This is a genomic window from Tepidisphaeraceae bacterium, assembly GCA_035998445.1.
GTDB lineage: Bacteria > Planctomycetota > Phycisphaerae > Tepidisphaerales > Tepidisphaeraceae > DASYHQ01.
Genome location: DASYHQ010000050.1, coordinates 57672 through 115342 on the forward strand (window position 1 = coordinate 57672; position 57671 = coordinate 115342).

The following is a 57671-nucleotide window of genomic DNA, read 5'->3' on the forward strand; positions in this document are numbered from 1 at the left end:
CGTGCCAGAAAGCACCGCCAGCGACCACGCCCGAGGCGATTAACGCTCAATCGCTGTGAAGCGCGGCGAGATGGGATGAGGCGGGACCCATAAAATCGCCAGTTGCGCTCGCTATTGGTACAACCGGTTCAGGCCGGCGGTGCGGCACCTCTTTTGCTTTTCAGAAGTTCGTGTTCGCGTTGACAGACCGCAGGTCGGTGTCATAATTCGATCAGCGTAACCAACGCACTCCGCGGCTAACGATTCTTACATCGGTGGCCGATCCGCAGGCCGCCTTGAGAAAGGCAATTGCCATGGCCGGTTCGCAGTTCGCAACACCTCCTCGCGTCGCCCCATCGCGTCCGACCCGTCGTTTCACGCTAGACGAAGCGAACAAGACGTTGCCGCTGGTCCAGCGCATCGTCGGTGACATCGTCCGCGTGAACGCCGAGGCCACCGCGTTGAAGGATCATCTCGATTCGCTGCGCGACAACGCCGAGATCACCCGTGCCAATAAGGAGCTCGACAGCCGCGTGGCGCGCCTGGCCGAACTGGTCAGCGAGCTGAGCGACGTCGGTGCCGAGCTGAAGGACTACCGCACGGGCCTGATCGACTTCATGGGCCGCCACGAGGGCCATGATGTTTACCTCTGCTGGAAGCTGGGCGAGGAGAAGATCGCCTTCTGGCACGAGCTAGCCGCCGGCTTCGCCGGGCGACGGCCGGTGAGCCAGTTGAAGGAAACCGAATAAACGCGGGTAAGCGTGGAAGATCAAAGCGGTGCATCGACTGGCGATTCTGCCGGTTGATGCACCGCTTCTTCTTATGCCCCGCCCGCGACCGACGCCTTCTGTAGGACAGGCATTCCTGCCTGTCTCTCCCCCCGCTCTCCCCCCGTATTCATTCTTCGGTCTTCTATTGCACAGGAATTCTTGCCTGTGTCTCTTCTGCCATTGCCTTCTGCAGGGACGGACATTCTTGCCCGGACCTGCACTGCAAAAAAATGGCCGGTTGTCGAGCCGTCATCCTGAGGTACTCCGAAGGATCTCCCCCCGTATTGCGTTGCGAAGAGATCCTTCGGTGTACCTCAGGATGACGATTGCTCCGTCAAATGCATAAGTCCGTTCTTGCCTGTCTCTCTGTCGCTTGTCGAAACAGGGAGCCACGAAGGCACAGAGGCACGAAGGAGGACACGAAGGAAACGAGAGGTGTTGCGCCAGATCTGCTTGGACTGCGCAGCGCGTCCGTAGAAATGGATAGTGTGTTCTTTGACAACTGAAGACCAGCCTCACCGTGCCTCGCCAGCCCCGCCGCCTGCATCAGATGGTGCACAATGGTGCAAAATGGTGCACGGATTCGCCTTTTCATTTACCCAAACCGCCGTCGACCTGAACGTGGGTTCGATACGGGTTGCGCGCGAGGATGGCGAGAAGCAGCGCAGAGGAAACTGCCTTCGCGACAGGGTCGCGAAGGCTGTACTGCTAATCGGATGGAATGCGAGCCAAGGCTACTCGAACAACCGACCCTGCTTGCCATCCTCGACGATCGACTTCACGTCGCCATCGCTGAACTTCGTGGTGATTCGGTCGCCGGCGTTCAGCTGCGAGGTGGATCGCACGATGCTGCCGTCACGGCTGAGCGTGGTGATGGAGTAGCCGCGTTTCAACACCGACTCTGGCGACAGCGCGACCAGTTGTCCCTCCAGACCGGCCAGGATCGCACGGCGTTTGCGCATGACCACGACGGCCTCACGGTTCAAGCGAGCCTCGAGGTGCGCCAGGCGTTGGCGGCGCAAGTCGATCGCGTGGGCGGGATCGCGCCGCTGCAGGCGGGTGGCGGAATCGTCGAGGTGGCGGCGGCAGCGATTCAGGCGGCGCTCGGCTGCCATCGTCAGCTGTCGCTCGGCGTCGTCGAGCCGTTGGCGCATCTGGTTGACGCGATCCGTTGGCCTGCGGAAGAACTCGTGGCGGGCGAGATTGGCCAAACGGCTGCTGGCGTCACCGATCGTCGCTGCGGTCGTGCGCGTGAGCCGCCGGGTGAGGTTGTCCAGCCCGTCGCCGGCCGCCCGCCAATGCTGCGTGAGCACCTGGGCCGCCTCGGTGGGCGTGTGGGCGTGATAGTCAGCAACAAGGTCGGCGATCGATACGTCCACCTCGTGGCCGATGCCGGTGATGACCGGAATCGTCGAACCCGCGATCGCCCGGGCGACAGCCTCTTCGTTGAAGCCCCAGAGGTCCTCGAGCGACCCACCGCCGCGCCCCACCACGATTACGTCCGCCGCTTGCGGACTCGCCCTCTCGCCATCCATCCAGCACGAATTGAGATGCCGAATCGCCTCCGCAATCTTCGCGCCGCAGCCCTCGCCCTGCACGGGCACGTGGTAGATCGACAGCCGCAGGAACCGGAACCGCCGCAGCACCTTCAGCATGTCCGCGACGGCCGCGGTGTTCGTGCTGGTGACGAGCGCGATGTGCAGCGGATACCGTGGCAGCTCGCGCTTGCGCTCGTGGGCGAACAGCCCCTCCGCCTCCAGCTTCGCCCGCATCTGCTGGAACGCCAGCTCAAGCGCTCCCTGCCCAAGGGGCTGGATCGACGTCGCGTACAGCTGGTACCGCCCGCGCTGTGCGTAGACCGCCACCCGGCCGGTCGTCACGACTTCCATGCCATCGTTCGGGACGAACTTTAAGCGGATCGCGTCCGACTTGAACATCACGCAGTCGATGCAGGCGCTGCCGTCCTTCATCGTGAAGTAGTGATGTCCACTGCCGCGATGGTGGTTGTAGTTGCTGAGCTCCCCCTTCACGGCCACGCTCGGGGGCAGGCCCCCCTTCAGCGCGCGCTCGATGTCGGCCGTCAACTGCGCGACCGTGATCGGCTCGCGACCCGACGGCGCCGCGCCGGCGCGCGGCGGGTTCTCGGGCTTGCGCAGCAGGCTTTCGCGGAAGTCGAAGAAGTTGGATTTGGCGGCCATGGTCAGCTCACGCGTGCGCTACGGTTGCAGGACGTCCATCAACGTGCGGAAGCGCAGCTCCGCGTGCTCGTAGGGCGTCTCGTGCTTGTGGTACGGGTAGATCGCCATCTCCTTCTCGCACGTCATGTGATGATACGCCGCGAACACCGTGCTCGGCGGGCAGATGTCGTCCCACAAACTGTTGGCGATTAGCGTGCGGCAGCGGATCATCGGGGCGAGGTTCATGCAATCGACGTAGCTCAGCGTGCGGATCGCCCGCTCGCGCAGCTCCGGGAACACCTTCAGGAACGTGATGATCTCCGGGTACGGCCCGTTGCTGGTGATCTCGATCGCCCGGCGGAAGTCGCACAGGAACGGGATGTCCGGCATCGCCAGCAAGAGCCGCCGTTCGGTGAGCGCCGCCGTCGCCAGCGTGATCGCGCCACCCTGGCTGCCACCGGTGATCGCCAGACGATCGGCGTCCACCTCGTCGCGCCGCGCCAGCACTTCCAAGGCGCGCAGCGCATCGGCGTAGACGTAGCGGAAGTAGTAGGACCTCGGATCGCGAATGCCCTTGGTCATCCACCCGGCAACGCGCCCTTCGACGTCGGTCGACACGTCCTGTGATTGCCCGTTCTGGCCACGGCAATCCATGCTCAATACCGCCACGCCCTGCGACGCGATCGACAGCAAGTCGATCGGCCGCGGCCCGCGCCCGGAGTAACCGTGATAGCAGACCAGCCCCGGCACCTTCGCCGTGCTGTCGGGCCGCAGGTACCAACCGGCGATGCGGCCACCACCGAAGCCGTCGAACCGGACGGCGTAGCACGTCACGCCCTTGGCCCGCAGTGGGTACGGCACCAGCTCGGCGTTGAGCGGTTGCGCCATCGCCTCGGCCACTGTGGCTTGCCAGAACGGTTCGAAATCGTCTTCGCGGTAGAGCGAGGGCTTGTAGCGATGCAGCGCTTCGAGCGGCATGTCTATGGACGGCATGAAAGGATGCTCCTTTTTGTTGGAGCCTTGAAGGATAACCGGTCGGGCGTGCCGTTCAATGAAGCGGCATTTCACATGCGCGTTCGGGTGACAGCGCTTAGGCGTGGCCGTACCATCCGCCGCTTCTCTCACGGAAGGGTGATGCCGCAGTTCAAGTCAGTCTTCACCTCGCGCCGCGTCACCGCCATGGCGGCGCTGGGGTTCGCGTCGGGGTTGCCCTACGCGCTCACCAGCAGCACGCTGCAGCAATGGTTGAAGGACGCGAACGTCGATCTGGAGACGATCGGCTTTCTCAGCCTCATCGGCCTGCCGTACGTGCTGAAGATGCTCTGGGCCCCGTTCATGGACCGCTACGTCCCCCCGTTGCTCGGCCGGCGGCGCGGGTGGCTGCTGTTGACGCAGATCGCGATCGTGCTGGCGATCGTCTGCCTGGCGTTCACGAACCCCACCGGCTCGCTGCGATGGGTGGCCGTCGTGGCGCTGGGGCTGGCGTTCCTCAGCGCCAGTCAGGACATCGTCGTCGACGCCTATCGCGCCGACGTGCTACCGACCGCCGAGCGCGGCCCCGGCGCCGCGACGTTCGTCGCGGGCTATCGCGTGGCGCTGCTGCTGACCGGCGCGATTATCCTGATCCTGGTCGACCAGAACTGGCTCACCTGGCGCGGCGTGTACCTCGCCAGCGCAGGCATGATGTCCCTGGGCATCGTTGCGACGCTAATGGCGCCGGAACCCACCAATCCCGGTGCCCCCCCACCCACGATGGCAGCCGCCATTGTTCGGCCGCTGCGCGACATGGTCTCGCGTCCCGACGGCTGGCTGGTGCTGGCGTTCGTGCTGCTGTTCCGCCTGCCCGATTCCACTGCCGGCACGATGACCGGCCCCTTCCTGCGCGACGCTGGCTTTTCCAAGACCGACATCGGTTTGTATCGCCAGTTCCTGGGCGTCGTCGTCGCCATCGGCGGCACGCTGCTGGGGGGCGGCATCATTAACCGGCTCGGCACCCGGCAGGCACTGTGGCTGTTCGGTGGACTGCAGGCGATCAGCAACCTTGGCTTCTGGGTGCTGTCGCAATCGGACGCGCGATTGGACGTGCTGATCAGCGTGCTCGTCATCGAAAACTTCTGCGGCGGATTGGTTACGGCGGGCTTCTTCCTCTTCCTGATGAACCAATGCCGGGCCGAATACTCGGCCACGCAGTACGCACTGCTTTCGAGCCTGATGGCGGTCGCGGGCATCGTGGTGGGTGCCTATACCGGTGTGCTCGTTCAGGCGATGGGATACGGGCCGTTCTTTCTGCTCACGGTTGCGCTGGGCCTGCCCGGGCTTATTCTGCTGGCGACGATGCGAGCGGAATCGGTGGACGTCGACAACGACGCGCCCGGGTTTCCCCTAACGACCTCTGCCGATACGATGGAGCCATGACGCCACGCGCCCTGATCCCGTCGATCCTCGGCCTTGCCATGCTCGTGGCCGGGGGATGCAACACCAAGACGTACAATTTTTCCGTCGCCGTGAAGAACGAGTCGTCCGAACCGGTGATGGTCGGCTTCGCGAAGGACGGCCCGCCGTTCGAGAACAACTGGGCCACACCCGAGCAGGTTGCCCGCATGATGCCGCGGCCCGACGAGCGCGGCTGGGGCATCCCCGTCGCCCCCGGCAAGGTCGCCGAGGTGGAGAACGAGAAGGCGCAGCTCGAGCGGTCGACCACCGCTTACCTGCGCGTCTACGCGACCGCCCCGTCGCTCGATTCCATGCTCGCCATCAGCAGTGGCAGCCCGAACCGCTTGGACATCCCGCTTCGCCCCGGCGAGAACAAGATCGTGGTAACGCGCGAGGGTGGGCAGTTGAAGTTTCAGCGGCTGAACCCGTGAACGGGTCAAATGGACGTCCACCATGTCATATCAGGAGCATCGCGATCAGGCCCGCGCCATCAGCGCCCGCTGTGCCGTGATCACGCTGAGCGACACGCGCACGCGCGAGACCGACAAGAGCGGCCAACGGATCCACGCGCTGCTGCATGATGTCGGGCATGCCGTCGGCCACTATGAGATCTTGAAAGACGACGCCGCGCTGCTTCGGCCTGTGGTTCTACAGTTGCTGGGTGACACCTCGATCGATGTCATCCTGACCACCGGCGGCACGGGCATCGCCAAGCGCGACGTAACCGTGGACGCGATCGACGCCCTGCTCGACCAACCTTTGCCCGGCTTCGGCGAGCTGTTTCGCATGCTAAGCTGGCAACAGATCGGCAGCGGCGCGATGATGAGCCGCGCGATCGGTGGCATCGCGAAGGGCAAGGTGGTCTTCGCCATGCCGGGTTCCACCGCAGCGGTGGAACTGGCAATGACGAAGCTGATCCTGCCCGAGCTGCCCCACCTGTTATCGGAACTGCGCCGCTGAAGGGACGACTAGCGATGGCCAAGTTAAGCGTGAACGTGAACAAGGTCGCGACGCTGCGCAACACGCGCCCGCTGGACATTCCCAGCGTGCTCCGGCTGTCGACGATCGCGCTCGACGCAGGCGCGCACGGCATCACCGTCCACCCCCGCCCCGACCAGCGCCACATCCGCCCGCACGACGTGCACGACCTGGCGCAACTGTTGAAGTCGCATCCCGCGGCTGAGTTCAACATCGAGGGCAACCCATTCCATGAGTTCATGCACTTCGCCCGCGACGTCCGCCCGACGCAATGCACGCTGGTGCCCGACACGCTGTCGCAGAGCACGAGCGACCATGGCTTCGACACAATCGTCGAAGCGGATCGACTGCGGCCGGTGATTGCGGAGCTGAAGGACTACGGCTGCCGGGTCAGCCTGTTCGTTGACCCTGACGTGCGCGCCATTGAAGGCGCCGCCGCGTTGGGTGCCGACCGGGTCGAACTCTACACCGAACCCTACGCCGCCGCCTTCGCGTGCGGTGACCGAGACGCCACCACCCCCTACGCCACGGCGGCCAAGCGCGCGGTGGAGTTGGGGCTGGGCGTGAACGCCGGTCACGATTTGAACCTGGACAACCTACCGCCGTTCATCGCAGCCGTGCCACAGACGCTGGAAGTGTCGATCGGCCATGCCTTGATCGGTGACGCACTGGAATTTGGCATGCCCGAGACGGTCCGGCGGTACCTTCTTGCCGCAACCGCGCGTTGAATACCCAAAGAGACCATCCTCCAGAACGTGTCATCCCGAGGGGAGCGGTAGCGACCCGAGGGATCTCGATCGACGGCTACGCTCATGCCACTGGGAGGTCCCTCAGGTCGCTACCGCTCCCTTCGGGATGACAGGTTGTCCCTTTCGCGGCCTATCTTGCAGGCGGGGCGTGCTAGTCGGTGTGCCGCCCCACCGGGCCCGTCCATCGCGTTGACACGTTCCACCCCCGCTCCTACGATCGGTCAGCCGATCGATAGGGTCGGTCGCAAGCATTCGAGGAGAACAATCATGGCCAGCGAAAACGTCGTGGAATTTACGGACGGCAACTTTGAGACCGAGGTCCTGCAGTCCAGCCAGCCGGTGTTGGTCGACTTCTGGGCCGAATGGTGCCAGCCCTGCCGGATGCTCGCTCCGACGATCGAGAAGATCGCCAAGGATTTCGCCGGCAAGGTAAAGGTCGGCAAGGTCGACACCGACGCGAACCGCGACATCGCGATGAAGTACCGCATCAACGCGATCCCGACCGTCATCCTCTTCAAGGACGGCCAGGTCGCCCAAACCTTCGTCGGCCTTCGTAAGGAAGCCGACTTCAAGCAGGCGCTCGAAGCGGTGTAATTCGCGGCGCGACTGTTGTTGCAAAATAACGAAGAACGCCGATCGGTAACCGATCGGCGTTCTTCGTTTTGGGGAGTATGCACTTGAGCGAACGGGCGCCCGATTCGTCATCCTGAGGTACGCCAAAGGATCTCCTCTGTTCCAAAGCGAATACGGGGGAGATCCTTCGGCGTACCTCAGGATGACAAGGTTTGACCAGTGCGAAGTCCGTTGTTCTCTGCGGGAGTCTCCGGCTCCTCTCCCGGTACTCCGGGGGAGGCTAGGTGGGGGTGATTTTCGCTACAAGGGACGAAGGATTAAGACCTGAGTCGAGATCGACGTCTTCTTCAGACTTCAGACTTTCCGCGAATTCGAAATCACCCTCACCCTGGCCCTCTCCCGGCGTACCGAGAGAGGGGACCGGAGAATTTCGTTACTGTCCGGCCTCGCGCAGCGTAACGACACGAGGCACCAGCAGGACCACCCGTTCCTGCCGCTCGGCGGTGCCGTTGGCGGTCAAGAAGACGTTGCCCAGGCTTGTCGGCCAGCGGCCCTCGCGGCTGGGCGCGATGATCAGGAATTGATCGCGCGGGATCTCGGTCGCCAGGCTCAGGTCGTAAAGGTGCTCGGGGTTCACATACTGCACCTCGTTGCCGACGTTCTCAGCGTTGTACTCAATGCGTACCCGCTGCGATCGCACCACCGGCACCACCGCCACGCGCAGCGCGCCAGGCGTGCGCGGCGATTGCTGGAACGTGATGCTCAGCAAATCCTCCGACCGGTCGTACGACCGGCCCTGCAACCGGTTGGCGGCGTCCAGGTAGAAGATCGTCTGCGAATCGATGTCGCGGCGAATCATGACCTCGACCGGCTTGCTCTCGCCTCCGGCGTATTCGCCGCGCTGCGAGATGGCCGGGTACTGCGCAATCAGGTCGCGGAAGAACGCCCACTCGCTCGTGGGTGCCAGGCCGACGCGCACGCCGTTCTTGAACAGCACGTCGTACGTCTCCGGCGGCAGCGCCGTCTCCTCGACCTGCTTCCAGAACGACTCGCTTTGACTCACCGTGCCGTACGGCAGCGTGAGGATCAGCATGTCCAACCGTGTGCGCACCAGCAGGTCGGTTCGAGCATCCACCGGTGGATCGAGTGGCGTCGCCGACCCGGCGGATACCGGTAGCGTTTCCCGCGGCGCGGTCGACGGCGCCAGCGGTTGCTGCGGCGCGTCGCCCGAGTCTCGCCGACCGAAACAACCGGTGAGCAGGGCCAAAGGCAGCAGGCAATGAATGGGGCGAATGCGCATGACAGTTGCAAGAAGGCCGAGCGTCACGTTCAAAACCGTTGGCGTCACAGCGCCGCGATCGTGGCGATCGTGCGGTCCAGCCCTTCGTCCAGCGTGGCCCGATCGATGTTGATCGGCGGGGCCAGGCGGATGACGTTCTTCGAGGTCAGGTTCAGGTTCACGCCGTTCTCGAGCGCGCGCTCGTTCAGCTTCTCGGGCGGCGCTTTAAGCTCGATGCCGATGAACAACCCGCGCCCGCGCACGCCTGCGACTTTGCCGGCGATGCGCTTGTCGCTCTTCAGGCGGGCGATGGCGTGCTCACCAAGCGTGGCGGCGTTGTCGACCAGCTTCTCCCGCTCGATGACGTCGAAGATCGTCTTGGAGACGGCCATGCAGATCGGATTGCCACCCAGGGTGCTGCCGTGCTTGCCGGGCACCAGGTGGGCGGCGATCTCGGGCTTAGCGAACATCACACCGACGGGCAGTCCACCCCCGACGGCCTTGCCAAGCGTCATGATGTCTGGCTCGACGACGACGCCGCTTGCATCGCGGAAGTGCTGGTAACCGAACCAGCGCCCCGTGCGGCCGCACCCGGTCCATACCTCGTCAAAGATCAGCGTGACGTTGCGGGCGGTGCAGAGCCGGCGCACCTCGACGGCGTACTCGTTGGGCACCATGTGCACGCCGCCCTCGCCTTGGATCGGCTCCATCATCACCGCGGCCGTCTCGGAATCGATGGCGGCGGCGAGACCTTCCAGGTCGCCGAAGTCGACGTGCGAGAAGCCCGGCACCGCCGGCTCGAAGCCTTGCTTGACGGCGGGGTTGCCGGTGGCGGCGATCATGGCCATCGACCGGCCGTGGAACGACTTGTGCATCGACACGGTTTTCCACCGGTGCGGCGATTGCGCCCGCCCCGCCAGCCTGGCCAGCTTCACCGCAGCCTCGTTGGCCTCCAGACCACTGTGGCAGAAGAACGCCTTGCCGGTGAAGGCGGTGGCGTTCAGGCGCTGCGCGAAGGCAATCTGCGGTTCGGTGTAGAACGTGTTGCCGACGTGCCAAAGCTGCTTGGCCTGTTCCGTCGCCGCCGCGATGAGCGCCGGGTGACTGTGACCGATGATGCCCGCGCCGAAGCCAGCGAACAGGTCGATGTACTTCTTGCCGTCGGTATCCCAGACGTAGCTGCCCTCGCCGCGCGCCATCACGACGGGCATGCGGGCGTAGTTGCCGATGAGGACGTCGGTGCCTTGCTTCAGGATCGTGGCGGTGTCGGACATAGGTGCGGCGCTCCTTTGAGGGCGAGCGAGAATAACCGATCGCGCGAGATCGGCGAAGGGGGAATAGGCGGTGGAGATACGCTCGGGCGAGCCGGTAAATGGCGAGCCCACCAACACTGTCACTAATGGGCGGCTAGCTCGCGGACAGAACTCTGCCGCCTCGCGTGCACGTGTCATCCCGAAGGGAGCCTCAGGCGACCTGAGGGATCTCAAATCATGGACGGTTCTCGGCCTTGGGAGATCCCTCCGGTCGCCAGCGCTCCCATCGGGATGACACGTCCCCTGATCATCGCACGCGTTTGTCCGCCAGGCTTTAGGCGACACGCGATCTCATTCAACTTCGCCCGGCCCCTCTCCTGGCGTACGAGGAGAGGGGCCGAAGCCGTCGGCTGACGTCAATCGTAGTCGTCCGGGATCGCGTCCAAGTCGCTGTAGCTGCTCGGGGCGCGGCGCGAGGTACGGACACGGCGCGCCGGCGCAGGGGCTTCCGCCTCGGCAGTGTCCTCGATCGCGTCGACCTCGGGGGCGACCTCCTCGTCCGCATCAACTTCCTCAGCGACGAGGTGCTTATCGGTTGATCCGGTCTTCACCACCGGCAGTGGCGCCGGCGGTGGCGACGGACGCCGAACCCGGTTCGAACGACTCGTCGACGAACGCTGATCACGGGCGGGAACCTTCGCGACGGGCTCGGGTGCGGGCGGAGCTTCCGCCTCTTCCGTGTCCGCCACGTCCACGGCTTCCACCTCTTCGTCGCCTTCCGCGTCGTCCAACTCGGCGTCGACGTACTGATCGTCGTCGTCGGCGGACGCGATCGCCTCGCCGCTATCGTTGGGACTTGGCGGCAGCAGACCGACAGCGGTGTTCTCACGCGCCATCTGGTTCTCGCGACGCCGGCGATGCCGGCGACCCCCACGGCGCCGACGGCGCTTTTGAGGCTGTTCGCCGGTCTCACCCTCGGCGCCAGCAGCGGCCGGGGCAAGGTTGCCGTTCACCTCTTCGCCCTCTTCCTCGTCGTCGCTCGCCACCACGGGCTTGGCGACCTGCTGCGGCTTCGGTGGGATGCGCGTGGGCGGCTGCTGGTTGCGACGGTTGTCGCCACCACCACCGCCGGCGCGATTGCCCCCCTCACGGCCACCACGGTCACGACCCCCGCGCCCGCGCCGCCGACCGTTGCCGCGGTCGATCGGGCGCGACTCGTTCGTCAGCGGTTGCGGTGGGTCGTTCTCGTCCTCGTGGGTGTCGTCGAAGTTGCTCGCCGCCGGCGCGGCTTCCTGTGCGCCTTCGTCCTCGTCCTCGTCGCCGAAGTCGACCGTCTCCATTTCGGTGACGTTCTCGAAGCTGCCATCCGCACGGCGGCCCTGGTTGTAGCTGGCGTTCGGCGAATCGGCACGGTCTTCCGACTGCTGCTCACGCGGCGCATCACCATTGCTGCGACCACGACGCCCACGGCGGCGCCGACGACGCCGGCGACCACCCTCGGACGACTGCTGGGCGTCGTCGCCCTGCTGACCCGAACCTTCTGCGGCCGACTCTTCACCTTCGGCCGACTCGTCGTCCTGATCGTCCTGGTCATCCTGCACGTCCTGCGGCGCGACTTCGCGTTCAGCGTTGTTCCGCGAGCGGCCACCGCGATCGTCCCGACGGCCCTGCGCGGCGCGCTGCGGCGGTGACGACGGCTCCTCTTCGCTGTCGCTTTCCTGCGCTTCCTCGGCGGTCTCGCGGGCGAAGCGTTCGTCCTCGTCCTCCTCATCCTCCATCGCGCGGGCCGCGGGCCGGCTTTGCTGCTGCTGATTCCGACCACCACCGTCGCGGCGATCGTTGCGACCACCACCCCGACCACCGCGGCCACCACCACCGCCGCGTGTGCCCAGCTGGGTCACGTGGCCCATCTGCGGCAGCGTCATGCCCAGTTCTTCCAAGATGACCGCGCCGTCGCGCGCATCGAACAGCGACAGCTTCAGCTCATCCAGGCCAAGCGACGCGTCGGAGCGAATCAGGACCTTCTTCTGCGTCTCGTCCTCCAGCTCCGCCAGCTGGCGGCGCTTCTTGTTCAACAGCGAGAAGGCTACGTCGGGGCAGCAGGCCAGCTCGACGCGTACCACGCGCTGGTCGTGAGCCGCGATCGCCAGCTTGCGCATGACGTCGAGCGCCATGCTCTCGGGCGTCTTCACGAGGCCGGCGCCCTTGCAGTGCGGGCAGTCGAAGTAGACCGACCGCTTCAGGCTCGGCCGCATGCGCTGGCGCGTCATCTCGATGATGCCGAACTGGCTCATGCGCAGGACCTTGGTCTTGGCCCGGTCGCGCTTGAAGTTGTCGTCGAGGCGCTTCTCCAGCTCGCGGCGGTGCCGGTCGTAGCGCAAATCAATGAAGTCGCAGATGATCACGCCGCCCAAGTCGCGCAGCTTCAGCTGGCGGCAGATCTCGTCGGCGGCCTCCATGTCGACGCGGAAGGCGGTCGTCTCGGCGTCGCCGCTCTCGCGGTTCTTGCCGCTGTTGACGTCGATCGCGACGATCGCCTCGGTGCTGTCGATGACCAGCGACCCACCGCTGGGCAGCGGCACGTGGCGGCTGTACATCATCTCGATGTCGCGCTCGATGCCGTACTGGTGGAACAGCGGCACCCCGTCCTCGTACACGTCGACCTTGTTCTTCGTGCGCGGCGCGGTGATCTTGATCACGTCCTTCACGCGCCTGGCGACGTCCTTGTTGTCGACGACGATGCGCTCGACGTCGCTGGTGAACACGTCGCGCACCGTGCGCGTGACGAGGTCGCCCTCGGTGTACAGCTCGACCGGGCCGGGCTCCTTCTGCTTCTTCTCGATCGTCTCCCACAGGCGCGTGAGGTACTTCAGGTCGCGCTCGATCTCGGTCTTGGCCTTGCCGATGCCGGCGGTGCGGATGATGAACGCGACGTCCTTCGGGGGCTTCAGGCCGTCGAGGATGGTGCGCAGGCGACGGCGCTCGGCGTCGTCCTCGATCTTCTTGCTGACACCCATCTTGCCCATGCCGGGCATCATCACGAGGATGCGCCCGGGGATGGAGATGTAGCTGGTGAGCGTCGGCCCCTTGGTGCCGATGCCCTCCTTGATGATCTGCACGATGATCTCGTCGCCCCGACGCAGGCAGCGCTGGATGGGCGGGCGGTCGCGGCGGGCCATTTTTCGGCCGACGGTTTCCTGGTAGTCGGAACCGTCTCGACCGAAGTAGGTGGGCATCAGGTCGCTGATGTGCAGGAAGCCGTTGCGGCCCATGCCGAAATCGACGAACGCGGCCTGGATGCTCGGCTCGACGTTGGTGACGCGACCCTTGTAGATGTTGCCGACGTGGCTGGTGGCGCTGTTGCGCTCCATGTACAGCTCTTCGAGCCGTCCATCCTCAACCAACGCGATCCGGCACTCTTCCCCTTCGCTGACGTTAATCAGCATTTCCTTCGACATGTTTTTCGTCCGTGGTCAGTGGTCCGTGGTCAGCTGTGGGGTCATCGCGCCCGGCGTCGCAACCTGCGACGAACAACGGACAGCGGACCACGAACAACCGACGGAGACGATGCGTGCCGCGCGCGATCCACGCGCACGGGCTTTGGCTAAAAGGCTTCCGGGATGATCTTGCGGGTCTCCTCACGCAAGAAGTGCATCACCTGTCGTTCGCTGTCGAAGCTCATCACCTTGCGGGCGACCTGCTTCGCGTGCTCCATGGTGGTGGAGCGAATGATTTTCTTCACCTCTGGGATGTCCGGCCCGTTCATCGAAAAGATGTTCAGTCCCAGGCCCAGGAGCAAGAGAGTGTACAACGGGTCGCCCGCCATTTCACCACACACGCTGCAACTGATCGAGTTTCTCGCCGCGGCGCGGATGACGTCGCGAATGAGTCGCAGCACCGCCGGGTGCGCCGGGCAGAAGAGCCCGGCGACCTTTTCGTTGGTGCGGTCGACCGCCAGCGTGTACTGGATGAGGTCGTTGGTGCCGATGCTGAAGAAGTTCACTTCCTTGGCGCACTGGTCGGCCATCAGCGCCACCGCGGGCACCTCGATCATCATGCCGATCGGGATGTCCTCACGGAAGCGGACACCGTCGTCCTCCAGCTCTTCCGTGACGTCCTTCAGGATCATCTTCGCCTGGCGCAGTTCCATGATCGTGCTGATCATGGGGAACATGATGCGCACGTCACCGAGCACGCTGGCCCGCATGATCGCGCGCAGCTGACGCTTGAACATCGGGATGTCGTGCAGGCACATGCGGATGCTGCGATCGCCCAGGAACGGGTTGCGCTCCGGGTTGGCCAGCTGCGCCTGCGTGTACTTGTCGGCCCCAAGGTCGAGCGTGCGAATGACCAGCGGGCGACCATCGATGCCGGCCAAAGCTTCGGCGTAGGCGTTGTAGTGGTCTTCCTCGGTCGGTTCCTTCCCCATCATGCTGAGGTAGAGGAACTCGGTGCGGTACAGGCCGACGCCCTGCGCACCGTTGGAGAGCGCCAGCGGAATATCGTTGGTGCCCTCGATGTTCGCCTGCACACTGACCGAGTGGCCGTCCTTGGTTTCGGCGGGCAGGTTGATCAGCTCGCGCAGCTCGTTCTCGTGATGAACGAAGCTGGCCTGGTCCTGACGATACTCGGCGATCTGGTCGGCGTCGGGATTGACGATGACCACGCCGTTCTTGCCGTCGATGATGACGATGTCACCACCGCTGACGTGGCTCGTCAGATCACCCAACCCCACGACCGCCGGTATGCCCATGGCGCGGGCGACAATCGCGGTATGGCTCGTGCGGCCACCCACGTCGGTGGCGAAGCCTTTCACGTGCGTGCGGTCGAGGGCGGCGGTCTGGCTGGGCAGCAAATCGTGTGCGATGACGATGACGTCGCTGGTCAGGTGGAGCAGGTCCTCGTGCTTCTGGCCGATCAGGGTGCGCAGGACGCGCTTTTCGATGTCGTGGACGTCCTTCACGCGCTCGGAGAAGTAGCGGTCGGTCATTTGCCCGAACTGCTGGGCATACCGCCGCATGACGCTGCTGACGGCATATTCGGCCGTCGCCAGTTGGGTTTTGATTTCGTTGTCGACCTGCTTCAGCAGCGACTTGTCCTTCAGCACGCCGAGGTGGAAGTTGACGATGCCACCGATCTCCTTGCCGTACTTGGTGGCCGTCTCGTCGCGGAGTTGGGTGAGGTCCTTCAGGCTGTCATCGATCGCGGTGTGGAAGCGGGCCACCTCACCGGCGACCTGGTCGGGTGCGACGTTGCGCTTCGGGATCAGCAGATCCTCGGCGTCGAGCACGATGGCCGTGCCGATGACGACGCCCGGGGAAACACCAATGCCCTTTTTGATCTCCATTCGTTTGATTTGCGATCTGCGATTTTACGGTTTGCGATTGAGATCAGAATTCAATGAATTCGCATTTCAATCGCAAATCGCAAATCGCAGATCGGCAATCCTATCAATCTTCTTCGCCAAACTTGCTGTTGAACAAATCGGCCAGCGCGTCGACCGCCTGCTGGGCGTCCTCACCGTCGGCGTCGATGCGCAGCGGTGTGCCTTCGACGGCGGCGAGGATGATCATCTGCATGACGCTCTTGCCGTCCGCCTCGCCCGGTTCCTCGCCACCCTTGGTCACGGTAATGTCCGACGAGAACCCGTTGGCCAGGTCCACGAACTGCATCGCCGGCCGCGCGTGCAGGCCGAGCTTGTTGGACACGAAGATGTCGCGAGAGGCCTTTGGCATTGCGGATTTCGGATTGCGGAGTTCGGATTGATATTCGGAACGACGCGGCCTTCAGATTCAATCCTCAATCCGAAATCCGCACTCCGCAATGCTTCACTTTCCCTGGTCTGCCTCTTCCAGCAGTTCGATGATCTTCGCCTGCGAGTCGCTCTGGCGCAGGAAGCGCCGGAACATGTCCTTCTGCAGGTTGCTGAAGACGATGTTCATCGCCTGCAGGTGGTGCTGCGGCTGGTTCTCCGGCGACAGCAGCAGCACGACGCTGTAGACCGGCTGATGGTCCAGCGCCGAGAAGTCGACGCCCGCGGCGCTGCGGCCGATCGTGCCGGCCATCTTCTTCACCTTCGCGTGCTTCACGTGCGGCACGGCGACGCCCTTGCCGAAGCCCGTGCTGCCGTTCTGCTCGCGCTTCACCAGCGCGGCGACGACGTCCTCCACGGCATCCTCGGCCAGCGCGCCGTTCTGCGCCAGCGACACGACGAGTTCTCGAATCACTCCGTCGCGATCCTCGGCCTGCAGGTCGGCCACGATCGCGTCGGACACGATGAAGTCTTTGAGCTTCATAAAGAGGGGGTGTGGGCAGTGGGCAAGCTTCGGTGGGCGGCGCGCCGCGGGTCACCGTAGACCCACCGCACGCCGCCCACCGGCCGCGCCGTTCTCGTTATTGTTCCGGATGCTTGCGGTTGCGCATCTTCTTCTTGTGGTCGCTGAGCACGCGCTCCAGCTTGTGCACGCACGCGTCCAGGCACGCGTACGCGTCCCCTTCGGCATGGTGGGCCACGAACATGTTCTTGTGCTCGGCGTTTACGATCACCTCGACGCTCGTGTGGTCCTTACCGTTGTCCTTATCGGCATCGAAGATCACCTCGATCTCCTGGATGCGGTCGTAGTACTTCGTAAGCTTGTTGGTCTTTTCCTCGGCGTACGACTTCAGCGGCACGCTCAGGTCCATGTGCCTTGATGATACGGTGACAATCACGCGTGTGCTCCTTCCGTTAAGCGTTAGCTATTGTACAGCAAATGCGGTACTAAATCGCCACCGCGGGCTCAGGTGCGGGAAACCGTGCTTTCCGCAGCGCTGGCCGTGTCCAACCGTGACGAATTGCCCGATCGCGACACGGGTAGCTCCTTCACGTCCGCAGGCGTCAGGACGCCACCGCTCACCAGCATTCGCAGCGCTTCCTCAACCGTCAACGGCAGGTCGATCACGTTGGCGCGCGGCACCACCAGCACGTACCCACTGAACGCCGTCGGGCTCGACGGAACAAACACCGTAACCATTTCCTGCTGCATTCGATCCGACAACGGCCGCAGCCCGTTACCTGTTATCAACCCGATCGACCAGATGCCATCTTCATGCGGTCGCACCGCCACCACGCGGCTGCCCTCAAACTGGTTCGATCGCTCGGCGAGCAAAAAATCGGTGATCTGCTTCACGGCCGGGTAGATCGCGCGGATGAACGGCAAGCGCATCACCGCGTCCTCGCTCAGACGGTACGCCGTTCGACCGATGAAGTTACCGATCAGCACGCCCAGCAGGTAGACGAGCACCGTCGCCACCAGCACGCCGATCAACTTCGTGCCGAACGCCCACTGCCCGTAACGGTCGGGCCATGCCCAGGCCATGTCCGAATCGAACTGCGGCGACCATCGGTCAGCGTGACCCGTCGCCAGCCAAACCCGCTGCACCGCGAGGATGACGTACCGCCCCATCGATTCCCAGAGGAAGTTCCACGCCCACGTGACGAGCCAGAGCGTGATCAGCGTCGGCAGGACCGCCGACAGCCCGCGCACGAAGAATCGGCGAAAATCGGGTCCGAACCCGTCGCGCGATTGATCGCGGGCAGCATGGGCTTTTTCGGGTGCGTCATTCACAGTAAATCGATGTGCGCAGCGACCGTACCGGGAGCATCGGGACCGCAGGTTCAGGCGGGCCAACTTATCTGTGATACACGAGCCGTGCGGGAAGATCAAACGCGACACACGCTGACGTTGCACCGCGTTTTCACACCAAGCCCCGCGCCGCCAGTGCGGCCAGCAGGGCACCGGTGAGCGGCGCGACGACGGGAATCCAGGCGTAGCCCCAATCGCTGTCGCGCTTTCCCCTTATCGGTAGCAGCGCGTGGGCGATGCGTGGGCCGAGGTCGCGGGCGGGGTTGATCGCGTAGCCGGTGGTGCCGCCGAGCGACATACCGATCGCGAAGACGAGCAGCCCGACCGGCAGCGCCCCCAGCGCCCCGAAGCCGTTGGCGATCTCCTGCCCCTCGGTGCCGGCGCCCGGCAACGCGAACGTCGGAGCGACCATCAGGAAGATCGGGAAGACCAGCAGGAAAGTCCCCACCACCTCGCAGAAGAACGCGCGCGGCAGGTTGCGGATGGCGGGCGCCGTGCTGAAGCAGCCGAACTTCGTGTTGGCGTCGTCGGTCGCTTCGAAGTGGTCGCCGTAGTAGAGGAAGACGAGCACGGCCCCGACGAACGCGCCGAGCAACTGGGCGACGATGTAGGTCGGCGCGTCGCCCCACGTAAACCCACCTTGGTTGTTGAATGCCATGGCGACCGTGACGGCCGGGTTGAGGTGCGCGCCGCTGAACTTCGCGACGCACATCACCGCTACGAAGACCGCCATGCCCCAGCCAAGCGTGATGACGATCCATCCTGCACCGCCCCCGAGCGTCCGCCGCAATGCGACGTTGGCGACGACGCCGTTGCCCAGCAGGATGAGGATGGCGGTTCCGACAAACTCGGCGATGAAGTGTTGGAGATTCATGGAAAGCTCGTTTGGCGGTTCATCGTTCGCAAGCCGAATTCGGCCCACTCCCTAGCCCTCGTCCGCAAGCATGCGGAAGGGAAGATCTGAACCACAGCACAATCGACGCCCTTCCGGCGAACCATGTCATCCCGAACGGAGCTGAAAGGCTGTCGGACAAAACCCCAGCGTTGATCAGGGACGTGTCATCCCGATGGGAGCCTCAGGCGACCTTAGGGATCTCCCAAGGCCGATAACCGTCCGTCGATCGAGATCCCTCAGGTCGCCAAGGCTCCCATCGGGATGACAAACGTGACTACTACGTCATTTGGCTCGGCTCATTCCAAACCACGCACGCGGATACTCGAATGTTCTTCCCAATCCCGCGAGCGCCCGAGCGCCTCGGTCCACCGCTCGCGCCGATGGGCGGCCTCGTCGGCGGTGTATTTCGGTTCGAACGTGCGCTCGATCGCCCAGTTGGCCTTCACGTCGTTCTGATCCTTCCAATACCCCACGGCCAAGCCGGCCAGATACGCGGCGCCGAGGGCGGTGGTCTCCGTGACTTTCGGGCGGACGACGGGCGCCTGCAGCAGGTCGGCTTGAAACTGCAGCAGCAGGTTGTTGGCCGCGGCGCCACCGTCGGCGCGCAGTTCCTTGATCTGGATGCCGCTGTCCTGCTGCATCACCTGCACGATGTCGGCGACCTGGAACGCGATACTCTCGAGCCCCGCCCGCGCGAAGTGGGCCGCCGTGGTGCCGCGGGTGATGCCGGTGATGGTGCCGCGGGCGTACTGGTCCCAGTGCGGCGCGCCGAGGCCCGCAAACGCCGGCACGATATAGACGCCGCCCGCATCGGGCACGCTGGCGGCGAGCGATTCGATCTCCGGCGCGCTCTTCACGATACCCAGCCCGTCGCGCAGCCACTGCACGACCGCCCCGCCGATGAAAACGCTGCCCTCCAGCGCATATTCGAGCTTACCCCCCTGCTGCCACGCGATCGTCGTCAGCAACTTGTGCTGCGACGCGATCGCCTCGGTGCCGATGTTCATCAGCAGAAAACAGCCGGTGCCGTAGGTGTTCTTGACCAGCCCGCGCGTAAAGCAGGTCTGACCGAACAGCGCCGCCTGCTGGTCGCCACCGATGCCCGCGATCTTGATCGGCCCGCCGAACAGGTCGGCGTTCGATTCGGCGTACACCTCGCTGCTCGGCACCACGTGCGGCAACATGCTGGCGGGGATCTGCAACAGCGCCAGCAGTTCGTCATCCCAGCTGGCGTCGCGGATGTTGTAAAGCATCGTACGGCACGCGTTGGTGACATCGGAGATGTGGATCTGCCCGCCGGTGAGGTTCCAGAGCAACCACGAGTCGATCGTGCCGAACGCCAGTTCCCCTTTATCGGCTTTCGCGCGAGCGCCGGGCACGTTGTCGAGCAGCCAGCGCACCTTGCTACCGGAGAAGTAGGCATCGATCACGAGCCCGGTCTTCTGCTGCACCATCTCGGTATGGCCGTCGCGCTTCAGCCCATCGCAGAACTCGGCCGTGCGGCGGTCCTGCCAGACGATGGCGTTGTGGATCGGTCGACCCGTCGCGCGGTCCCAGACGACGGCGGTCTCGCGCTGGTTGGTGATGCCGATCGCCGCGATGTCGGCCGCGGTTACGCCCTGCTCCTTCATCACCTGCCGCGCGACGGCCAACTGCGCGTCCCAGATTTCCGTCGCGTCATGTTCGACCCAACCCGGCTTGGGAAAGATCTGGCGGAACTCCTGTTGCGCCATGCCGTGAATGTTGCCGTCGCGATTGAAGAGAATCGCGCGCGAACTGGTAGTGCCTTGGTCGAGGGCGAGGATGAACGACATGGGACGGCCTCCGGTTGATGGGACACATCATGGCGCTCTGGTCCCCTCTCCCGGTACGCCGGGGGAGGGTTGGGGTGGGGGTGATTCGTTCTTTCGAAAATCGCCAGCAGTTTGAAATCACCCTCACCCAGCCTCTCCCGGCGTACCGGGAGAGGGGCCGGAGACCGCCGGCATCAAGTACACCTGCGCCATCTGCGTAAACTCGGCCACCTGCGACTGCTGCCACTCGGCGTCCTGTCCCAACTCAGCGGCCATGATCTGCGCAACCCGCGGGGCCATGGCGATGGCGGCCTTGGCATTCAACAGCAGGGCGCGCGTCCGGCGGGCGAGCACATCGTCGACCGTGCGTGCCATTTCGTGACGAACTGCCCAAAGAACCTGCCCGCCGAACACCGGCAAGGCCTCGTGCAGGCGGTCGGCCAGTTCGGGCCGTTCGTTCATCAGTCGCTGGATGTGCGGCGCGTCGGCACCGTGGTACTTCAGGTCGCCGAACTGCTCGGCGTGCTGGTGGTAGCCGTGGATGTTCAGCGACTTCGTCACGCAATCGCGCTCGTCCAGCTTGCCCAGCGTGGCGGCGTGGTCGACGCAGTCCTCGGCCATCTTGCGGTAGGTCGTCCACTTGCCACCGGCGATCGTCAGCAGGCCGCTCTTGGAAACGTGGATCGTATGGTCCCGCGACAGCGCCGCGGTGCTGGCGGCGTCGGATGCCTTCACCAGTGGGCGAATGCCCGTGAATACGCTCAACACGTCATCGCGCGTCGGGTCCTTCGCCAGGTAGCGGGCCGACGTCTCCAGGATGAACTGAATCTCGTGCTCCATCGCGACCGGTTCGAGGCTGATCTCGGTGATCGGCGTGTCGGTCGTGCCGAGCAGCGCGTGGTCGTGCCACGGGATGGCGAACATCACGCGCCCGTCGCTCGTGCGCGGCACCATGATCGCGTGGTCGCCGGGCAGGAACGACCGGTCGAGCACGAGGTGCACGCCCTGGCTGGCGGCGATCATCGATGTGGCTTCCGGATCGTCGATGCGCCGCACGGCGTCGCTGAAGGCGCCGGTGGCGTTGATGACGGCGCTGGCGCCGATCGTGTGGGCCTGGCCGGTCTCGAGATCGGTGACGGTCACGCCGTCGACGAACCCGTCTCCATCGTGCCGCATGCCGGTGACGCGCGCGTAGTTCAGCAGCGCTGCCCCCTGCGCCTCGGCGGTTCGGGCCAAGTCGATCAGCAAGCGACTGTCGTCGAATTGACCGTCGTAGTAAACCACCCCACCGCGCAGGCCGTCGGGCTCGAGGGTGGGAATGCGTTCGATGACCTCGTCCTTCGATAGCAGCTTCGATCGGCCGAACCCGTAGCGGAACGCGAGCATGTCGTAGACCTTCATGCCGATGCCGTAGAACGGCGCTTCCCACCAGGCATAGTTAGGGACGACGAAGGCTAAGTCGTGGACGAGGTGCGGCGCGTTCTGGCGCAAAATGCCGCGTTCCTTCAGGGCTTCCATCACCAGCGAGACGTTGCCCTGCTGCAGGTATCGCACCCCGCCGTGTACGAGTTTGGTGGATCGGCTGGAGGTGCCTTTGCCGAAGTCGCTTTGTTCGATCAGGCAGCACGAGTACCCGCGTGACGCCGCGTCGACCGCGATGCCCACCCCGGTGGCGCCCCCACCGATGACGACCATGTCCCACGGACCGGGGCGCGATGTGATGCGACGCAGCGATGCCGAACGATCCATGGTGCCTCCGCGACTTTGTTAGCGTAGCCAAACTACAACAGGCGCGGGAACCGCAATTCTAGATAAATTTCAATTGGAGATGGGTCCATGTCTGGGCAGGCCTCCCGTGCGTGTCTTCTCTGGCCACTCGGCAACCAAAGGCACACACAGAAGCCTGCCCCTACGCGGCGATTCGCGGCATTCCACCTTACATGTAGAAAATAGAACAAAAAGTCCGATAATACCCCAAGCGGCAAGGAGGCCGCGCCCGTTGCAAGACGTACTGGACCAATCCGAAGTCGATGCGCTGCTGGCGGCCGTGGATAGCGGTTCCATGCAGCAGGAGGCGACGCCGTCGTACGCGCCGCAGAGCGGTGACGTTCGCGTCTACGACTTCAAGCGCCCCGAGCGCGTCAGCAAAGACCAGATGCGCGCGTTGGAAGGCCTGCACGAGGGCTTCGGGCGAAACTTTGGCGCGGCGCTGTCGGGCTACCTGCGCACGATCATCGAAGTGTCGGTCGCGCAGATCGAACAGCTGACCTACTCGGAATTCATCCACTCGCTGCCCAACCCCACCTGCTTCAACCTGCTGAAGAGCGAACAGCTCGACGGCCAGCTTTGTCTGGAAATCAGCCCGCTGATCATCTACCCGGTGATCGACCGCCTGCTGGGTGGCAGCAACGCCGACCTGTTCATCCCCCAACGGCCACTGACCCAGATCGAGCAACGGCTGGTGCAGCGCATCACCGATCGCGCGACGCATCACCTGTCGGAAGCCTGGAGCAACCTGACGCCGGTCAGCTTCAAGGTGGAGGACTTCGAGAGCAACCCACAGCTCGTGCAGATCGTGCCGCCGAACGAAACGGTGGTCGTGGTCGGGTTCGAGATGAAGATGGGCAACCGCTCGGGCACGATGAGCCTGTGCATCCCCTACAATGTCATCGAGCCCATCATGGGCGTGCTGGCGGCCCAGAACTGGTTCAGCTACCAGCGCAAGGGCGGGCAGGAAGATCACCTGCGCAAGCTGACGAAGAACGTCCACAACGCGCCGGTCGAGATGCGCGCGTTTTTGGCTCAAACGACGATCCGCATGAGCGAGCTGATGTCGCTGCAGGTGGGCGACGTCATCACGACGGATAAGAACCAGTCGCGCGACGTGCTGGTGACGGTCGAGGGCCGGAACAAGTTCCTGGGGCAGCTCGGGCAGTTGCGGGGCAGCAAGTCGATCCGCATCAGCCGGGTGGTCGAAGGGGCGATTGAGCCGAGCAAGAGCGACGGCCGCCCGGGAGAACTCCCATGACCCGCGGCGCCCTCACGACGGCCGCCGAGCCCACCACCGATCGCCCCACCGCCAGCCGCCGCCAACCGCGGAACTACCTGGAGCGGTCGGAACTGCCGTTGACCAGCCTGCTGTTTCTGTTGCCCCTGATCGTGTTGTACGAGGTAGGCACCGAGTTGTACTTGTCCGACCCGGACAGCGGCACGCAGCACATCATCGCGTTCAGCCTGATGCAGCAGTTTTTTACCATGTTCGGCGCAACTGGTCGGCACCTGCCGGCGTTGGCGGTGGTGGTGCTGCTGCTGTCGTGGCACATCGCGCGGAACGACTCGTGGACGCTTTATCCGAAGACCTGTATCGCGATGGCGGTCGAAAGCGCGGCGATGGCGATTCCACTGGTGGTCATCGGGTACACGATGATGCACTACCTGACGTCGCTGCACTTGATGAACACGCCTTCGACGACCGGGTTGCTCATTCTGTCGCTGGGGGCCGGCATCTATGAAGAGCTTGTTTTTCGGCTTATTGCTTTTACCGCTTTGAGTTTCCTGCTGCGCGATTTAATTCAACTAGGTAAGGTATCGTCGGCGGTTCTAATGGTAGCGGGCTCTGCCCTGCTCTTTTCCCTATACCATTACTTGGGGTCGGAAAAATTTGAGTTACCAAGTTTTGCGTTTCGCACGGTCGCGGGCTTGTATTTCGGGGCGCTGTTCCTGACGCGTGGCTTCGGGATAACCGCCGGGGCGCACGCCGCTTATGACATCTTTGTCACCTTGCGAGCGGACATCGCTCAACACATCAGCTGATTATTTTCTTCGTTTTTTCTTATAGGTTCCTATAATCCCCCGTGTCATTGGCTCGCATTGGGTGGGCCCTGATCAGACCGGTTTCGCCCGGCGTGGTTCGCGAGGGATCGCTTACTGCTCCGAGTGCGTCACTTCGTCTGATCTACGATTCCGGGGCGACGATTTCATACGCGTTCCGGGCATATCCGTCGGTATAACGAACCCGACCTTTATTGAAGAGGATGTACCTCTTCTAGAAAGAGCATGGACGCAGATGAGCAACCGAACTAAGCAGCGCCGCTCGGGCGGCCTGACGCTACTCCTGTACCAGCGCACCCTGCATCCGGAGCTGTTCAAGATCCAGAGCAGCGAGCAGATCAGCCGCCGGGCCTACGAGGCCGACGTGTGGCTGGTCGAGGGTGGTCACGTCATCACCTTCACCGCCGGCAAGAACACGCTGACGGAGGTCATCGTCACCAAGCATGAGCCGCTGACGGACCGCGGCCTGTTGCAGACGATTCCCTGCCGTGGCGAGAAGTACCACGAGATGACCGTGGGTGGCAACATCAAGTACATGATCAGCACGCAGGAAGAGCAGCTGACGCAGACCTTGTACGACGCCACCAAGCACGAGATCAGCTCCTACGCCGCCAAGCGTGAACTGATGACCGCCGACATGCCCTCCACCGGCGACATGGGCGCCAGCCTGCACGTCCTGGACATCGAACGCCGCAGCCACGAGCTGCTGGTTCAGTCCTTCCATCTGTTCGACGAGAACCAGATGGTCATCAAGACGCAGGCGATCATCGAAGTGTCGAAGGGCTAAAGCCTTTTCGATGCACGCTCAGCAAAACGCAGCCGGGCCCGGGAGTTATCTCCCGGGCCCGGTTTGTTTTCTGGGAACGTCCGATCCTACTGTGACACCCCCTCAGCCTGACCTCGGTCGTCCTAGGAGAGGGTTCAGCAAGGAGTTCGGGACTGGCACTGACGTGACTTGGGCCTCTGGGCCAAGCCGCCCGTGCCGTCACATCCTGCACGGGCCAGAGGCCCGTATTACGGCAACAAGGCCGCGCGATACTGGTAGCCGTTGCTCCGACCGTGGCATGGGCGTCTCGCCCATGCGTGTGGATTGGAATGGAAACTTGAATTTGTGGGCTGCCGCGCTGACCAAGCCGCTGAAACGAATTTCGTCCTCCACCATCACGACGTGCATGGGCGAGACGCCCATGCCACGGGAGGATCGCCCCCCAAATCTAACGAGTCCATGCGCGACTAGGTCACGACCGTTTCCCCATCGGTCCCCGGCTCGACCGGTTGGTCCACCAGATTCGTGATCTGCTCGAAGATCGCATCCGTCGGCTCGCGCTCATAGACGAAATCGTCCAACCGGGCCCGGCCGATCCGACCGTCGGCGGTCGCGTACTCGACGTACGCGATCCCCTTGCGGTCCCAGATCTTACGATCAACCGCACTAATCGAGCCCACATCGATCGGTGGATGCCCCGGCACGCTCAGCGTCCTGCCGTCGAACCGGTACTGGCCACGTGAATTGTGGAACATCCAGATGAGCAGCGCGATGCCCGCGGGGGGCAGCGTGAACGCCAGGATCTTCTGGATCATGATCTCGGTGTTGTTGCGCTTCGTCAGACCATCCCGCTGTTTTAGCAGGTCCTTCAGTGCCGGGTCGTTCGGCGTGTTGTTCTGCTTCTGGGTGATCTCGGCATCCACGCGGTCGTACTCGACGTTCATGCGTGGCCAGGCGATGAACCCGTCATACGCGAACCAGCACCCCATCAGCACCGCCGCCAATGCCATGAGGTATCGGACGTTGCGATAATAACGCCCCGGCTTGGCGACGATGGGTTGGTCGGGGGTGGCCGGTGGATAATCGGTTGCCATAGTTAAGATGTCGGCGTTTCGGCCAGACGTGTCAAGACTTGCTGGATCGCATCTCGCGCTGCTTGTGCCCGCTTGCGCCCCTCGGCCAGTTCCGCCGGGCTAAGTGCAGGCCATTCTTTTTCGAGCGACGCGACGTGTCGCTCCAGCGACTCGTGGGTGCGTGCCGCGCCCTTCCGTGCCAGTTCGAGGTCGCTGATTTCCTTATCGTCGCGCCCGGTCATTCGATTGCAGTCTACCTCCCTGCCCCGGTCCCGAATAGCCGCTTGCGGCTTGGCTTCCCAATCCCTCTAATACCCCCAACCGAAGGACCGCACCTAGACACCTTATGGCCGACTGGACCTACTACTTCATCCTCCTCGCCTTCCTGGCCGCGGGCCTTTGGATCAACATTCTGACCCTGCCGGGCCTGTGGCTGATGGTGCTCGCGACGGCGATCTATGCCTGGGTGACAAATGGCATCTACATCGGCTGGCCGGGCCTGATCGCGTTGACGATCCTCGCGGGGCTGGCGGAGATCGTTGAGTTCGTCGCCGGTGGTGCCGGTGCCGCCAAGGCCGGGGGCAGCAAGAGGGCGTTCGTCGGCGCACTCGTCGGCGGCATCCTGGGGGCAATCTTCTTCTCGATCCCCCTGCCGATCATCGGCACGATCATCGGCATCGTGCTGGGCACGTTCCTTGGCGCCGTCGCCGTCGAAGTGCTGGTGAAGAAGGACACCGGCATCGCCTTGCGCGTCGGCTATGGCGCCGCGATCGGTCGATTGATCGGCATCATCACGAAGGTGACCTTTGGCCTCGTGATGTTCGTCGTCGGTGCCGTCGTCGCGTGGCCAAACGATCTAGCCCCAATCACCGCCATCCCACCCGCCCCGCCCCCACCGGCGACCGTACCTGCGACGTTGCCAGCCACTCTGCCCGCCGCGCAGTTGTGAGACGCGCCGAGTTGCTTTGATCCGCGAACGCATCGCGCCAAGAGCGCCAAGAATCCAAGCACGCCAAGAAGATCAATGAAGCGAAGGCAACTCGCTGCGGCTATCCGTATTCGCCCCGATCTCTGTCTTCACTTGGCGCTCTTGGCGTCTTGGCGTAATTGGCGCAATACCGGCCCACCCAACCATGCACCCACCCCGAACATCGGGTAAACTCGTCCACCCATGGCCGTTCGTTTCGTTACAGGTCGCTCGGGCACCGGCAAGACCGCCCACTGCGTGCGCGCCATCGTCGAGGCCGCCACCGCCGACCCTCTGGGCCCACCGATCTTCTGGATCCTGCCGCGCCAGGCGACGTTCAGCGCCGAGCGACTGCTGGCGACCGAGACCACCCTGCCCGCGGTCTGCCGGGTGCGCGTCGAAAGCTTCGATGGCTTGGCGAGAGCAATCCTGAACGACTGCGGTGGCGCCGCGATCCCGCAGATCACCGCGACGGGCCGGCGGATCATCCTAAGTCACCTGTTGCGCAAGCTTCAACCGCAGTTGAAGTTCTTCGCGGCCGTCGCGCATCATCCGGGCCTGGCGACGACGCTCGACGCGACCTTCGCCGAGTTCGAGCGCAGCGGCAACGCGCCGCAGCAGGTGATCGAAACGCTGGAAGCCCAGGCCGACGCCGTCGAGACCGACGACACGCTGCGCCCGAAGCTGGCCGATCTGCACCTGCTGTACGAGGCGTACACGACGTTTCTGGGTCAGGACCGGTTGGACCCGCACCGCCGCAATGAGCAGGTGGTGGCGTGCATGAAGACGTCGAAGCTGCTGAGCGGCTCGATTGTCTTCATCGACGGCTTCTTCGACTACACGGAGTCCGAGCGCCGCACGATCGCCGGGCTGGCCGCGACGTGCCGATCGATCGACATTACCGTGCTGGCCGACCCCGGCGCGACGGTTTTCAAGAGCCCTGATCTGCTGCCGTCGGAACAAAGCCTGTTCTACAAGACGGAGGACGCGTACCGCCGACTGTTCATCGCGCTACGAAAGAACGGCGCGAAGATCGACAAGCCGATCATGTTGCGCGAAGTGCATCGGTTTAGCGCACCGGCACTGACGGCGATCGAAGCAGCCACCTTTACGGGCGACGTTGCGAAGGCGCCCGACGACGCGGGCGTCGCCACTACGGTCACGTTCACCAACGCCGACGACCGCCCCGCGGAGGTCGATGCCGCCGCGCGGCACGTGTTGTCGCTGTTGCGCCAGGGGCACCGCATGCGCGACATCGCGGTGCTGGTGCGTAACCTCGACAGCTATCAAGACCTGATCGACGCCAGCTTCCGCGAGCACGGCATCGCGTTCTTCCTCGACCGCCGGCGCGTGGCGGCCCATCATCCACTGTTGCGACTGGTACGCTCGGCGCTCGAACTGGCGACCGACGACTGGCCCCGGCCGGCGATCTTCTCGCTCGTGAAGACCGGGCTGGCGGGCCTGTCGCTGGCCGAGGCGGACGCGCTGGAGAACTACGTCCACGACCACCGCATTCGTGCCTCCGACTGGACCGCCAAAGACCCCTGGCGCTTTCGTCGATCGCTGACGCGGGGAGACGATGACGACGCCCTCTGGGCCGCCACCGAACGCGCCGCGCAGGCCGACGCATTGCGCCGTCGCGTGGTCGACGCCGTGCTGCCGTTCATCGCCGCGATGAACACCGGCGCCAGCCGCCCCGCTCCCGAGCTGGCGCTGGAACTGCATGCCCTGCTGACGCGTTTCGACGTCGCCAAGACGCTATCGACGTGGATCAACGAGGCCGCCGCACGGCAAGCGGTCGAGCAGGCCGCCGAGCACCAGCAGGTTTGGGCGGAGTTCGTGGGGCTGTTGGATGAACTGGTCGACCTGCTGGGCGATCAACCGGTCTCCGCGGCCGAGTTCTTCGACCTGATGGCGACCAGCCTCGACGCCTTCGACCTCGCGCTCGCCCCGCCTACGCTCGACGGCGTGCTGATCGGCCAGGTCGACCGCACGCGCCTGCCCGAGGTGCGGACGACGCTCGTGCTGGGCCTAACCGACGGCGAGTTCCCGCGCACGCCGCGCGAGGACTCGATCCTCGACGATCGCGACCGCAAGCTGCTGCGCCAGGGCAACGTGGAACTGAAAGGGGACGGCCAGCGCCAACTGCTCGACGAGCGGCTGCTCGCCTACAGCGCCTTCACCAGTCCGTCGCAGTCACTCTACCTGTCGCGCGTGGCCTGCGACGCCGCCGGTAAGGAGATCGCGCCGTCGCCGTACTGGTCGCGGTTGCAGCAGGTGTTCCCCGATGCGCCAGTGGAACACGTCGGCTCGTCCGACAGCGACGACCCGCGCCACATCGCCACGCCGCGGCAGCTGATCGTATCGCTGATGCGATGGGCCCGCGCGACGGACAATGCGACAGACGAAGCAGACACGGCCAAGCGTGCATCGTTGGCGGCGCTCTATCAGTGGCTGGCGTCGCATCCGCCGGACGACTCGCCGGTCGCCCACATGCGTTACCGCGCGTGGGGCGCACTGGGCTATCGCAACGCGACCACGCTGGACCCGCAGATTGCCGCGCAGTTGTTCCCCAGCCCGATCGTCGCCAGCGTGAACCGCTTGGAAACCTTCGCGGCCTGCCCATTCAAGCATTTCGTGCAGTACGGCCTGGGCCTGCGCGCCCGGCCGGAGGATTCGTTCTCGTCGATCGACCTCTCCCGCGTCTACCACGACGTGCTCGAACGATTCGTACGGCAAATGATTCGCGCCAACCAGCAATGGCGCGATTTGACGCAGGACTGGACGGACGGCCGCATCGGCGCCGCCGCCCGTGAGATCGGGTTGGAACTGCAGAAGGATTTGGCGATCGAGCCCGGCCGGTCGAAGTACCTGTTGTCGCGCATCGAGCGCACGGTTCGGCAGATCGTCGGCCGGCAGCGCACGCTGTCGTCGCGGGCGAAGCTATCGCACGGGTACGTGTCGGTGGCGTTCGGCACGCCCGATGCGCCGATCGGCCCACTGCAACTGTCGACCCCCGCCGGCCGACAGCTTCACGTGCGCGGGCGCATCGACCGAATCGATCTGCTCGGCGACGCCTCGCGCGCCGCCGTGTTCGACTACAAGCTGACCGGTGACCGCATCTCGCCGGCCGGCGTGTACAACGGGTTGTCGCTGCAACTGCTGACGTATCTGCTGGTCCTTCAGGCGAACGGTCACGAGCTGGCCGGCACGCCGATCACCCCCGCGGCCGGCTTTTATCTCACGCTCCTGCGCGGGCTGAAAAGCGTCGCCCATCCCGACGAGGCCCCCGACCCTACCGATGAGAAGTTCAACCTTGATCCGAAGCCGCGCGGCCTGTTCGACGCCGATCACGTGCATCTGCTCGATGAGCACCTGGCCGCGGGCTGGTCGGACGCGTGGTCGATGTACGTGACGAAGGACGGCAAGTTCGGCCAGCGCGAGACGACCGACGTCTGCGACGCCGACGAATTTCTGGGCGTGCTGGACTACGTGCGCGGCAAGCTCGCCAGCATCGCCGACGGCATGGCGGCCGGTGAGATCGGCGTGCGGCCTTACTGGCTGGCGAAGAAGACGCCGTGCGCCCAATGCGGCTTCAAGGCGGTCTGCCGGTTCGACGTGACGCTCAACGGCTACAACATCCTGCACGGCATCGGCCGAGATGAACTGCTGACGAAGGTAAAGGGGACGAAGTGACGATCGCCGCAACGCCCACATCCTCCGCTTCAACGCGCACTTGGACGCCCGAGCAACAGCGCGCGATCGACACGACCGGCCACAGCCTGCTGGTGAGCGCCGCGGCCGGCTCGGGCAAGACCGCGGTGCTGACCGAGCGGTGCGCCTACCTCGTGTGCGATGCGCCCGAACCGTGCAACGTGGACGAGTTGCTTGTCGTCACCTTCACCGAGGCGGCGGCGGGTGAGATGCGCACGCGCATCCGCACGGCACTGGCGGCCCGGGCCGCGAAGGACACGACCGACGAGCGCGTGGCGCATCAACTGGCGAGCGTGGAGCGGGCGACGATCGGCACGCTGCACGCGTTCTGCGGTCGCCTGCTCCGCCAGCACTTCCACGCCGCCGGGCTCGACCCGGACTTCGCCATCCTCGACGGTGACGCCGCCGGGCTATTGAAGCGCGAGACCGCCCGCAAGCTGATCGCCGCCCGATTTGCGGCCAATCCGTCGGCGGGCTTTAACGCGTTGCTGGACGGTTACCTGAACGGTGACGACGGCGCCCTAGCGTCGGCGGTGCTGTCGATCTACGAGACGCTGACCGCGCTGCCCGACCCGCAAGCTTGGCTCGCGGAGAGCCGCCAGCGCCTGGCCGATGCCGCTGACTTCACGCGGCTCGTCGACTGCGCGTTCGGCCGGGCGTTCGCCGACGACGTGACCGGTGCGGTTGCCTCGCTGGAAGCGCGCATCGCCACGGCACAGCAAATCGTGGCGCGGGCGGGCGATTTCCCGGCCTATTCCAACGCATTGGTGGAGGCGGCGCAGGCCGCACGCAACTGGCGCGCAACGCTGGCGACGGAAGGGATCGATGCGCTGTCGGAGGAGGCCGACTTCCAGCCGACGAAGCTGCCAAGCGTCAGCAACGCGTTGCCCGGCAAGGCAATCGCCAAGGGGGCTGTGGACGACGTGCGCAGCGAGATGAAGGAAGGCACGCTGCGCTGCTCGCTTCGCTTCACCGAATCGCAGTGGCGCGACGGCATGGCCGCCACGCTGGCGCCCGCGCGCGAGCTGCTGGCGCTGGTGGAGGACTTCACCGACGCCTACGGCGCCGCCAAGTCGCGGTTACGGTCGCTGGACTTCTCCGACCTTGAACGGCGGGCGCTCGAGCTGCTGCGCGAGGCGGGCGACAACGGTCGGCCAAGCATCGTGGCGCGCGGTTGCCATCGGCGGTATCGGCACGTGCTGGTGGACGAGTATCAGGACATCAACGAACTTCAGGAAGCGATCCTGCGGCTCGTCAGCCGCGAGTGCTACGGGGCCGCTAAGGGCAACCTGTTTTGCGTGGGCGACGTGAAGCAAAGCATCTACCGCTTCCGCGCCGCGGAGCCCGATTTGTTCCTGAAGCGTTACAACCGCTTCAAGGACGAGCAGAGCAGTGGTGGCGAGGTGATCGACCTCAACGCCAACTTCCGCAGTCGTGCCCCACTGCTCGACGCGATTAACGCGGTGTTCGACCGGCTGATGACGCTCGACGCGTCGGGCATTGATTACATCGATGGCCATCAGTTGCGCGCCGGCGCCACGTTTCCCGAAGAAGTCGGATTTCACGGCGCGCCGATCGAACTTCACCTGGTGCCTGCGAAGTCGCAAGCGGCCGAGGGCGAGGAAACCGACACCGCCGAGCCGGAACGGGCCGAGCGAGAAGCGATGTTCATCGCGGCCCGCATCAAGAAACTGATGGGCGACGACGGCGCAACCCGCGCGCGCGTCGCAGATAAGGACCGCTTGCGCGACGTGCGCTTCGGCGACATTGCGATCCTGCTGCGCACGCGCAAGTTCAAGATCGAGCAGTACGCCGACGTGCTGCGCAAGAGCGGCATCCCCGTGCTGGCCGAGGGGGGTTCCGGGTTCTTCAGCGCGATGGAGACGCTCGACATGCTGTCGCTGCTGCGGCTATTGGACAACCTGCAGCAGGACCTGCCGTTGGCCGCGGTGCTGCGCAGCCCATTGGCGGGGCTGGCGAATGCGGAAGACAGCTTGGCGCGCATCCGGCTGGCGTACCCAATCGAGACGGTCGCGTTCCACGACGCCGTGCAGCGCTACGCCGTCGAGCACGACGACGAGCTGGCCGCCCATCTGCGGCACGTTTTGAATCAACTGAACGCGTGGCGAGAGCTGGCGCAGCGCCGGCCGCTGGCGGAGGTGCTGGCGACGGTCTACGAGCAGTCGGGCTACCTCGCGTTCGTGTGCGGGTTGGACGACGGCCCACAGCGCAAGGCGAATTTGCTGGAACTGCACCGCCGGGCGACGCAGTTCGGCCAGTTGGGCGCCGCGGGCGGTGGGCTGTCGCGCTTCCTCGCATTCCTGGAGGAACTGTCCGACGAGTTCGACGCCGGCCAAGCCAACGTCGCGTCGGCAGCGGTGGACGCGGTGCGCATCGTCACGGTGCACAAGAGCAAGGGGCTGGAGTTCCCGATCGTCTTCGTCGCCGATCTCGGCAAGGCGTTCAACCTGTCGGACGCGCGCGGCCCGATCTTGTACGACAAGGACGAAGGCCTCGGCCTGCAGGTGGTGGATGAACCGCGGCTGGTGCGTTACCCGTCGCTGGCGACGACGGTCATTCGTCCACGGCTGACGAAGAAGATGCTCGCCGAGGAACTGCGCGTGCTCTACGTCGCGCTCACGCGCGCCAAGGAACATCTGATCCTCGTCGGCACGCCCAAGGCCGACCAGTACGAACGCTGGCGATCGCGGTGGGCGGGCCATGATGGGCCACTGGCGACGGAGGACATTCTGGGGGCCGCCACGCCGTTGGCGTGGCTGGTGCCGGTTGCAGTGGCCACGCATGGCGCAGTGATAGAGGTAACCGACCATACCGATCCCGAGGCTGCGCCCGAGCCGGCGCCGGCCGACGATGCGTTCATGCGCGTTGCGCCGTTCGCGGCATTAAAGCCGCTCGACCCACCGCCACCGGCCGACGTCGTCGCGACCGACGTCATCGCGCGGCTGTCGTATTCTTACCCGCACGCCCGCTACACCATCGCGGCGGCGGCACAGTCGGTGACGGCGCGGGCGCACGCGCCGGTAGCGGATGCGCCATCGGCCAATCACGGCGCCACCGCCACCCTCGCGCTGCCACAACCGCGGTTCGCCAGCGAGGCCACCGGTCCGAACGCCGCCGACATCGGCACCGCCACGCACGTGGTGCTGGAGAACTACGACTTCACACGCGATGGCCCGCCGGTGCGGGCGCAGGTGGAGTCGCTCGTGTCGCGGAAGATGATGTCGCCGCAGATGGCGAAGTGCGTGGATGTCGAATCGATCGAGTGGCTGCTGGCGGGCGAGGTCGGCCAGTTGCTGGGCGATCCCACCGTCTCGCTTCACCGCGAGCTGCCGATCTACTTCGCGGCGAACGTGGATGTGAGCGACGCCGCCCCGACCGACCCGCGCGACCGCGTGATGGTGCGCGGCCGGGTCGATCTGCTCGTGCGCACGCCGGACGGTGACGTCATCGTCGACTACAAGACCGACCGCGTCACCGGCCAGCGATTGGCCGATCGCATCGAGGCCTACCGCCTGCAGATGGCGGCATACGCCGAGGCCCTACAGCGCGTCACCGGGCGCAAGCCGGCGGTCTGGCTCGTGTTCCTGTCGCAGCGAAAGGTCGTGAAGCTATGAACGAGCGCCCGCACGACGACATTCGACTGATCGCGATCGATCTTGATGGCACGCTGCTGAGCGATTCGAAGACCGTCGCGCAGCAGACGATCGCGTCGGTCGCCAGTGCAGTTGAGCAAGGGGTAAAGGTGGTGATCGCCTCGGCACGCCCGCCCCGAAGTGTGCGGGCGATTTATCAGCAGTTGAAGCTGGATACGTGGCAGATCAACTACAACGGCGCGATGATCTGGGACGAACCGGCCAGGTCGGTGGTCGGCCATACACCGCTCGACTGCGACCTCGTGTTGCGCATCATCTCGGCCGCCCGTGCGATGCACCCGGAGGTACTGATGACCTGCGAGATCACCGATCGCTGGCACACCGATCGCGACGATCAAACGTATACCACGGAGACCGGGCGGCTGTTTCCACCCGACGTGGTGGCGCCGCTGGAGTCGTTCTGCAATCAGCCGATTTCCAAGCTGTTGCTGCTGGCGCATCCACGGCAGATCGCCGCGTTGTTTGGAATGCTGACCGAGCGGTTCGGCGATCAGATCGCGATGGTCAGCACGGACGCGGACCTGATCCAGATCGTCCACCCCACCGCCAGCAAGGGGGCCGCCCTGCGGACGGTCGCTGACCATTACGACATCGCGATGGCGAACGTGCTGGCGATCGGCGACGCCGCCAACGACGTGCCGATGCTGCAGGCCGCCGGCGTCGCCGTGGCGATGGACAACGCGTCACCCGCGGTGAAGGCGGTCGCGGATTGGGTTGCGCCGTCCAACAACGACCACGGCGTGTGTGCCGCCCTGCGGCGGTACGGGGTGTGCAACCAAGCATAGCCGCCTTCTTCTGTAGGACAGGCATTCCTGCCTGTCTCTCCCCCCGTCTGCCTCTCCCCCCGTGTTCGCTTCGCCTCTCTTCTGTGGCATAGGCATTCTTACCTGTGTCTCTTCGATCTTCCTTTGCTGGTGGGACGGACATTCTTGTCTGTCTCTCCTCTGTCTTATGCCTTTGGTCCGGCGGACATCTTTGTCTGCCGCGTGGCGCTAGCCGCGATTAGGCAGAGGAAGAGACGCGAAGTCGCGAAGGCGCGAAGTAGGACGCGAAGAAATGCGGAGCGCGTTGCGCTGGTTCCACCTCAATCGCGCAGCGCGTCCGTAGAGATGGATAGCGTGCTCTTTGACAACCGAATAGCTGACGCGCGAGCCGTCGTGGCCCCCCATCGTCCTCACCTGATGGTGCACAATGGTGCAAAATGGTGCACAAATTCGCGTTTTGCCTTACCCAGACCGCCGTCCAGACACGAGGGCGCGTTCCCTTTTCGATCCTCCTTCGCGTCTTGCTTCGCGCCTTCGCGCCTTCGCGTCTCTTTTGCATCTGTGACGGCGCAACGCATGAGAAGAGACACAGGCAGGAATGCCTGTCCTACAGAAGAGGCCGCCGGGTTCTGCTTGGGTCGCATGCATTCCGGCACGCCCTCGCCCCGGCCCTCTCCCGGAGGGAGAGGGGCCGAGGTTGCGCGTTCTTCGCTCACCTGCAGCAGGTTCTAGGCGTCGTCTGTTTCGGGCAGGTCGGCGGTGTCCTCATCGGCGGTTGTGTCGTCCTGAGCTTCGTCGGACTTGGCCTTCATCACTTCGCCGAGCACCACGGTCGCGAAGCTGCCTGCGGGCAGGGTGAAGGCGACGGTGATGTAGGCGCCGTCGTCGTCGACGCCGGCGGATAACTCTGTATCGGTTGGGCGGACGCGCAACGGCCGGCGGGCGCCCTTGATGCGGTGCTGGCCGGGCTGGCGGAAGGCGTCGGGCGCGAGGCCGAGGGTGGTGAAAACCGACTGCTCGACTTCCAGCGGATGGCCCTCGGGCAGCGTCATGCGATAGCCGATCAAAGGGCCCGTCGGGCTGATTTCAAAGGCTGCGGCGCGGGTGGTTTCGGCGGGTAAATCTTCGACGCGGAAGACGGAGCCGGTCTCGTGTTTCCAAGCGAGGTCGCCCAGTTCCACCTTGTCGAACGAGTTGATGCGGGCGGCGAGCACGTCGTTGAAGAGCTTCGACTGCAACGCCGACACCCACAACCGGCGGATCTTCTCGTCGATCGACCGCACCGCGGCGCTGGGCTTGTGCGTCTTCATCAACCGGGCCAGCACGCGGCGTTCCATGCCGGCATTACGCGGCCAGAACTTCATGGCCGTCTCGTTGTCGCGCTTCTCGAAGGCGGCGCGGGCGTGCAGAGTTTTGGGATCGTCCAGACCCTCGCGCGGGTCGCCGAGCAGCAGGCGGAGGATCTCGATGTTGTCGTTGCGAATAAGCGCGGCGCCGATCTTGTCGTTGTTCCCGCGCCGGCCGAAGCGTTGTTCACCGAAGAAGTTGGGCACGCCGCGCGTTTCCAGCACCTTCATGATGGCCTTGGCGCGTACCACGTGCGTCGGTTCAACATCGCGAATCTTGATGGCGAACCGGTTGCCCACCAGGTGGCCCAACCGCAACTTGTTGACGTGCCGCGACGCCCACTGGACGGTGATGCCGGGCAGCTTCAGGTCCATGACGGCCTCGGGCGTGGTGCCCCAGATGGACAGCGTCTGCCGGGTGACGGCGTGGGCGTCCTTCATGCCGGCATAGCCGATGTCGCGCGACGACACGCCCAGCGCGTCCGCGATCGAATGAATGGCCGCGAAGGTGGTTATGCCGACCTTCTGAATCTCGCAGTAAACGTGTTCCCCTTCGCCACTGGCCTCGTAAAGGGGGATTTCCTGGACGAAGAAGTCCTCGTCGCGCGTCTTGATCGTGCCACCGACGCCCGGCAGGTCGGGGGTGCTGTACGGAAGTTTCATAGAGACGCATAGTAAGGGGGGAGGGGAAAATCCCAAGTCCCAATGACCAACAAATGACCAAACACCAAATCCCAATCAAGCGGACATGCTCCGCTCCCCTCTCCCGCATGCTTCGGGAGAGGGTCAGGGTGAGGGTGATTTCGAACTGCTGGCGATCCTCGTAAGAACAAAGGCACCCTCACCTAACCTCTCCTGGAAGTACCGGGAGAGGGACCGGAACGCGCCTCTTCCGACTGATCTTTGGGATTTGGTCATTTGTTGGTCATTGGGACTTGGTCATTGCGTCCCCTCCCCCTCCCCTCCATTTGACACCCCCCGCCCATGGCGATTACGTTTTCGCACTCAAGTAGAGGTCAGTGAGTAACCAAAATGACAGCAGCCGCCAAACCGATCGTGTCCGCCCGTCCTAAGGCTTACCTGAAGGTCCGCCAGCGGCTGGTCCGCGAGGCGATGAAGGCCCTGAAGCTTGATGGCATCCTGCTCACCCACCCGCCTGACCTCGCTTACCTGACCAACTTCAGTGGCGACGATTCGATCGGCCTGATCACCGAGAAGGACGTCTACCTCGTCACCGACTTCCGCTACAAGGAACAGGCTGAGATGGAGGCCGCGTGGGTGAAGACCCGCGTACGCACCGGGCCCATGTCCGGCGCGCTTGCCGCAGCGCTGCTGGAGACGAAGGTTAAGCGCGTCGGCTTTGAAGCCAACTACGCCACGGTCGGTCAGATGAACGCGCTGGCCAACGCCCTGAAGGACACGAAGGACGCCCGCCCGATCGAACTGCAGCCGATCGAGGACGTGCTGGTCAACATCCGCAAGATCAAGGACGACCACGAGGTCGACATTATCCGCAAGGCGGTCGGTGTGGCCGAGGAGGCCTTCGAGTCGTTCCGTAGCGAGATCAAGGTCGGGCAAAGCGAGAACCACCTGGCCGGGCTGTTGGTGTTCGAACTGCGCAGCCGTGGCGCCAGCGACAGCAGCTTTCCAGTGATCGTGGCCGCCGGCAGCAACAGCTCCCTGCCGCACTATCGACCTGGCGAGACGCTCGTGCAGCGAGATCAGCCGCTGCTGATCGACTGGGGCGCGCTCTATAAAGGTTATTGTTCTGACCTCACCCGCACGTTCATGATTGGCCGGGTCGCGCCGCGCATGAAGGAGATCTATAAGGTCGTCTTAGACGCGCAGCTGGCGGCCATCGAGTTCCTTCGTCCCGGCGTCACCACTACGCAGGCCGACCGCGTCGCCCGTGAGGTGATCGAGAAGGCCGGCTACGGCGAGCAGTTCGGACACGGCCTGGGCCACGGCATTGGCCGGGAGATTCACGAAAACCCGTCGCTTCGCCGCAATGGTGGCGAGGAAGAGCTGCGACCCGGCATGATCGTCACCGTCGAACCGGGTATTTACCTGCCGGGCGAGGGTGGCGTGCGCATCGAGGACGACGTCCTCATCACCCACAGCGGGTGCGAAGTGCTCTCGACGCTCGACAAGAGCTACGAGAACTACCACATTGAATAGGAACAATGCCGATTGCCAAATTCCCAATGCCAAATTGAGAAGCAGGCCTAACGCAGTCATTCGGCACTTGGCATTCGGCATTACTTAAGAGGTCCAACTTTGAACGAAAAGCGAACCGCTAAAAAGCCCCCTGCCGCGTCTTCTTCCGGATCGGCGGGCAACCCGATGGACGTCGGCCTGCTTGAGCAGCTCGTGAAGCTGATGAGCGCCAACGACCTGAACACGATCGCCGTCCGCGACGGCGACCGCCGTGTGGTGCTGAAGCGCGGCGCCGTTGCCGCGGCCCCCATCTACGCCCCCCAGTACGCCTCGGCCCCGGCACCGGTGCCAGCCCCCGCCGGCGGTCCCACTTCAGTGGGCCCGTCTTCCACCCCAGCGCCCGCGTCAGACGACGCCAACCTCGTCGCGATCAAGAGCCCGATGGTCGGCACGTTCTACACCTCCAGTTCGCCTGACGCCAAGGCGTTCGTATCGGTCGGCAGCACGGTGGACGAGGACACCGACGTCTGCATCATCGAAGCGATGAAGGTCTTCAACAACATCAAGGCCGAAACGCGCGGCACGATCGCCAAGATCGCCGTCACCAACGGACAAACGGTCGAGTTCGGCCAAACCCTGTTCCTGGTGAAGCCGTGAGTGCCGCCCTCAAGCCACCGTCTGCGCCGGCCAGGCCTGGCCTGTCCTTCGTGTCGGTCGACGACGCGATCGCCGACGTACGGACGCTGTGCAAGGGGTACGCGCAAGCGGGAAACTGGACGCTGGAGCAGGTCTGCTGGCACCTGAACTTCGCGACGCGCATGCGCATGAAGCCGGGCCCGTTCGAACCGAACACGCCCGAGCAGGACGCGCGTGCGCCGATCTTCGCCAAGGTGCTGGCCGAGGGTAAGTTGCCGCCGGGACTCGTCGCGCCCGACACGATGGTGCCACCCACCGACGCCGATTCGTCGGCCGTCACTCAACTGGTGGACGCGCTGGAGAAGTTGAAGTCGTTTCCCGGCCCGTTCGCGCCGCACCGGTTGTTCGGTCACATGAGCGACGCCGACTCGCGCCGGCAGATCCTGATTCACGCGGCCCACCACCTCAGCTACCTCGCGCCAAACGCCCCTGCGCCGCGCGAGGGCCTGACGTACGGCTCGCCGGTCGACGTCATCGCCGATGTCGAACGGCTGCGTCGCGGTCACCGGCAGGCGGGCAACTGGACGCTGGCGCAGGCGGCGTGGCACCTCGCGGTGCCGGTGCGCATGTGCCTGCGGCCCGTGCCGCCCGGGACGACTTCAACCCCCGAGCAACAGGCACTGCGGACGAACCTGATCGTTCCCCTGCTGGCCTCAGGTGTGATGCCGGCGGGCGTGGAGGTATCGCCGGACCTCGATCCGCTCGGCAAGGCACGCGACGCGATCACCGATCGCGACATCGACCACCTGATCGACGCGATGCGCCAACTGGACGCCTTCCGGGAGGACCGCGTGAACTTCGGGCCGTTCGGCCTGGTGACGACCGACGAGTTCCGCCGGTTCAACCTGCTTCACGCGGCCAACCACTTGCGCAACTTCGTCCCAACGCATTAAGAACAGAATCGCCAAACAATGTTTTCAAAGATCCTGATTGCCAATCGCGGTGAGATCGCCCTTCGCATTATTCGCGCCTGCCGCGAGTTGGGCATCCAGGTCGTCTGCGTCCACTCGACCGCCGACCGGGACGCCGCCTACCTGAAGCTTGCTGACCAGTCGATCTGCATCGGTGAAGCCTCCCCGGCCGAGTCGTACCTGAACATCCCGCGCATCATCTCGGCCGCCGAAATTTCCGACGTGCAGGCGATCCACCCGGGTTACGGTTTCCTCGCCGAGAACGCCCACTTCGCCGAGGTTTGCCGCAGCTGCAAGATCGAGTTCATCGGCCCCCCCGCCAGCGCGATGAAGGCCGTTGGCGACAAGGTCGAGTGCAAGCGACTGGCGAAGCGCGCCAAGGTGCCCACGGTTCCGGGCAGCGATGGCGCCGTGGAGGACGAGAAGACCGCCCTGAAGATCGCCGGCCAAATCGGCTACCCCGTCATCATCAAGGCCGCTGCGGGCGGTGGCGGTCGCGGCATGCGCGTTGCACACAACGACGTCTCGCTGCGGGCCGGCCTGAAGCAGGCAATGGCCGAGGCGGAGAACGCGTTTAAGAACCCGACCGTTTACATTGAAAAGTACGTCGAGTTCGGCCGGCACGTGGAAGTGCAGATCCTGGCCGACAGCCACGGCAACGCCGTCCACCTGTGGGAGCGCGACTGCTCGATGCAGCGGCGCCACCAGAAGCTGGTCGAAGAGTCGCCGTCGCCATTCCTGAAGCAGTCGGTCCGCGAGAAGCTCTGCGAAGCCGCGGTGCGCCTCGTGAAGACCGCCGGCTACACGAACGCCGGCACGGTGGAATTCCTGGTCGATCAGGAGCAGAACTTCTACCTGCTGGAGGTGAACGCCCGCATTCAGGTCGAACACCCCGTGACCGAACAGGTGACCGGCATCGACCTCATCAAGGAGCAGATCCGCATCGCCTCGGGCCTGCCGCTGAGCTTCAAGCAGAAGGACATCACGCAGGTCGGCCACGCGATCGAGGTGCGCATCAACGCCGAGGACCCCGCCCGCAACTTCGCCCCCAGCCCCGGCACGATCACCGAGCTGCGCCTGCCGGGCGGCCCTGGCGTGCGCATGGACACCCACGCCTACGCCGGCTACCGCATCCCGCCGAACTACGACAGCATGATCGGCAAGCTGATCGTGCATCGGAAGACGCGCGCCGAGGCGATCAGCGCGATGAAGCGGGCGTTGAACGAGTTCCACATCGCGCCGATCAAGACGACGATCCCGCTGCACCTGCAGATCATGGACAACGAGTACTTCAAGAACGGCGACGTCGACACCGGCTTCGTCGAACGCGTGTTGTTCGCGAAGTAGCGTTCCGTCGTGCAGTCGGCAGGGCGTGTGCCTTCGCGTGTAAAACTGAACCCGTTACTGCGGTGGTCGAGCCACCCTGCAGGATCAAACTTCAGATCGTCATCCTGAGGCTCGCCGAAGGATCTCTTTCCGTCACCCCAGGCGTAAACAGCAGAGATTCTTCGGCGTATCTGGGGATGACGTTTTTCGTTTCTGACCGACCTTCAACGCACTCAGGTTCACCCCATGAGCAACGCCTCCATCGCCCCCGTCGACCTTCGCTGCGAGTACCAAACCAACCCCATCGGTCTCGGCGAGACGCAGCCGCGGCTCAGTTGGAAACTGTCGGCCAGCGACGCGAACGCGCGCAACCTGAAGCAGTCGGCTTACCAGATCCTCGTCGCGTCATCGGTCGACGTGCTCGCCGGTGGCAAGGGCGATTTGTGGGACAGCGGCAAGGTGAGCTCGGACGCCTCGACGTTCGTCCCGTTCGCGGGCACCGCCCTACGGTCGGGTCAGCGGGCCGTCTGGAACGTGCGCGTGTGGGACCAGGACGGCAACGCCGCAGCGCCCTCTGAGACCGCATCGTGGGAAATGGGACTGCTGGCCGCACGCGATTGGGTCGGCCAATGGGTCGGCTCACCCGTGACGGCCGGTGGGCCGCTTCACGAGGGGCCAGCGTTCATGGTCCGCAAGCCCTTCTCGCTCGGTGACAAGCGGAAGATCACCTCTGCCCGCCTGTACGCGACGGCACTCGGTTTCTATGAGTTCCACATCAACGGCCAGCGGGTCGGCAATGACGCCCTGACGCCCGGGTGGACGGACTACAACTTCCGGGTCCAGTATCAAGCCTACGACGTCACTGCGATGCTTCGCGCCGGTGACAACGCGATCGGCGCCTGGCTGGCCGACGGGTGGTACTGCGGCTACATCGGCAACATCGATCGCCGACAGTACTACGGCGACCAGCCGAAGCTGCTAGCGCAGCTGCACGTGACGTTCGACGATGGCTCGACGCAGACGCTCGCCACGGACGGCACCTGGACCACCAGCACCGGCCCGATGGTGTCGGCCGACATGCTGATGGGCCAGCACTACGACGCGCGGCTCGAACAGCCCGACTGGAGCGCTCCCGGTTTTGATGCCGCCACGTGGCAGCCCGTCACCGTCTTCAGCGACGAGCGCCGAACCATTGTCGCCACGCCCGGCCCCACCGTTCGCCAGACGCAACTCGTGAAGCCGGTCTCGGTCCGGGGCGTGCAGGTGAACTGGAACACGCACGCACAGGTGATCGACTTCGGCCAGAACCTCGTCGGCCGCGTGCGTTTGACCCTCCGTAACGCGCCTGCGGGTACGGTGCTCAAGATTCGCCACGCCGAGGTGCTGGAGAAGCTTAAGGACGGCAACCTGTACACCACCAACTTGCGCAGCGCCAAGAACATCGACTCGTACACCACGCGCGGCGACGCGATCGAAACCTTCGATCCTCAGTTCACGTTCCACGGGTTCCGTTACGCCGAAGTTCAGGGCTTCCCCGATAAAGCACTATCGCCGGACGACGTGGTTGCGGTCGTGATCCACAGCGATTACGAGTCCAGCGGTTCGTTTGAGTGCTCGGAACCGTTGGTCAACCAGTTGCAGCAGAACATCCGCTGGGGCTGGCGCGGCAACAGTGTCGACATCCCGACCGACTGCCCTCAGCGCAACGAGCGTTTGGGCTGGACGGGCGACGCGCAGGCGTTCGTCCGCACGGCCGCGTTCAACTACGATGTGGCCGGGTTCTTCGCGAAGTGGACGCAGGACCTGCGCGACGCGCAGAGCCAGCACGGCGCGTATCCATCGATCGTGCCCGACACGTCCTGGCCTAAGACGAAGCCGAACGACGCGTTCAATGGCGACGGCGGCCCGGCATGGGCCGACGCGGGCATCATCTGCCCTTGGACCATGTGGGCCTGCTACGGCGACCTGCGACTCGTCGAGCGCCACTACGCTTCCATGGTCCGGTTCCTCGACTACCTCGTGTCGGCGGCCGACAAGTTTGGTGGCATCCGGTCGCACCCGGAATGGAAGGGGTGGCATGGGTTCGGCGACTGGCTGTCGCAGGATGCCGGCCCGCACCACATCATGGGCCTGACGCCCAAGGACCTCATCGGCACCGCCTTCATCGCCTACGACGCGCGCCTGCTGTCGCAGATCGCCAGTGCGCTGGGCAAGGAAAAGGACGCCGCCCGGTTCGACAAGATCGCTCAGGACACGACCGCCGTTTTCCAGCGGCGCTTCGTGACGCCCGACGGGCTGGTCGTGGGCGGCACGCAGACGTCGTACGTGCTTGCGCTGCACTTCGACCTGCTGCCAGAAGCATCACGGGCAACCGCGGTGGATTGGCTGGTGCGCGACATCAAGTCGCGCGGCAACAAGCTGGCGACCGGGTTCGTCGGCACGCCCTACCTGAACCACGTCCTGAGCCGCTTTGGCCGGCTCGACGTGGCGTACGACCTGCTGATGCAGAAGAACTGGCCCAGCTGGCTCTACGCCGTCACGCAGGGTGCCACGACCATCTGGGAACGTTGGGACGGCTGGACGCACGACAAGGGCTTCCAGGACGCCAGCATGAACTCGTTCAACCACTACGCGTACGGCGCCGTGGGCGACTGGCTGTACCAGGTGGTGGCCGGCATCGATATCGACCTGAATAAGCCCGGCTACCGCCACATCCAACTGCGGCCGCGGCCGTTGGTGGGTGGGCCGTTGAGCTATGCCAAGGCATCGCTCGACACGTGGCACGGCACCATCGAAAGCGGTTGGACGCTGGAGGGGACGAAACTGTCGTACCGCGTCGTCGTCCCACCAAACACCACCGCGACGGTAACGGTGCCTGGTAGCAACGCGGCGTCGGACGATGCGCGGGGGACGTCGCAGGGTGATGGGACGGTGTTCGAGGTGGGTTCGGGCACGTACGTGTTCACAAGCGAACTCGCGGCGCGCTAGGAATTGCGATCCTCCAGCACCGGTTTAACGATGGTCTCTCTGGTGTCCCAGGAGAAGACCACCGGCAAGCCGGGGGCTATGTAGTGAATAGGGTGAGGTCGCTAGCGACGTACGTGCCTTTCTCCCCCCGCTCCTTGCATCCGGCACGCCGTCCCCTACCATCGTGCGCCACGAATACGGAAGGAAATTACTTTATGGCAGGCAACGCAGTCATCGGTCAGTCGGGCGGTCCTACGTCGGTCATCAACCAGTCGCTGGTCGGCGTGGTTCTGGAGGCCCAGAAGTCCGGCCACATCAAGGAACTGTACGGCGCCAAGCACGGTGTGCGCGGCATCGTGAACGGGGACTTCTATAAGTTGAAGGGTGCGTCATCCGAGCTGCTCGAGCGCATCGCCAATACGCCCGCTGCAGCCTTGGGCAGCACGCGCGATAAGCCCGATGCGGCCTACTGCGAGAAGATCCTCGAGTCGTTCAAGAAGCACGACGTGCGGTACTTCTTCTACATCGGCGGCAACGACAGCGCCGACACCGCCCGCATCGTGCAGGAGATGGGCGCGGCCACGGGGTACGAGCTGACCGTCTACCACATTCCCAAGACGATCGACAACGATTTGCGCGTCCACGACCACACGCCCGGCTACGGCTCGGCCGCCAAGTTCGTGGCGGCGGCGATCATGGGCGACAACTACGACAACGCCAGCCTGCCGGGCATCAAGGTCGACGTGATCATGGGCCGCCACGCCGGCTTCCTGACGGCCGCCAGCGTGCTGGCGCGTCGGAACCCGGAAGATGGTCCGCACCTCATCTACTGCCCTGAAGCGCCGCTGAGCGAGGAGAAGTTCCTCGCCGACGTTGACGCCGTCTACAAGAAGCGCGGCCGCTGCCTGATCGCGGTCAGCGAAGGCATCAGCCAGCCCGGTGGTAAGACTTGGGCCGAGGCGATGAGCAGCAACATCGAGAAGGACAGCCACGGCAACATCCAGCTTTCAGGTACCGGCGCGCTCGGCGATTACCTCGCGTCCCTTATCACGACAAAACTTCAAGCCCCCGGCGGCAAAAAGCTGCGCGTGCGGGCCGACACGTTCGGTTACCTGCAGCGGTCGTTCCCGGGTTTGGCCGTCAGCGAAGTGGACGCCAAGGAAGCCCGCCTGGTCGGCCAAAAGGCCGTGCAGGTGTCGGCGGCCGGTGGGATCGCGGAATGCTCGATCGTCATGAAGCGCGTCAGCAACAGCCCGTACAAGATCGAGTTGGAAACGACGAGCATCAAGAACGTCGCCCGCGAGACCAAGCACATGGACGAGTCGCACATCATCGATGGCAACAACATCTCGCAGGCCTTCATCGACTACGCAAAGCCGTTGGTCGGCAACCTGCCGGTGGTGGGTGCGTTCGATGAACTGAAGTAGCCGTCACACCATCAGGAGAGCGTCATCCTGAGGGAATCTAGACGACCGAAGGATCTCTTTCGCGGACCACGCGTCCTGCTGGAAGAGATCCTTCAGTCGCCTGGGCTCCATCAGGATGACGCGATGATCTTCCGAGCATCAGCATGACCCGCCTGTGCGTCGCCATCTTCGTCCACTCGGCCGAGCAGGCGTACCGCGACGCCACGCTCGCCGCCGAGGCGGGGGCTGACATGTGCGAGTTGCGGATCGATCACTTCTACGACGCCGACGAGGTGCGGGCGCTCGTCGCGAAGATCTCGATTCCCTGCATCATCACGTGCCGACCCGTTTGGGAAGGGGGTCGGTCGGACTTGGCCGACGAGTATCGAGTGCCGACGCTACAGGGGCTCGCATCGACGATCAGTGCCGCCTACGTCGACGTTGAGTTAAAGTCGATCGAGGCCTTCAACAATGTTGACGCGCCCAGCGAGCGCAACGCCAGCCTGATCGTCAGTTCTCACGACTTCGGTGGCCGGCCGGACCGTCTCTACAACATCCTCGCCGACCTAAACGCCTCACCCGCCGACGTTGCGAAGGTTGTCTGGACCGCCCGCACGGTTCGCGACAATATCGAGGCGTTTGAGATCCTGCTGAACAAGCAGAAGCCGACGATCGCGATCTGCATGGGCGAGGCGGGGGTCATCAGCCGGATTCTCGCCAGGAAGTTCGGGGCGTTCCTCTCGTTTGCGACGCTGGAAGGTGATGGTGGCACGGCCCCGGGCCAGATCAGCATCACCGACATGAAACGGCTGTACCGCTGGGATGCCATAAGCGCGCAAACGCGTGTTTACGGCGTCGTCGGGTCGCCGGTCGGTCATTCCATGTCGCCCGCGATCCACAACGCGGCGTTCGATGAAACGGGCCACGATGGCGTCTACGTGCCGTTGCTGGTGAATCCGGGATACGAGAGTTTTAAAGCGTTCATGGAGACGTTCATCGCCTTCGGGTCGCTGCATCTGTCGGGATTGTCGGTCACCATCCCCCACAAGGAAAACTGCCTGCGATACCTGCAGGAAAAGGGCGCAGACGTCGAGCCGCTGGCGGAGTCGATCGGGGCGGTGAATACGGTCGTGATCGAGCGCATGACTACCGGCGAACCGAAACTGCGCGGCTTTAACACTGACTATGCTGCCATCCTCGACAGCATTACTGACGCGTTGTCCATCACGCGTGACGACCTGAAGAATTATCGCGTCGCCGTCTTGGGCGCCGGGGGCACGGGACGCACTGCGGTGGCGGCGCTGGCGCATTACGGGGCGACGGTCGTCATTTACAACCGCACGCGCGACCGGGCCGACGCCCTGGCGGCCGAGTTCAACGGGCACAGTGGCAAAGTCGTGGCGGCCGCGATGGAAAAGCTCTGCGACTCGTGCTGCCAGATCTACATCAACACCACCAGCGTCGGCATGCACCCGAAGGTCGACGAAAGCCCCTTCGGTGACGCCCTACCGAAGCTCAGCGCCGATACGCTGGTATTCGATGCCGTCTACAACCCACCGCTAACGACGCTGCTGCAGCAGGCACAATCGCAAGGCGCTCGCACGGTCTCCGGCATCGAAATGTTCGTCCGCCAAGCCGCGGGCCAGTTCACGGCCTGGACCAATAAACCGGCGCCGGTCGCGACGATGCGCCGGGTGATCGAGTCGCGTCTGTCGAAGTAGCCTACGCTCATTGTTCGGGCCGTGCCGGCTGATACTTATCACTCGACAGAGCAGCGACCGTCATCCTGAGGTACTCCGAAGGATGACGGTGAGCGCCTGAAGTGCGAGCCGCATGACAGACGAAAGCTTCCCTCGCACCAACCGAAACCGAAGTGGAGCAGAAAACACCGGTACGGCACCTAACGTATCACCACATCGAAGCCGATAAGCCCAACAGGCACCTCCAACCTTTCACGCGAGGCCCATTTGTGCTGACGGTGTCGACCCTTGAACTCAAGCCCGGCCAAGTCCTGGCGGCGCCAGTCGCCAAGCCGGATCAGCCGGACCAGACGCTTCTCAACCGTGGCTACGTGCTGCAGGCGGCGGTCATCCAGCGCCTGAAGGACCTCGGCATCGCCTGCGTCTTCGTCGACTTTCCCGGCCTTGACGACCTCGACAAACTGCTCGCGCCACAGCTCAGCCCCGAGCGCCAGCGCATCTACACCCAGATCAAGAAGACGATCGAGACCTGCCAGCGCAGCACGAAGCCCGCGATCGCGTACAACGACTACTACGGCAGTACCCGCGACATGATCTGCACGCTGCTCGGCAGTGGGCAGAACCCCGTCTTCATGGAACAGCTGGCGCGTTCGAACGACGACGCCGTCGGTCACGCGACGGCGGTGGCGCACCTGGCGCTGGTGTTGGGCATCAAGCTCGAGGGGTACCTGATCGCCGAGCGCAGCCGTCTGCCGGTCGGGCATGCGAAGGAGACCGTAAATCTCGGTGTGGCCGCCATGCTGCACGATCTGGGCAAGACGAAACTGCCGCGCCCCCTTCAGCAACAGCACATCGCGTCGGCGGCCACGCTGGACGAAGCCCAGCGGCGCGAGTGGGAGGAACACCCGCGCCTCGGTTACGAGATGATCCAGTCGGGCGTCGAGGCGACGGCCGCCAGCGCGGTGCTGCACCATCACCAGCGCCTCGACGGCACCGGTTTCCCCGCGATGGACCTCGATGGTGTGAAGCAGGCCCCGGCCGGTAAGAAGATCCACATCTTCGCGCGCATCCTCGGTGCCGCCGACCTCTTCGACCGCCTTTGCACCGCCGCCGACGGCCAGCGCCGCCCCAACCTGGAGGTCCTGCACCTGCTGCGCACGGCGCACGGTGCCGCGATCGATCCGATGGTGCTCCGCATGCTCGCGGTCGTGGCCCCGCCCTACCTGCCGGGGTCAACCGTTGGCCTGTCCGACGGCTCACGCGCCATCGTCACGAGCGTGAACGCGAAGGCCCCCTACTTCCCCGGTGTGCGGCGGTTAGGCAGCGACGAGAAGCTGGACGACCAGACGATCACGCTGTCGCCAGGCGATGGGCCGAAGATCGAATCGGTCAACGGCGTGCGCATCGCCGACATGCTGCCCGGGTGCGATGAACCGCTTTCGGCTATTGAGAAGACTGATCCTGCGGTGGCCGCGTAGGGAAACGGCTGGTACTTCGCACCGATGTCTCCCCCTCTGGCGGGCGGATCGTCGGCATGGGTGGGGCTGGCTTCGCTGGCGGCTTGGGGGCCGGGGGCTCGATCTTGCCCACTTGGCTAGCGACCTGCGACGCCGTATCCACCACCTGCGCCAGCGGCTTCAGCAGTTCGCGCAATCCCCGCCTGAAGAATTTCCGGCGATCCATCGGCGGTTCGTCTGCCATAAAATCGTCCCGTTAAGGCGGCGTTGTTGCAGTGAGCGTTGCCGTGATTATGCTCACGCAATCACATGCAGTTCATACACCTGATCATGTTCACGGCGATTGCGATCGGTGCGGTCGCGGGTTGTCGATCTTCGCCGAACCCGTCGGGCTCGGCCCCCACCACGCAGCCGACGACGGCCGACGATGCCCTGCCACACGATGCGCCCCCACGGCAGCCCAGCTACTGAGCCTTCGGCATCTGTACGATGCGCTCGGCGGGACCGATCGCCCGGCCGGTCAGGAAGTCGATGAACCGAACCTTCACGCGCACCGCTTCCACCTGCGGCACCGTTTCCCACGGGCACGGCAGCACGTAGGCATACACGAACGTCGAGCTGACCCAGAGCTTTTTCAACTCTTCCGGACCGAACTCCCATCGCCCGAGCAACGGTTCGGGCGACTGGTGCGGGTCGGTCACCTCAACGATCATGCGCCCGGCGGCCTTGATCGTGTCGCCGGTATCGTCGCGCGGGGCCACCTGCACCTTTAGCGCGGGAATGGCGGGCTGGGTGGTGGTGATTTCGGTGGGCCCGGTCAGCCGGCCGATCTTCAGTTCGACCACGGTGAACAGTTCCGGCAACCGCGTTGGGTTGACGGCAGGCTGGGTGGTGTTGGGGGCGCCGCCAAGGACGGCCAGCGATTGGGTGTCGGCCTTGTGCTGGCGTTCGAGCTCGACGATGCGGTCGTTCAGGTTCTGGTTTTCCTTCCGCAGCGCGATGTTGGCCGCGCTGGGGCCGCCGCATCCTGTGGTGATGAGCGCTAGACCGGAGATGGCCGCCACCATCAACAAACTTTGCCCCAATATCGCGCAGCGGGATTTTGAAGTCCCAGAACGAATCGCGATGTGGGGATGATCGGGCATCAGGGCTCGGTCGAACGAAGGACGGCACTCCTACTCCTCTCCCGGTACGCCGGGAGAGGCTGGGTGAGGGTGATTTCCGTTCTTCCGACAGTCGTCAGCAGTCCGAAATCACCCTCACCCAGCCTCTCCCATGAATACATGGGAGAGGGGCCGGACGTAAAACTATTCCTTCTCATCCGCATCGGTCGCGCGGGGCGCAACGCTCGGGGCGCGGTCGAGGATGCGGTCGGCACAGCCGTATTCGACGGCCTCTTCTGCAAACAGCCACTTGTTGCGATCGAAGTCGCGGTGGATCTGCTCGGTGGTCTTGCCGGTGTAGTCGCTCATCATCTTGTACAGGCGGTCGCGCAGGCGAAGCATGTGGGCGGCCTCGATGCCGAGGTCGGTCGCCGGGCCCTGCATCACGCCACCGATGAGCGGTTGGTGCAGCATGACCTGGCTGTTCTTCAACACCGACCGCTTGCCCTTTGTGCCGGCGGCCAGCAACACCGAGCCCATGCTGGCGGCCATGCCGATGCAGGTGGTGGCGACGTCGCAGCGGAGGAACTGCATCGTGTCGACGATGCCGAAGCCCGCGCTCACGCTGCCACCGGGGCTGTTGACGTAGAGCTGGATGTCGGTCTTGGGGTCATCGTTGGACAGGAACAGCATCTGCGCGATGACGGCGTTGGCCGAGTCGTCGGTCACGGGGCCGTTCATCATGATGATGCGGTCCTTCAGCAGGCGCGAGTAGATGTCGTAGGCGCGCTCGCCGCGACCGGACTTTTCGATGACCATCGGGATCAGGGTGTTCTGCGTCATAATCTCTCTCAATTGTTGTTCGATCGCTTCGACGATTTCTTGTCCAGTGCCGGTTCGAGCGAAGCGACATGCAGGTAAGAGACCGACGCGTACGATTCCGGGATGTCGCTGCGTTGTTTCGGGGACGACACGGCGACCACGAGGCTACGCTTTGTAATCAGTACATTATCCGGATGCCGCACGCGGTATCGATCTCCGCTGCTTAAGACGATGTCAAACGGATCGAACGGTTGCTGTTTCAGCTTGTCGCGAATCGCTTCGTAATGCATGACTGATAGCTCCGTTACCGCTGGACGATCTGCAGTTCGTTCCCTTCCGGGTCGCGGAAGAGGATCGTCTTGCCACCGCCCAGGGCCTGTCCCGGCGCGTCGGTGACGAACGAGACGCCGAGGCGTTGCAGCTTCGCGTACGCCCCGTCGAAGTCGCTCACGCGCAGCGCGACGTGGCGGATGCCGGGTTGCATGCGACCGAACTGCCCCTGGGCCGGTCCCGCGTCGGTCGCCGGGCCCATCTCGATCATCGCCCCACCGCTCACGGTGTCGTCGTACCCGATCAACACCGCGTTGCCATCGTCCACGATGACCTTCATCGCAAACGTCTGGCAGTACCAATCCACCATCTTCCGCAAGTCGCGGCAGGCGATCGAGGGATGGTCGATGGAGAGGTACATGGCTCAGTGAGCGGTAGGCCCACTACTTCACTTGGGCTTCGACCCATCCACCGCGGCCTCGGCGACCTCGGCCGGGGCGTCCTCGCCGAGGATCTCGTCGGCCAGGCCGTACTTAACGGCGGCCTTGGCGTCGAAGAAGCGATCGCGCTCGCTGTCCTCCTGAATGCGCTCGTTCGTCTGGCCCGTGCACTTGGCCAGGATCTTGATCAGCACTTCCTTGGTCTTCAGGATTTCCTCGGCCTGAATCTCGATGTCGGCCGCCTGGCCGTACACGCCACCGAACGGCTGGTGGATCATGACCTTGGCGTTGGGCAGGATGTAGCGCTTGCCCTTCTTGCCGGCGGCGAACACGATCGCGCCACCGCTCTCGGCCCGGCCGATGCAGTAGGTGGCGATGTCGCAGGTCAGGAACTTCATGATGTCGTACATCGCCAGCGTGTCGTCGACGACGCCGCCAGGGCTGTTGATGTAGAAGTTGATGTCCTGGTCGCGCTTCACGCTCTGCAGGTACAGCATCTGCATGATGACGCGCGATGCCGTCACGTGGTTGATCTCGCCGACGAGGAAGACCACTCGGTTCTCGAGCAGCATTTCCTCGAGCGTCATCTCGCGGTAGCGGTTCATGCCCCCACCCGGAGGCCCGGGCATGGCGGCAGGCATGCAGATCGGCCCACGACCGGGAATGATCTGCGGGTCGCCGTTGCGCGCCATGTTGTCCATCGCCTCGGCGGTGCGCACCGACGTGCGGCTGACGGCCTCGGCGACACGGCCGATCGCCCGCGGATCAATGTTTCTAAAGTCCAGATTCGACATGCGTTGTCCTCGTTTCTGCTCGGTCACTCTATGTCGGTCGATACTAGCCCTGCCTGTAGGGACCGTCAATCAAAGGCCGGACGCGCGGGTGGCGCGATAATGTTTTCGAAGTGGGAAGTGAGAAAGGCGAAGGGAGGGACTCCGGCCCCTCTCCCGGTACGCCGGGGGAGGCTGGGTGGGGGTAAATTATGAAGCAAATGACCAATGCCCAAACCCGAATGACCAATGAAATCCCAAGGATCAATTCCCAATAGTGGCATTCTCTTTAATGGGGATTGGTGATCGGGCATTCAATGGTCATTCGGGTTTGGGCATTGGTCATTGCGTTCCGCGCTGCTCGTCATTCGAAATCACCCCCACCCAGCCTCCCCCGGTGTACCGGGAGAGGGGCCAGAGGGCCGCGCCCAATCCACTGCCTTTACTTCCCACTTCCCCCTTCCATTGACCCGCCCGCGTTCCCCGCTACACTACTACTGAACATGAAGACCTTCACCGCGACCGCCGGCATCATTATTACCCCAGGACAACTCGGGTAGGGCCAGCGTGCGTGGATGTTGCAAGATGAGTTGACGGCCCTGCCCCTGCGGCAGGGTTTTTTCGTTTGGCGGGTACGCTTCATCCCCCAAACCTCAAAGGCGAGAGAGACGACATGAGCACACGACGCATCGAGATCTACGACACCACCCTTCGCGACGGCACCCAGGGCGAGGGGTTTAACTTGTCGCTGCAGGACAAGCTGCTGATCGCCCAGAAGCTGGACGACCTCGGCGTCGACTACATCGAAGGTGGCTTCCCGCTCTCCAACCCGAAGGATGCTGCCTTCTTCCGCGACGTGCGCGAGCTGAAGCTGAAGCACGCCCAGGTGTCGGCGTTCGGCATGACCCGCCGGCGGGGCATCAAGGCGGAGGACGACCCCGGCATGAAGTCGCTGCTGGACGCGCAGACGCCGGTCGTGACCATCGTCGGCAAGACCAGCGACTTCCACGTGAAGGCCGTGCTGAATGTCACGCTGGAAGAGAACTTGGCGATGATCGCCGACACGGTGAAGCTGATGACCACCGCCGGCCGAAAGGTCGTCTACGACGCCGAGCACTTCTTCGACACGTACCGCAGCAACCCGGACTACGCGCTGCAGACCCTCCGCGCCGCCCAAGAGGCCGGGGCGACCGTGCTCTGCCTGTGCGACACGAACGGTGGCAGCATGCCGGAGTTTGTCGAGTCGACCGTCGCGGCCGTCCGCAAGGCGACGGGCGCCATCATCGGCATCCACCCGCACAACGACTCCGCCGTCGCCGTCGCCAACGGGCTCGCGGGGGTGCGCGGCGGCGCCGATCATGGTCAGGGGACCATCAATGGTGTCGGTGAGCGCTGCGGCAACATGGATTTGCTGCCGTTCATCGCCAACTTGCGCCTGAAGTACCAGTTGGACTGCTTGGCCGGTGATTCACTAAAGCACCTGACCGAGGTCAGCCGTTTCGTCTACGAGACCGCCAACATGAACCTTATCAGTGGCCAGCCCTACGTCGGCAGCAGCGCGTTCGCCCACAAGGGTGGCATGCACGTGCACGCGGTGCAGAAAGACTCCAGCACTTACGAACACGTGTCGCCCGAATCCGTCGGCAACACCCGCAAGATCCTGATCAGCGAGATGAGCGGTGTGTCGAACATCATGGCGTCGGCGGGGAAGAAGTTCGACCTGGAGAACGACAAGGTCACGCTGCGCAAGGTGCTTGATCGGGTGCAAAATCTGGAAAACGAAGGCTTCCAGTTCGAGGCCGCCGAGGCGAGTTTCGAGTTGATGCTGCGCAAGGAGATCGGCCGGTACCAGTCGTTCTTCACGCTGGACCACTATCGGGTGAGCGTGCAACGCTACGACGTTGACTCGGCGGTCTCGGAAGCCACGGTGAAGCTAAAGGTCAGCGAGATCACCGAGCACCACGTCGCCGAGGGTGACGGGCCCGTGAACGCGCTGGACGAAGCCCTCCGCCGGGCCCTAGCGTTCCACTTGCCCCAGATCGCCAAGGTTCGACTGACGGACTACAAGGTGCGCGTCATCAACTCCAAGGACGAGACCGCTGCCAAGGTGCGCGTGATCGTCGAGTGCAAGCGCGAGCGCGCCGACGGCACGCGCGAGTTGTTCGGTACGATCGGCGTCAGCACCAATGTGATCGACGCGAGTTGGCAGGCGCTCGTAGATGCCTATGAGTACCACCTGATCCACGCCAAAGAAGAGGCAAATATGCCCGTAACAGCCTGAAATAGACCAGAATTGGACAGAAACGCCGCGTCTACCGCTTGCGGTTTCGCAGACATCCGAATGGTCGGGGTCTGCGAAACCGCAAGCGAACGTTCCGAACAATCGTTACGACGCGCACGTTTACTCATACGGTTTCCCTATATCCCGCTTCGTGCATTTGTCGGATAAGTGGTTAAACTGCGTCACGGTTACCTCCAGCGCCTCACGGATGAGCGACTTGAGAAACTTCTAAACTTTTTGTGTCAAAGTCCTCCGGTTCGGGCCGATGAAAAGGCTGCGGACCGAGGATTTATTGGAACCTCGGCCCCACGGCTAGACAGGACGTCAATCGGTGGGAACTGTGCGAAAATCTGAACGCAAGTTTGTGGTGTTTACGAGTCTCGTAGGTGTGCTGACGCTGACCTGCGCCCTGCTGCTGGCGCTGGCGCCCGCACCGCTCAGCAACAACGGGCCGGCCAACAGTCTATTCGCGATCGACGCCCCGGCGTCGCTCAACGTCATCTTCGACACCGCCAAGCCCACGCGGGACGACCACTGGCGCTACGTCTACATCCACCACTCTAAGACCGCAGCCGGCAACGTGTCGACCTTGGGTCAGCCGACCGGTGGGCTGAGCGACCACTTCCTCATCGGTAACGGTGAGGGAACGTTCGACGGTGAGATTCAGGTCAGCCAGCGCTGGAACAACCAGATGCCGGCGTTGCCCCCGGCCGGGGCCGCTGAGATCGACCTGGCGTGCATCAGCATCTGCATCGTGGGCGACTTCGATTCCACCCTCCCCACCGCCAAGCAGATGCGCCACCTGACCCGGCTCGTCACCCTGCTGCAGGACCGCATGAACATCCCCGCCAACCGCATCCTGCTCGCCCGCGATACGCAAAGCGCAGCCGGTGCCGGACGCTACTTCCCCAGCACCGCGTTCCGGGAGAGCCTGCTGCCATAGAACGGACAGATCAGGCACGCGATCGACAACCCACACGAATGACACTGGCCGCGAAAGCGGCCAGTTCTATTTCCGGACTTCACCCGTGTTCCACACGCGGCGTCGCCGCTTTAACGAGAACTCGACCGTCCCCGGATCTCGTTCCCATATCGCTCAATCCCTTGTCAATCTGGGTAGACTTTTGCCTCTTTTCTAGGCAGCAATGTCGCCCCCGTCCTCCATCCTAACTTTCCCTTGCTATTGGGCTCCGATTCATCTATTGTGCCTGACGTAGGGCGATCTCAGGCTTTTTCTCACGACATCATTTTGTCGAGACAACATACCGGGACAATCGCTCTATAAGGTTCAGGGGTGTTTCTCTGATCGTGTTGCGCGAGTTCTTATTATCCTATTATCTCCCGCAATAGGTCGATCTCAGCCAAATACCACCCGAATGGCTTGAGCGGATGAAACACCAGGGTGGACCAAAATTCATGGGTCAGAAAATCCTCCAATATGATGTGTTGGAGCGTTTGGGAGAAGGTGCGCGGAGTATTATCTACTCCGTGACCGATCCCAACACGCGCCAGAGCTTTGCGCTTAAGCATGTCGAGCGCAAGGATCCGAAAGACATCCGCTTTATTGAGCAGATGGAGGCCGAGTACGCCATCTCGAAGGACTTCCAGCACCCCAACCTTCGCCGAACATACGAGCTGAAGCTGGTCAAGACCATGCTTCTAAAGGTGACCGACGCCTACCTGATCATGGAGCTGGTCGATGGCAAGCCGCTCGACGTGCGCCCGCCAACCGAGATGCTCGACATCGTTGATGCGTTCATTCAGGCTGCCCAAGGCCTGAAGGCGATGCACACCGCCGGTTTCGCGCACTGCGACATCAAGCCGAACAACATTCTGCGCAACGATCGTGGCCGGGTGAAGGTGATCGACTACGGCCAGAGCTGTAAAATTGGCACGGTCAAGGAACGCATCCAAGGCACCCCCGACTTCATCGCGCCGGAACAAGTCGCGCGTCGCCCAATTTCTGTGCAGACCGACGTCTTCAATCTTGGTGCCACGCTCTACTGGACGTTGACCAACCGGCACATCCCGACGCTGTACACCGTCAACAAAAAGGGCGAGAACAGCTTCTTGCTCGACAGCACCTTCGACACCCCGCAGGGGCTGAACCCGCGCGTGCCGACCCCGCTGTCGAACCTCGTGATGGAGATGATCGCCACCAAGCCCCAGAAGCGTCCTGCCGACATGGACCAAGTCCTGACCCGGCTGGAGCTGGTGAAGCACATCCTCATCAAACAAGCTAACCCCAACGCCTTCCCGACGAGCGACATTAACCTGCACGATTCGACGGTCTAGACATCTCCCGTCAATATCCAGCACGCCCGTTTAGCCGCGAGCTTGCTCGCGACGGGCTCTCGAAGAATCGCGGGCAAGCCCGCGGCTCAACGGCATGAATCACCCGGGTACGCGTTGCACCATATCGTTACGCGCCCTCACACCATAAACGTCACCAGCAACTGCGTGCAAAACACCGGCACCAACATCGCCAGTGGATACACCGCAGCGTAGGCGACGCTGGGGACATTGGAATCGGTCAGGTCATTGGCGAAGATGAGCGTGGGTGAACTGGTCATCGCGCCGGCGGTCAGGCCGCAGAGGGTGACGTAGTTCAGCTTCATCACAAGCCGGGCGAACAGGCCCACCAGCAGCATCGGCATTAGCGTGACGAGCGCGCCCCACGCCATTAGTGCGAGCCCATTGCCACCGAAGAGCAGTCCAAAGAATTC

General features: G+C 64.0%; 49 protein-coding genes (2 of these 49 cut by a window edge). 26 read left to right on the plus strand and 23 right to left on the minus strand.

Going from position 1 to position 57671, the window contains the following annotated elements; genetic code table 11:
• On the plus strand, positions 1-43 hold the 3' portion of the coding sequence (locus tag VGN72_18560) for a MoxR family ATPase (protein ID HEV7301371.1). 1010 nt of this gene lie to the left of the window's left edge; only the last 43 of its 1053 coding nucleotides appear in the window; its start codon lies beyond the left edge, outside the window; the stop codon is at positions 41-43.
• A gap of 250 nt (positions 44-293) precedes the next feature.
• Positions 294-728: a DUF2203 domain-containing protein gene (locus VGN72_18565; protein HEV7301372.1), complete on the plus strand. Its 435-nt coding sequence runs from the start codon at positions 294-296 to the stop codon at positions 726-728.
• A 755-nt stretch (positions 729-1483) separates the two neighbouring features.
• Here the strand turns inward: VGN72_18565 and xseA are convergent.
• The gene (xseA, locus tag VGN72_18570) at positions 1484-2947 is read right to left on the minus strand and encodes an exodeoxyribonuclease VII large subunit (GenBank protein ID HEV7301373.1); all 1464 of its coding nucleotides are present in this window, start codon (positions 2945-2947) and stop codon (positions 1484-1486) included.
• A gap of 18 nt (positions 2948-2965) precedes the next feature.
• Positions 2966-3919 carry an acetylxylan esterase gene (locus VGN72_18575; protein HEV7301374.1) on the minus strand — a complete coding sequence of 318 codons (954 nt, stop codon included), beginning with the start codon at positions 3917-3919 and terminating at the stop codon, positions 2966-2968.
• Positions 3920-4060: 141 nt separating this feature from the next.
• Here VGN72_18575 and VGN72_18580 point away from each other — a divergent pair, with 141 nt between their 5' ends.
• From VGN72_18580 to trxA, 5 genes are all read left to right on the plus strand, one after another.
• Positions 4061-5341, plus strand: coding sequence for an MFS transporter (locus tag VGN72_18580; protein ID HEV7301375.1), 1281 nt, complete (start codon positions 4061-4063; stop codon positions 5339-5341).
• A complete protein-coding gene (locus VGN72_18585; GenBank protein ID HEV7301376.1) occupies positions 5338-5790 on the plus strand; it encodes a hypothetical protein in 453 nt (150 codons plus the stop codon). The genes VGN72_18580 and VGN72_18585 overlap by 4 nt, the downstream gene beginning before the upstream one ends.
• Positions 5791-5812: 22 nt before the next feature.
• Positions 5813-6319: a MogA/MoaB family molybdenum cofactor biosynthesis protein gene (locus tag VGN72_18590; GenBank protein HEV7301377.1), complete on the plus strand. Its 507-nt coding sequence runs from the start codon at positions 5813-5815 to the stop codon at positions 6317-6319.
• A 14-nt stretch (positions 6320-6333) separates the two neighbouring features.
• On the plus strand, positions 6334-7065 hold the full coding sequence (locus tag VGN72_18595) for a pyridoxine 5'-phosphate synthase (GenBank protein HEV7301378.1): 732 nt from the start codon (positions 6334-6336) through the stop codon (positions 7063-7065).
• 288 nt (positions 7066-7353) lie between these two features.
• Complete coding sequence (gene trxA / locus VGN72_18600) at positions 7354-7680, plus strand: thioredoxin (GenBank protein HEV7301379.1); 327 nt, start codon at positions 7354-7356, stop codon at positions 7678-7680.
• Positions 7681-8092: 412 nt separating this feature from the next.
• Here the strand turns inward: trxA and VGN72_18605 are convergent, their stop codons facing one another.
• From VGN72_18605 to VGN72_18655, 11 genes are all read right to left on the minus strand, one after another.
• Positions 8093-8959 carry a hypothetical protein gene (locus tag VGN72_18605; GenBank protein HEV7301380.1) on the minus strand — a complete coding sequence of 289 codons (867 nt, stop codon included), beginning with the start codon at positions 8957-8959 and terminating at the stop codon, positions 8093-8095.
• A 44-nt stretch (positions 8960-9003) separates the two neighbouring features.
• Positions 9004-10212 carry an acetylornithine/succinylornithine family transaminase gene (locus VGN72_18610; protein HEV7301381.1) on the minus strand — a complete coding sequence of 403 codons (1209 nt, stop codon included), beginning with the start codon at positions 10210-10212 and terminating at the stop codon, positions 9004-9006.
• A gap of 395 nt (positions 10213-10607) precedes the next feature.
• Positions 10608-13649: an Rne/Rng family ribonuclease gene (locus VGN72_18615; GenBank protein HEV7301382.1), complete on the minus strand. Its 3042-nt coding sequence runs from the start codon at positions 13647-13649 to the stop codon at positions 10608-10610.
• Between the two features lie 146 nt (positions 13650-13795).
• Positions 13796-15538: a phosphoenolpyruvate--protein phosphotransferase gene (ptsP, locus tag VGN72_18620; protein ID HEV7301383.1), complete on the minus strand. Its 1743-nt coding sequence runs from the start codon at positions 15536-15538 to the stop codon at positions 13796-13798.
• Between the two features lie 103 nt (positions 15539-15641).
• Entirely contained in the window at positions 15642-15926 is a 285-nt protein-coding gene (locus VGN72_18625; GenBank protein ID HEV7301384.1) for an HPr family phosphocarrier protein, read from the minus strand.
• A 93-nt stretch (positions 15927-16019) separates the two neighbouring features.
• Positions 16020-16487, minus strand: a complete 468-nt coding sequence (locus VGN72_18630) for a PTS sugar transporter subunit IIA (GenBank protein HEV7301385.1) — start codon at positions 16485-16487, stop codon at positions 16020-16022.
• Between the two features lie 97 nt (positions 16488-16584).
• Entirely contained in the window at positions 16585-16902 is a 318-nt protein-coding gene (raiA, locus tag VGN72_18635; GenBank protein ID HEV7301386.1) for a ribosome-associated translation inhibitor RaiA, read from the minus strand.
• A 68-nt stretch (positions 16903-16970) separates the two neighbouring features.
• The gene (locus VGN72_18640) at positions 16971-17798 is read right to left on the minus strand and encodes a DUF502 domain-containing protein (GenBank protein HEV7301387.1); all 828 of its coding nucleotides are present in this window, start codon (positions 17796-17798) and stop codon (positions 16971-16973) included.
• A 130-nt stretch (positions 17799-17928) separates the two neighbouring features.
• Positions 17929-18690 carry an MIP/aquaporin family protein gene (locus VGN72_18645; protein HEV7301388.1) on the minus strand — a complete coding sequence of 254 codons (762 nt, stop codon included), beginning with the start codon at positions 18688-18690 and terminating at the stop codon, positions 17929-17931.
• A gap of 317 nt (positions 18691-19007) precedes the next feature.
• Positions 19008-20525, minus strand: a complete 1518-nt coding sequence (gene glpK, locus VGN72_18650) for a glycerol kinase GlpK (GenBank protein HEV7301389.1) — start codon at positions 20523-20525, stop codon at positions 19008-19010.
• A gap of 123 nt (positions 20526-20648) precedes the next feature.
• Positions 20649-22253 (minus strand): glycerol-3-phosphate dehydrogenase/oxidase, encoded by a 1605-nt coding sequence (locus VGN72_18655; GenBank protein HEV7301390.1) that lies wholly within the window; start codon positions 22251-22253, stop codon positions 20649-20651.
• 250 nt (positions 22254-22503) lie between these two features.
• Between VGN72_18655 and fliM the strand changes: the two genes are divergently transcribed.
• From fliM to VGN72_18670, 3 genes are all read left to right on the plus strand, one after another.
• Positions 22504-23532, plus strand: coding sequence for a flagellar motor switch protein FliM (gene fliM / locus VGN72_18660; GenBank protein HEV7301391.1), 1029 nt, complete (start codon positions 22504-22506; stop codon positions 23530-23532).
• On the plus strand, positions 23529-24317 hold the full coding sequence (locus tag VGN72_18665) for a CPBP family intramembrane glutamic endopeptidase (protein ID HEV7301392.1): 789 nt from the start codon (positions 23529-23531) through the stop codon (positions 24315-24317). Before fliM ends, VGN72_18665 begins: the two co-directional genes overlap by 4 nt.
• A gap of 253 nt (positions 24318-24570) precedes the next feature.
• The gene (locus tag VGN72_18670) at positions 24571-25122 is read left to right on the plus strand and encodes a DUF2617 family protein (protein HEV7301393.1); all 552 of its coding nucleotides are present in this window, start codon (positions 24571-24573) and stop codon (positions 25120-25122) included.
• Positions 25123-25568: 446 nt separating this feature from the next.
• On the opposite strand, the gene VGN72_18675 is transcribed toward VGN72_18670, so the two are convergent.
• On the minus strand, positions 25569-26195 hold the full coding sequence (locus VGN72_18675) for a hypothetical protein (protein HEV7301394.1): 627 nt from the start codon (positions 26193-26195) through the stop codon (positions 25569-25571).
• 2 nt (positions 26196-26197) lie between these two features.
• Positions 26198-26416 carry a hypothetical protein gene (locus VGN72_18680; protein HEV7301395.1) on the minus strand — a complete coding sequence of 73 codons (219 nt, stop codon included), beginning with the start codon at positions 26414-26416 and terminating at the stop codon, positions 26198-26200.
• A 104-nt stretch (positions 26417-26520) separates the two neighbouring features.
• Between VGN72_18680 and VGN72_18685 the strand changes: the two genes are divergently transcribed.
• The 4 genes from VGN72_18685 to VGN72_18700 all read left to right on the plus strand — a co-directional run bounded on the left by VGN72_18685 (position 26521) and on the right by VGN72_18700 (position 35314).
• Positions 26521-27123 carry a DUF456 domain-containing protein gene (locus VGN72_18685; GenBank protein HEV7301396.1) on the plus strand — a complete coding sequence of 201 codons (603 nt, stop codon included), beginning with the start codon at positions 26521-26523 and terminating at the stop codon, positions 27121-27123.
• Between the two features lie 222 nt (positions 27124-27345).
• Positions 27346-30837 (plus strand): PD-(D/E)XK nuclease family protein, encoded by a 3492-nt coding sequence (locus tag VGN72_18690; GenBank protein HEV7301397.1) that lies wholly within the window; start codon positions 27346-27348, stop codon positions 30835-30837.
• Positions 30834-34490 carry a helicase-exonuclease AddAB subunit AddA gene (gene addA, locus VGN72_18695; GenBank protein ID HEV7301398.1) on the plus strand — a complete coding sequence of 1219 codons (3657 nt, stop codon included), beginning with the start codon at positions 30834-30836 and terminating at the stop codon, positions 34488-34490. The genes VGN72_18690 and addA overlap by 4 nt, the downstream gene beginning before the upstream one ends.
• Positions 34487-35314: a Cof-type HAD-IIB family hydrolase gene (locus tag VGN72_18700; protein ID HEV7301399.1), complete on the plus strand. Its 828-nt coding sequence runs from the start codon at positions 34487-34489 to the stop codon at positions 35312-35314. Before addA ends, VGN72_18700 begins: the two co-directional genes overlap by 4 nt.
• Positions 35315-36021: 707 nt before the next feature.
• Here VGN72_18700 and truD read toward each other — a convergent pair.
• Positions 36022-37302 (minus strand): tRNA pseudouridine(13) synthase TruD, encoded by a 1281-nt coding sequence (gene truD / locus VGN72_18705; protein ID HEV7301400.1) that lies wholly within the window; start codon positions 37300-37302, stop codon positions 36022-36024.
• A gap of 369 nt (positions 37303-37671) precedes the next feature.
• Between truD and VGN72_18710 the strand changes: the two genes are divergently transcribed.
• From VGN72_18710 to VGN72_18745, 8 genes are all read left to right on the plus strand, one after another.
• Positions 37672-38817, plus strand: coding sequence for a Xaa-Pro peptidase family protein (locus tag VGN72_18710; GenBank protein ID HEV7301401.1), 1146 nt, complete (start codon positions 37672-37674; stop codon positions 38815-38817).
• A gap of 99 nt (positions 38818-38916) precedes the next feature.
• Positions 38917-39453 (plus strand): acetyl-CoA carboxylase biotin carboxyl carrier protein, encoded by a 537-nt coding sequence (accB, locus tag VGN72_18715; GenBank protein ID HEV7301402.1) that lies wholly within the window; start codon positions 38917-38919, stop codon positions 39451-39453.
• The gene (locus VGN72_18720; protein ID HEV7301403.1) at positions 39450-40385 is read left to right on the plus strand and encodes a DUF1569 domain-containing protein; all 936 of its coding nucleotides are present in this window, start codon (positions 39450-39452) and stop codon (positions 40383-40385) included. The genes accB and VGN72_18720 overlap by 4 nt, the downstream gene beginning before the upstream one ends.
• Before the next feature lie 18 nt (positions 40386-40403).
• Positions 40404-41750 (plus strand): acetyl-CoA carboxylase biotin carboxylase subunit, encoded by a 1347-nt coding sequence (gene accC, locus VGN72_18725; protein ID HEV7301404.1) that lies wholly within the window; start codon positions 40404-40406, stop codon positions 41748-41750.
• Between the two features lie 225 nt (positions 41751-41975).
• Positions 41976-44717, plus strand: a complete 2742-nt coding sequence (locus VGN72_18730) for a family 78 glycoside hydrolase catalytic domain (GenBank protein ID HEV7301405.1) — start codon at positions 41976-41978, stop codon at positions 44715-44717.
• A gap of 194 nt (positions 44718-44911) precedes the next feature.
• Complete coding sequence (locus VGN72_18735; GenBank protein ID HEV7301406.1) at positions 44912-46123, plus strand: 6-phosphofructokinase; 1212 nt, start codon at positions 44912-44914, stop codon at positions 46121-46123.
• Between the two features lie 143 nt (positions 46124-46266).
• Positions 46267-47823: a shikimate dehydrogenase gene (aroE, locus tag VGN72_18740; GenBank protein HEV7301407.1), complete on the plus strand. Its 1557-nt coding sequence runs from the start codon at positions 46267-46269 to the stop codon at positions 47821-47823.
• Positions 47824-48080: 257 nt separating this feature from the next.
• The gene (locus tag VGN72_18745; GenBank protein ID HEV7301408.1) at positions 48081-49280 is read left to right on the plus strand and encodes an HD domain-containing phosphohydrolase; all 1200 of its coding nucleotides are present in this window, start codon (positions 48081-48083) and stop codon (positions 49278-49280) included.
• Here the strand turns inward: VGN72_18745 and VGN72_18750 are convergent.
• Positions 49246-49503, minus strand: coding sequence for a hypothetical protein (locus VGN72_18750; protein ID HEV7301409.1), 258 nt, complete (start codon positions 49501-49503; stop codon positions 49246-49248). The two genes, VGN72_18745 and VGN72_18750, sit on opposite strands and share 35 nt — an antisense overlap.
• A gap of 65 nt (positions 49504-49568) precedes the next feature.
• Between VGN72_18750 and VGN72_18755 the strand changes: the two genes are divergently transcribed.
• A complete protein-coding gene (locus tag VGN72_18755) occupies positions 49569-49730 on the plus strand; it encodes a hypothetical protein (protein HEV7301410.1) in 162 nt (53 codons plus the stop codon).
• Here VGN72_18755 and VGN72_18760 read toward each other — a convergent pair.
• The 5 genes from VGN72_18760 to VGN72_18780 all read right to left on the minus strand — a co-directional run bounded on the left by VGN72_18760 (position 49724) and on the right by VGN72_18780 (position 52688).
• Positions 49724-50326: a hypothetical protein gene (locus tag VGN72_18760; protein HEV7301411.1), complete on the minus strand. Its 603-nt coding sequence runs from the start codon at positions 50324-50326 to the stop codon at positions 49724-49726. The genes VGN72_18755 and VGN72_18760 overlap by 7 nt on opposite strands.
• 240 nt (positions 50327-50566) lie before the next feature.
• Complete coding sequence (locus tag VGN72_18765; GenBank protein HEV7301412.1) at positions 50567-51205, minus strand: ATP-dependent Clp protease proteolytic subunit; 639 nt, start codon at positions 51203-51205, stop codon at positions 50567-50569.
• A gap of 8 nt (positions 51206-51213) precedes the next feature.
• Positions 51214-51474, minus strand: a complete 261-nt coding sequence (locus VGN72_18770; protein ID HEV7301413.1) for a hypothetical protein — start codon at positions 51472-51474, stop codon at positions 51214-51216.
• Between the two features lie 14 nt (positions 51475-51488).
• A complete protein-coding gene (locus tag VGN72_18775) occupies positions 51489-51875 on the minus strand; it encodes a VOC family protein (protein HEV7301414.1) in 387 nt (128 codons plus the stop codon).
• A gap of 27 nt (positions 51876-51902) precedes the next feature.
• A complete protein-coding gene (locus VGN72_18780; protein ID HEV7301415.1) occupies positions 51903-52688 on the minus strand; it encodes an ATP-dependent Clp protease proteolytic subunit in 786 nt (261 codons plus the stop codon).
• Positions 52689-53337: 649 nt separating this feature from the next.
• On the opposite strand from VGN72_18780, the gene cimA reads away from it, so the two are divergent.
• The 3 genes from cimA to VGN72_18795 all read left to right on the plus strand — a co-directional run bounded on the left by cimA (position 53338) and on the right by VGN72_18795 (position 57240).
• On the plus strand, positions 53338-54945 hold the full coding sequence (cimA, locus tag VGN72_18785; GenBank protein HEV7301416.1) for a citramalate synthase: 1608 nt from the start codon (positions 53338-53340) through the stop codon (positions 54943-54945).
• 367 nt (positions 54946-55312) lie between these two features.
• On the plus strand, positions 55313-55888 hold the full coding sequence (locus tag VGN72_18790) for a peptidoglycan recognition family protein (protein ID HEV7301417.1): 576 nt from the start codon (positions 55313-55315) through the stop codon (positions 55886-55888).
• Between the two features lie 473 nt (positions 55889-56361).
• Positions 56362-57240, plus strand: a complete 879-nt coding sequence (locus VGN72_18795; GenBank protein HEV7301418.1) for a serine/threonine-protein kinase — start codon at positions 56362-56364, stop codon at positions 57238-57240.
• A 137-nt stretch (positions 57241-57377) separates the two neighbouring features.
• Here the strand turns inward: VGN72_18795 and VGN72_18800 are convergent, their stop codons facing one another.
• On the minus strand, positions 57378-57671 hold the end of the coding sequence (locus VGN72_18800) for a putative transporter (GenBank protein HEV7301419.1). Its footprint extends 1386 nt past the window's final position; only the last 294 of its 1680 coding nucleotides appear in the window; its start codon lies off the right edge, out of view; it ends in the stop codon at positions 57378-57380.

Bases quoted from the DNA above. Each gene is read 5' to 3' on its own strand.
- VGN72_18565 (HEV7301372.1), top strand. From the start codon at position 294: ATGGCCGGTTCGCAGTTCGCAACACCTCCTCGCGTCGCCCCATCGCGT.
- xseA (HEV7301373.1), bottom strand. From the start codon at position 2,947: ATGGCCGCCAAATCCAACTTCTTCGACTTCCGCGAAAGCCTGCTGCGC.
- VGN72_18575 (HEV7301374.1), bottom strand. From the start codon at position 3,919: ATGCCGTCCATAGACATGCCGCTCGAAGCGCTGCATCGCTACAAGCCC.
- VGN72_18580 (HEV7301375.1), top strand. From the start codon at position 4,061: ATGCCGCAGTTCAAGTCAGTCTTCACCTCGCGCCGCGTCACCGCCATG.
- VGN72_18585 (HEV7301376.1), top strand. From the start codon at position 5,338: ATGACGCCACGCGCCCTGATCCCGTCGATCCTCGGCCTTGCCATGCTC.
- VGN72_18590 (HEV7301377.1), top strand. From the start codon at position 5,813: ATGTCATATCAGGAGCATCGCGATCAGGCCCGCGCCATCAGCGCCCGC.
- VGN72_18595 (HEV7301378.1), top strand. From the start codon at position 6,334: ATGGCCAAGTTAAGCGTGAACGTGAACAAGGTCGCGACGCTGCGCAAC.
- trxA (HEV7301379.1), top strand. From the start codon at position 7,354: ATGGCCAGCGAAAACGTCGTGGAATTTACGGACGGCAACTTTGAGACC.
- VGN72_18605 (HEV7301380.1), bottom strand. From the start codon at position 8,959: ATGCGCATTCGCCCCATTCATTGCCTGCTGCCTTTGGCCCTGCTCACC.
- VGN72_18610 (HEV7301381.1), bottom strand. From the start codon at position 10,212: ATGTCCGACACCGCCACGATCCTGAAGCAAGGCACCGACGTCCTCATC.
- VGN72_18615 (HEV7301382.1), bottom strand. From the start codon at position 13,649: ATGTCGAAGGAAATGCTGATTAACGTCAGCGAAGGGGAAGAGTGCCGG.
- ptsP (HEV7301383.1), bottom strand. From the start codon at position 15,538: ATGGAGATCAAAAAGGGCATTGGTGTTTCCCCGGGCGTCGTCATCGGC.
- VGN72_18625 (HEV7301384.1), bottom strand. From the start codon at position 15,926: ATGCCAAAGGCCTCTCGCGACATCTTCGTGTCCAACAAGCTCGGCCTG.
- VGN72_18630 (HEV7301385.1), bottom strand. From the start codon at position 16,487: ATGAAGCTCAAAGACTTCATCGTGTCCGACGCGATCGTGGCCGACCTG.
- VGN72_18645 (HEV7301388.1), bottom strand. From the start codon at position 18,690: ATGAATCTCCAACACTTCATCGCCGAGTTTGTCGGAACCGCCATCCTC.
- glpK (HEV7301389.1), bottom strand. From the start codon at position 20,525: ATGTCGTTCATCCTCGCCCTCGACCAAGGCACTACCAGTTCGCGCGCG.
- VGN72_18655 (HEV7301390.1), bottom strand. From the start codon at position 22,253: ATGGATCGTTCGGCATCGCTGCGTCGCATCACATCGCGCCCCGGTCCG.
- VGN72_18665 (HEV7301392.1), top strand. From the start codon at position 23,529: ATGACCCGCGGCGCCCTCACGACGGCCGCCGAGCCCACCACCGATCGC.
- VGN72_18670 (HEV7301393.1), top strand. From the start codon at position 24,571: ATGAGCAACCGAACTAAGCAGCGCCGCTCGGGCGGCCTGACGCTACTC.
- VGN72_18675 (HEV7301394.1), bottom strand. From the start codon at position 26,195: ATGGCAACCGATTATCCACCGGCCACCCCCGACCAACCCATCGTCGCC.
- VGN72_18680 (HEV7301395.1), bottom strand. From the start codon at position 26,416: ATGACCGGGCGCGACGATAAGGAAATCAGCGACCTCGAACTGGCACGG.
- VGN72_18685 (HEV7301396.1), top strand. From the start codon at position 26,521: ATGGCCGACTGGACCTACTACTTCATCCTCCTCGCCTTCCTGGCCGCG.
- VGN72_18690 (HEV7301397.1), top strand. From the start codon at position 27,346: ATGGCCGTTCGTTTCGTTACAGGTCGCTCGGGCACCGGCAAGACCGCC.
- VGN72_18700 (HEV7301399.1), top strand. From the start codon at position 34,487: ATGAACGAGCGCCCGCACGACGACATTCGACTGATCGCGATCGATCTT.
- truD (HEV7301400.1), bottom strand. From the start codon at position 37,302: ATGAAACTTCCGTACAGCACCCCCGACCTGCCGGGCGTCGGTGGCACG.
- VGN72_18710 (HEV7301401.1), top strand. From the start codon at position 37,672: ATGACAGCAGCCGCCAAACCGATCGTGTCCGCCCGTCCTAAGGCTTAC.
- accC (HEV7301404.1), top strand. From the start codon at position 40,404: ATGTTTTCAAAGATCCTGATTGCCAATCGCGGTGAGATCGCCCTTCGC.
- VGN72_18730 (HEV7301405.1), top strand. From the start codon at position 41,976: ATGAGCAACGCCTCCATCGCCCCCGTCGACCTTCGCTGCGAGTACCAA.
- VGN72_18735 (HEV7301406.1), top strand. From the start codon at position 44,912: ATGGCAGGCAACGCAGTCATCGGTCAGTCGGGCGGTCCTACGTCGGTC.
- aroE (HEV7301407.1), top strand. From the start codon at position 46,267: ATGACCCGCCTGTGCGTCGCCATCTTCGTCCACTCGGCCGAGCAGGCG.
- VGN72_18750 (HEV7301409.1), bottom strand. From the start codon at position 49,503: ATGGCAGACGAACCGCCGATGGATCGCCGGAAATTCTTCAGGCGGGGA.
- VGN72_18755 (HEV7301410.1), top strand. From the start codon at position 49,569: ATGCAGTTCATACACCTGATCATGTTCACGGCGATTGCGATCGGTGCG.
- VGN72_18760 (HEV7301411.1), bottom strand. From the start codon at position 50,326: ATGGTGGCGGCCATCTCCGGTCTAGCGCTCATCACCACAGGATGCGGC.
- VGN72_18765 (HEV7301412.1), bottom strand. From the start codon at position 51,205: ATGACGCAGAACACCCTGATCCCGATGGTCATCGAAAAGTCCGGTCGC.
- VGN72_18770 (HEV7301413.1), bottom strand. From the start codon at position 51,474: ATGCATTACGAAGCGATTCGCGACAAGCTGAAACAGCAACCGTTCGAT.
- VGN72_18775 (HEV7301414.1), bottom strand. From the start codon at position 51,875: ATGTACCTCTCCATCGACCATCCCTCGATCGCCTGCCGCGACTTGCGG.
- VGN72_18780 (HEV7301415.1), bottom strand. From the start codon at position 52,688: ATGTCGAATCTGGACTTTAGAAACATTGATCCGCGGGCGATCGGCCGT.
- cimA (HEV7301416.1), top strand. From the start codon at position 53,338: ATGAGCACACGACGCATCGAGATCTACGACACCACCCTTCGCGACGGC.
- VGN72_18795 (HEV7301418.1), top strand. From the start codon at position 56,362: ATGGGTCAGAAAATCCTCCAATATGATGTGTTGGAGCGTTTGGGAGAA.